Below are 55,680 nucleotides of genomic sequence, written 5' to 3'. Positions count from 1 at the left end.
CTAAAAGCTGGTTAAACTTTGTGCTTAAATCCTCTAACTCTTCTTTAAAAGGGGTTAAATCACCCCCCCATATCCTCCAGCACGGATAAAAACAATCTGTGGGCGCGTTTGGTGGCTTTGAGCTCTTGGCTTAGGTTGTTGTGTGCTTGTTGCATAGGAACTCCTTCATTTGTAAAATAAGGGGGATGATAACGTAATTATTCTAATAATTTCCCATTTTCAAGGACTAGAGAGCGAGAGAAGTATTTTTGCGCGATGGCTTTGTCGTGGGTGATGGCGATCATCGTGGTTTGGTAGCGTTTTTGATAAGCCATCAACACTTCCATGATTTCGTATTTGAGCTTTTTATCTAGCGCGCTGGTGATCTCATCTAAGAGCAGGACTTGGGGGCGTACCAACATCGCGCGCGCGATCCCTAATCTTTGCCTCTCTCCCCCGCTTAACTCTCTAGGGTAACGCTCTAAGAGCGCAGGGGCGAGTTTAGCATGGTGCATCACCTGTTCTAAATCTTGCTGGGTGCCAAAACGCTTACACACATCGCCCAAAAGGTCCTTGACTAATTTGGCTGGGTTAAGAGCGGTGAGTTGATCTTGAAAAACGTATTGGATAGTCTTTCTAAACTCCTTTTCTTTGAGGGCTAGAATGTTCTCCTGCTTATATAAAATTTGCCCGCGATCAAAACTCTCTAGCCTAGCGATACACTTTGCCAATGTGCTTTTCCCACTCCCGCTAGACCCTATTAATGCCACACTCTGCGCGTTTTCTACACGAAAACTAATGTCCTTTAAAATAGGGTATTGCCCATAGGATTTCTCTAGGTGCACCACTTCTAAGCTCATGAGAAATACCCCATCTTATCCCCAAAATAAGTTACCCGCCCGCTTTCTAAGACTAACACGGCATCACAAAGGGCATAGGCCACCTCCTCGTCATGAGTGATGACCAGCCTTTGGGTTTCTAAACGCAGGAGCAAATCTATCACGCTTTTAGTGTTCGCGCTATCTAGGGAACTGGTTACTTCATCTAGAAGCAAAATTTTAGCTTCTAGGGCTAGATTAAGGGCAATCTGGATGCGACTTGCCATGCCCCGACTGAGTTCATAGGGGTAAAGCCCCCATACTTTGTTGGGAATATGAAGTTGCTCAAAAATGGGTGGGGTTTTGGCGCATTGATCTTTTAGAACCATTTTAAAGGTGTCTTGAACACGCAGGTAGGGAAAAAAACAGCTGATACAGTCTTGAAACACATAACCCGCACGCCCATCAGTGGCTAGTTTGGCGTATTGGACTTTAAGATGGTGGGGTAAAATCCCACAGATCGCCTTTGCCAATGTGCTTTTCCCACTCCCGCTGCTCCCCAAGATTGCCAAATGCGCCCTAGTACAGAAACTCACATCGTATAAAATTTGGCTTTGGTGGGCGTGGATATTCAAATGCGCCACTTCAACCATGTTTTTGCACCTTTTGCCCTGCTAACATGAGCCCAAAGACCAGCCCAAAGACAGCTAACCCGGGAGTTAGCACCAACCACCACACCCCCGTAAAAATGGCTTGGGACGCTTCATTGAGCATATTGCCCAAACTCGCTTCCCCCACCATAAGCCCCAATCCAAAGAAACTCAACAAGGCTTCTGCGCTGATGGCATGCGCACAAGTGTTGATAAAGAGCACAAAGACGCTGCTCTTGGCTACGGGCAAGATTTGGGCAAACATGATCGCAAAACGCCCCGCCCCCAACGCCCTTTCATTTAAGATAAATTCTTGGGTGCGGATATTGGTAAATTCGTCATAAATCACCTTAGCCGCGCTTCCCCAAGAAAATACGGCCAAGAGTAAGCTCAAACTCCACATGCCAAAGGCGCGCTGGTTAAACGCGCTAAAGAGCAAAATGAGGAGCAAATTGGGCAAAGATAAGAACCCATCTAAAAAGCGCAGTAACAAGGACTGGAGTAACTTGGGCGCATTCAAGCAGAGAAAGGCAAAACCAAAGGCGATAAACATCGCAAACACCCCGCTCAATAGCCCGATGAATACCGAGTTACGCAACGCAAAGAAGAGTCTAGACAACTCATCACGCCCTAGGAAATCCGTACCCAGTAGGTGCGTGGCACTGGGGGGGAGCTTGAGCTGGGTTAAATCCACTTGGGTGGGGTTAAAGGGGGCAAAAAAGGGGAGCAAGACCACCACGCCCAAAACCAACGCCACATACATGACAACTTTTTTCATGTCTGCCATCTAGGGTTGAGAAGTTTGGCCATGACTTCCACTAAAAGATTGAACAGTACGACCACAATCGTGCTCAGCAAAATAATGCTCAGGGCTAGGGGGTAATCCTTACTAAGAAGCGCGTTGATCGTGGTATTGCCCAAGCCTCCTATGGAAAACACACTTTCTACAATGTAGGTCCCCCCTAGGATTCCAGCTGCATTGGCCCCAAAGTAGCTAATGATGGGCAAGAGAGAATAGCGCAACACTAATCTTAGCTGGATCACTCTTTCGCTCACGCCCCATGACCTGTAGCTGGTTACAAAGGGCTCTTGTAAACTTTCTAACAAGACACTGCGTACCAAGCGGATATAAATGGCTAGGTGCGAAAGCGTGAGCACAGCGATGGGCAATACCATGTGCCATAACAAGTCACCCCAACTCTGATCCCCGCCTAGTTCGTAGATCCCTGAGCTAGGAAAAATCCCTAGCATAACGCTAAAGATCATGATGCAAATCAAGCCCAGCCAAAAATTTGGAATGCTGAAAAAAGCCAGAGTGCTCAATAATACTACTTTATCCAACCAAGAATCTTTAAATAACGCGCTCAACACCCCCAGCACAAGAGCGAGCATAAAGCTTAACACAAAGCTACTCAAACCTAGAATCAAGGTGTAGGGCAGGCGTTCCTTAATGATGTCTGCTACACTCTCCCCACTGGCAAAACTCACTCCAAAATCCCCGCGCAACACCCGCCCCAGCCACTCGAAATAACGCACCCACAAGGGGCGATCTAAACCCAAATTAGCGATCACGCGCGCCTTTACCGCCGGGTTAAGGGCTTGGATACTATCCCCATAGATTCCTGAAACCACATTCCCGCTAGAGAGATTCAACATCACAAAGATCACAAAGCTAAAGACGCATAGCAAAACCAACGCCCCAAGCACTCTCTTGGCGATGAATAAGGACACTAACGCTTGCTCCACTTTTCTATATCATAGGTAAAACGCGCTCCATGGTGGCCCAAGATCGTGGGCTGAATGCCCGTAATATCGCTACGATAGGCTAGCGGATAGCGCAAATAGACTAAAAAGGCAAAGGGGGGGTTCTCATATAAAGCGTGGATGAATTTGGCGTACCAAAATTTACGCTGATCGATCTTGTCCGTAGTGCGCGCTTTCAATAAGGCTTCATCCACAGCCTTGTCGCTGTAGTGGTTGTAATTCCAACCGTTCTCATTAGTGCTCGCGTCCATTTTAGTGCTAAAGACGCGGTAAGTCTGTACATCAGGATCTAGCGGACTCCCCCAACCGATGATGAAGCTATCTACCTTGTCAATCTCAAACGCCCCATGGTTTTTGGCAATGGCATGGGCTTTGATCCCAATCTTGCCCAATTCGCTTTGTAAAATATTGGCTAAAGTAACGCGCAAGGGATCGCTATTAAAAGCGTAAATGTCAAACTCTAAGGGTTTGCCGTTCTTATAAAAAACCCCTCCCTTGAGCTTCCAGCCGTCCTTACGCAAAATCTCTTGGGCTTTTTTAGGATTGTAGGGGTAGCTTTGGGCATCTTTGTCATTGGCCCAACTGGCTTGGATGGGGTTATTGGCCGCAAAGCCATAACCATGTAAAATTTTATGGGCAATGAGTTCTCTATTGATGGCGTAGTTGATCGCTTGGCGCACCGCCAAAGATTTTAAGAGTTCGTTGTGAAAATTGAACATTAGCGCTCGGTAATCCGCGCTTTTCATGTCCATGATCTTGATGCGTTTATCGTTCTCTAAGCTCTTGACCAAATTAGGCTCTACAAGGGCGACATCTAAAGAACCGTTTTTGATCTCATAGGTGCGCACATTGTAATCGGGCACAATTTTTAAGATAACCTTTGGGGCTTTAGGGCTTCCTCGATAGAAATGCGTATTGGCCACAAAACTAATGTAGCTCCCCTTTTGCCACTTAGCAAATTTGAAAGGCCCCGTGCCAATGGGGTGTTGGTTATAGGCATCAGTGTTCAAATCCTTGCCTTCTAGAAGATGCCTGGGCAACACGCCGATACTAAGCGCGTCTAACAAGGGAGGGAAGGGGGATTTTAGGGTGATCTGAAGCTTATAAGGGCTTAAAACTTCCACGCTTTTGACTTCTTCAAAGCTGGCGCGCGCGGGGGCGTTGAGTTTCTCATTGAGGGCTTGTTCTATGGTAAATTTTACATCTTGCGCGCTGAATTTTTGCCCATCATGCCAAAGGACATCGTCTCGAAGATCAAAGACCCACACGAGGCCATCCTGGCTCACCTTCCAACTCTTGGCCAAGTCTGGCTCAATTTTCATATCTGGGGAAAAGCGTGTCAAACCGCTGAAGACAAAATCTAACGCGCTATCATGGTCTTCATCAAAAAGCGGGTTAATGCGTGCGGTTTCGTTCTCAATGCCAATCACAATCGTGTCTTTGGGTGTGGCGGCAAGTACTTGCGCCACTAAGAGGGCGGCCAAGAAAAGCTTTTTAATCATCTATTTCCCCTGCGTATAATCTAAATAAACAACGATAGTATTATAGTATTATTGACTTTAATGTTGTGTTAACGCGATTCCATGGAACACTCTTTGCACTGTTTCATTACCACATCAAAAAGGAGTTTCTATGTCTAATTTAGACTGGGCTAATTTAGCCTTTGAGTATATCAGAACTGATTATCGTTTTATTGCCCATTATAAAAATGGTGCGTGGAGTGCGGGTAACTTGGTAGAAAATAACCAATTAGTCTTACACGAAGCTTCTCCTGCTTTGCACTATGCGCAACAGTGTTTTGAAGGGCTCAAGGCCTACCGCTGTAAAGATGGTTCGATTAATTTATTCCGCCCTGAGGAAAACGCCAAACGTCTCCAAAAATCTTGCCAACGCCTGCTGATGCCTCCTGTGCCTGAAGAGCTATTCGTACAGGCCTGTACCCAAGTGGTAAAGGCTAATGAAAAATGGGTAGCTCCCCATGGATTTGGGGCGACTTTGTATGTGCGCCCCCTCGTGTTGGGTGTGGGTGCAGGTTTGGGCTTGCAACCGGCTAAAGAATATCTCTTTGTGGTCTTTTGTGCGCCTGTGGGCCCCTATTTTCGTGAAGGGGTGCGCCCGGCTAATTTTATCGTTTCTGAATTTGATCGCGCCGCGCCCAATGGCACGGGGGCAGCTAAAGTAGGGGGCAATTATGCGGGGAGTTTGCTCCCTGCTAAATTGGCTAAAGAACAGGGTTTTAGCGATTGTGTCTATTTAGACCCCGCCACACACACCAAAATTGAAGAAGTGGGCGCTGCGAATTTCTTTGCCATTTCTAAAAAGAGTGGGGCGTTTGTAACCCCCTATTCCCCCTCTATTCTGCCCAGTATCACGCGCATGTCCTTAGTGCACTTGGCTAAGGAGTATTTAGGCTTAGAAGTGGTGGAAGGAGATGTTTTTATTGATTCCTTGCATGAATACAGCGAGGCAGGGGTGTGCGGGACAGCTGCCGTCATTGTGCCCGTAGGGGGAATTTTCTATAAAGACAAACTCCACGTCTTTTATAGCCAAGAGCAAGCCGGGCCCACCACGCAGAAACTCTATGATACTTTGGTGGGCATGCAATTTGGAGACTTGGATGCGCCTCAAGGTTGGGTGTTGAAGGTCTCTTAGACATTCAAGGGAGATGTAGTGAAGGATTTCTTGCTCAAGCTTTTGTATGGCATGGCATTAGCCGTGGTGATCGCTCTAGCCCCTAATGCGATCTTGGGGGCTCTGCTCAAACCCTATAACTCTATCCACGCTATTGCGTTGTTCTTAGATGCCCTGATCATTTTGCAGGCATTGGTCTCGCTCATCACGGGCGTATTAGTGGGGCTTGCCTTCAACTTTAACCCCATGAAATCTGCCATTATTGGCGTAGCGACCTTTATTGCCTCTGGGGTGGTCAAACACACCGCCCATGGTTTGGCATTGGTGGGCATAGGGGATTTGCTCAATGTGCTCATCATCGCCGCGCTTGCGGTCTTGCTCACGAAATGGTTGGGCGATAAATTTGGATCGTTGACCATCATTTTACAGCCCATTGCTATCTCTGTGTTCTGTGGCTGTTTGGGCTTGCTGATCTTGCCCTACACCACCAGTGTTACCTTAAAAATTGGGGATGCCATCGTGTATTTCACCCAACTCCACCCCTTGCCCATGAGTGTGCTCATCTCGATCTCCTATGCGATTATCATCATCTCGCCCATCTCCACAGTTGCGCTAAGCCTCATCATTGGGCTGACCGGTTTGGCTTCAGGGGCGGCAAATTTGGGTGTTACTTCCACCACCGCCGTGTTGATTGTGGGCTCCCTATTTGCTAGAAATAAAATGGGTGTGAACATAGCGCTCTTGTTAGGGGGCATGAAAATGATGATCCCCAATCTCTTTAAAGCCCCGGTGATGTACGCGTGCATTGTCTCTAATGGGGTTGTGGGGGGGCTGATCACCTATTTTTTCCACATCACCGGCGATGCCAAGAGCGCTGGGTTTGGGATTGTGGGACTCATCGGTCCTATTAAGGCGTATGAAGAAGCCCTATTGCACCACCTAGATCAACCCTTTGTACGGGTGTTGGTGGCTTATGCCTTCTTGCCCTTTTTGGGCGCACTGATCTTACACTTTCTGTGTTGTAAACTGCTCAAGGGTTATGGGCATCAAATCTATGCCTTTCAGGCTAATTAATGTTCGCGCCCCTTCTGGAGGCTTACAGCGCGTCTAGATGTTTAAGCCCTCAGGCACACAAGCCCCCCTTAGTGGTGGGCTTGTCCCATTGTCCGGAGTTCTCCGCGCATGGCTTTGAATATATTCTCTCACAGGCTTACCAACTCCGTTATCAAAACTCCCCCTTTGAGCCCTGCGATATTGTCTTTGGCGCGTCTTTCAGACTCGAGGGCTATCATAAGAAAATCTTAGACTTCCCCCAAAAGCGCATCGGTTACACGGGCGAGAATGAGAGAATCAATTTTGATATTTACGATTTTGGCTTGGGCTTTGATCATCTGCATTTTCATGAACGCTATTTGCGCGTGCCCCTATACTATCTGCATTTGTTCAAACTCTACGCTGTGTTATGTGTCCACCAAGACTCCCCTTTTTTGCTACCAGATAGCCCCCCTTTGCACGCACCCCCCTTTGCACACGCCTATCCTAACCTAGACGCATGCGCTAGAGAGGGGTGCGATCTAAATAGGCGCGATTTTGCCAGCTTTGTGGCTTCTAACTCCAACGCCCCAGAGCGCAACCGCTTTTATCAAGAATTGAATGCCTACCGCCCTGTAGCCGGAGGGGGCAAGGTCTTTAACACCACCGGGCAACCGGTGGCCAATAAATGGGATTTCTTAAGCCATTATAAGTTCAATCTATGCTTTGAAAACACAAAGGGCTTGGGCTATACCACAGAAAAGATTGTTGACGCTTATTTTGCCCACACCATTCCCATTTATTGGGGTAACCCAGAGGTGGCAAAGGATTTTAACCCCAAGAGCTTTGTCAATGTGCACGACTTTAAAGATTTTCACGAAGCGATAGATTTTGTGCGCTACTTAGACACCCATCCTAATGCCTATTTAGAGATGCTTTATACTCCTCCCCTTCATACCAAAGAGGGCAGGGGTACTTTTTGCAATGATTTGAGCTTTGCAAAAATTTTAGCTTTCTTGCAAAACGCCATCGCCTGTCCAGAAATCTACCATGAGCATTGTTTTGCGCGCACCACCCACACCTCCATTAGCCGCGCTCTTAAAAGCCGTTTGTACGCCCTAAAAGCCTATGGGCTAAAAGGTTTCACCCGCTACAACACCAGCGGACTCAAACGCCCCTAAAATCCGCATTAAAGGGGATATTCTGCTATAATACGCCCTTATTAGTTAGCATAAAGGATTGCAATGGGGCAGGATATTCTAGACCAAATCCATGAAAAGCTTGACGATCTCTTGGTGAAGCTAGCGCTCTTAGAAGAGGAGGTTAAGGATCTGCAACTCAAAAACGCCGCCCTCACCACCCAGCATGAGGAAAAAGATCGCCAAATCAACGCCCTCTATGACGAGATTGCCAATAAGGACAAGCGTCTTCAAGAACTCTATGACAAAATTGTCAAAGTGTTTGAAACATGAGTGTTGCTCCCCCTTCTCAAACCATTGAAGTTACCATCGGGGGAAGGCGCTATAAGATTACCTTAGATTCTAGCTTTAGCCCCGAGGCACTCAATGAAGTCAAAGACACTTTCCATCTCAAAGAGATCGCCCCGATGGATCTCTTCAAGGCCTACTTGACGAAGGTGCGCGATATCTCTAAACTCAATGCCCAACTCGAGCAACTCAATGCCCAACTCGAGCAACTGTTACACAAAATCCCCTAATTATTTGACATTCCCCATATCCGTAACCTTACCCCACATCAGGCGGTACTTGCGTTTCATAAATTCAATCTCTTCGCGTAGTTTTGTGAGCTCATCTTGCAACACTTCAATAGTGCGCTTATCCTCCTCGTAGACCTCCTGCATGTCTATGACCGCATCTTTCAAAAAACCATTTTCGTTTTTGTACGCGTAAATTGCCTCATCTTTAGCACCAATCACCTTATCATGCAGGCTCAAAATGGTATTGATGGTTTTTTCTACAAAGACGGGATCGAGCGCGTGACTCCCCATATTTTCTAGCAAAGCCGGGTAACCCGCCTTAGGCACGACATTCTTGCCTACTACACGTCTAGCCAAGACTTGCGTGGCGCTGTGCAAATCCACCCAAATATGTTCTTCATCGTGTTTGCTTAGAATACTCTTGTCTGCAATGAGAGCTAGAACCCTTTCTTTGGGCAATTTGGAAACCTCTAAAAATTCCTCTAATTCTATCCAAGTGGCTTCTTGCACGACTTCTTCCATCTCAACCTCCACGCAATGTTTGGATCGCCTTGCCAATTCGATCCACGAGAAAATCTACATCTTCTAAGGTGTGGCTGTAGTGCAAACTCACGCGCAACCAACCCGGTTTTAGCCCCTTCTCTTGCAAAGTGCAAAAGCTACTATCTTCCATATCGAGCAGATCATGTCCATAGGGCCCCGCGCATGAACACCCGGCCCGAGTCTCGATGCCAAATTGGTGGCTAAGAAAACGCGCTAAAGTATAGCAAGACACCCCGCTAGCATTAAAGGCGACATTGCCCAACCGGGGTACGCTAGGGTGGCCATAGATCTGCACAGCTGGGATCTGTGCCAAGGCATGCATGAAGACTTTAGAGAGCATGCTCTCGCGCCGCCTGATGGTGGGTGTACCAATCTCATCGCGCAATTGCAACGCCAACGCCGCCCTAAAGAGTTGTACTAAACCATAAGTGCCCACTTCTTCGCGTACATCTGGGCTGTCTACATACTCTTGTGTGCTCCGACTCACATATTTTACCACCCCACCCCCGCTAAAACTAGGGGGCAAGGTGTTATCAATGAGCTCCCTTTTTAAGCCCAAAATCCCACATGCTCCCACCCCCCCCAAGAGTTTATGTGCAGAAAGAAAGAGCGCATCGAACTCCACAGATTCCAAATTGTCATGCGGACTAAAAGCGGCCGCATCAAAGGCCAAACGAGCTCGATAACGCGCACAAAGTTTGGCGATCTCTTGATAAGGCACGATCATGCCCGTAACATTGGAGGCCACGCCCACAGAAACAAGGGGTACAAATCCACGGGTGTTTTTTTGGGCTTCTTGCAAAGCTTGTTCTAAATTCTGCAAAGAAAATAGCCCCTGTGGGTCTAGCTCCAAGCGCACCACTTCGCACAACCCCTCACGCCAAGAAATTTCATTGGAATGGTGCTCGTAGGGGCCAATGATGACTCTTGGCAGAGCAATCCCCTCTAACTTCCCGATCACCTGGCGACTCTTAGGAGGGATGTAAATGCCTAGAATCTCTTGAAAGCGCTTGATGGCATGGCTAGCCCCAAAGCTGGTTATCAAAATGACAAAATCTTCCCCCAGCTTCAAACTCTTTTTAACGCGCGCCTTGCTCTCTGCATAAATTTGTTGCATTAACGATGCGTGTTTAGAGAACTCCGAATGCGCGTTGGCATAATAGGGTAGCAGTTTTAACACGCGCTTTTCTATCAAGGTGCTAGCTAGCCCAGAAGCCGTCCAATCAAAGTAACGTACTCCCTTTTTTAGCAGAAGACTCTCGCGCACACATGCAAGCTGCTGGGTTTTAGATTGCGCCTTGAGCAAGGGCGCAAACATTTGCGCTAAAAAGCGTTGGGTGTCCTTAGAATCTAGTGGAGCTTGGGCCATGTGAGTTTAGCCCCCCCTAGAATGTGGAAATGTAAATGGGGTACTTCCTGCCCTCCATCAGCACCAATATTAGTGATGAGCCTATAACCCTTTTGATCGAGTCCTAAGACCTTGACCACCTCTAAAATAAAGGCATTGATTTTAGCAGAGAGCTCGGGGGTAATGGCGTTAAAATCCTTCACACCCACTTTGGGGATCACAAGCACATGGATGGGAGCCTTGGGGTTAATGTCCTCAAAGGCTAGAAAATCTTGGTTTTCTAAGACCTTTTTACAAGGCAACTCCCCAGCGACAATTTTCTCAAAGACGTTCTTTTCTTTCACGCACCCTCTTTTTAGAAGTTTTGAATATTATAGCTGAATTTAGCCATAACGAGTCTAACTCTCCCTTGTCTTAATTTTAGTGGGCTTTCTTTGCTATAATCTGGCATTTTGAAGAAGGAGTGAGTGATGGAAGGATTGGCAGGTGTGGTGGCGGGGTCTTCGGCTATTTGCAACACGCATGGGGGTCTGTGCTATCGGGGGTATCCTATTGAAGAATTAGCGCTCAGGGCAGAGTTTGAGGAAGTGGCCTATTTGTTGCTCAAAGGGGACTTGCCTACAGAGGGCGCACTCAGAGAGTTTAAACAAGCCCTGCAGGAGTATCGAGAACTCCCCTGTATTGTGCAACAGGTGTTGGAGGCCTTGCCCATCAGCACCCACCCGATGGAGGTGCTCAAAGCAGGTGTGGTCGCGCTTGGTTGCGCGCAGCCAGAAGCCCTTGATTTTTCTAACCAGCATGCTTGTGCTTTGCAAATTTTGGGCGCATTACCTGCAATTCTCATCTATTGGCATCACTACCACAAACACGGAAAACGAGTTTCTTTGGGCTCTGAACTGGGTATGGCGCATTACCTCCTAGAGTACTTACGGGGCAAAAAACCCTTAGAGATTGAAATCAAGGCGATGGATTCGATGCTCACGCTCTACGCCGAGCATGAATTTAACGCCTCCACTTACGCCAATCGCATCACTGCCAGTACGCTTTCTGACCTCTACTCCTGTGTGGTTACAGGTATTGGTACGCTCAAAGGCCGTTTACATGGAGGGGCTAATGAATTGGCAATTGCCTTTATTCTGCGTTTCCACAGCGTGGAAGAGGCCTTACAAGAAGTCGATAGGCTATTTGCTAACAAGGAAAAAATCATGGGTTTTGGGCATCGCATCTACAAACACGCCGACCCTAGAAGCGCGGTGGGCTTTGAATTAGTCCAACAACTCAAACACTTAGGCGATCCTAAGCTCTTTGAAATCGCCGTGGCAATTCGCGATCATGTCAAGCAAAAAAAGGGCTTACCGGATAATATTGACTTTTTTGGCGGGCTGATCTACCACTACCTGCGGCTTGAGAGGCTCTATTACACTCCCTTTTTTGTGCTCTCTAGAGTAGTTGGCTGGATGGCGCATGCCTTTGAACAACGCGCCCATAACCGCATCATCCGCCCCACTTCTGCCTACATAGGCGCGCCCAAACGCCCCTTTGTGCGCGCCTAAGCTATTTCAAGCGGGAAATTTAGCTGGCATTGGGGGGCGCATTGCGGATTAAAACCATTTGTAAATAGACACAAGGATCGCGCAGGTATACACTGTTAGGAGGGCGCGTCTGTGCCAAAGAGTGCTCACTAGGGGCACGAGTTTGACCCCTAAAATTACCCCTCCCACACTCCCAAGCCCCACCATCAAACCCCATTGTAAATCCTGAAAATCTAGCAAGGAGTGGCGCGCTAGAGAAACCACCCCGCTGATGGAAGAGAAGATCACAAAGAACAACCCCAAGGGTACACTTTGCTTGGCCGGGATTTTAAGATAATAGGCCAACAGGGGCACCATCAACACGCCTCCCCCAATGCCTAAGCTAATGGCAAACACGCCTGTAAGCGCGCCAATACCTAGTAATAGGGCTTTGTGTTTAATGCTGAGGGCTAGGGGCTCTTTGGATTCTAGGGGGGTGGCCTTAGACTTGAAGACAAAGCGTACGAAAGAATAACAAGTTACTATAATAAATGCTCCTAGCAAGGTCTTATGTGAAAAGCTATCTAAAATAAGCCCGCTAAAACTCGCCCCAACCATCCCCCCAAGCCCCACCCACACCCCTATTTTGACATCCAAAAGCCCTTTTCTCAGATTAGCCACACTCCCCACTACAGAGGAACAGGCCATTTGTAAAATAGAAATCCCCACCGCGCTATCATAGGAATGCCCTAGCACCAGCATGGTGGGCACGATCACCATCCCCCCCCCCAATGCCAAAAAATCCAGACATCACCCCCGTAACCCCCCCCAATAACAAAAACAAACCTAAAAGCCACACTTCCATACCTTGCCTTAAACAATCACCGCATCTTGCAGAAAATACTATCAAAGAGGGCTTTAATGCGCCTTGAAAACGCATTAGGAGGAATTCAAGAGTTTTTGTGTTATCCTACGCACATGCTAAGTATGTTGGATCGGCGCGTTCTTACGCATTTTGACTTCTTATTGCTTTTCTTTCTCTTACCCCTGATGGCTCTGTCTGCCTTTTTGATCCACGAGGCCAACGCTGCTTTGAGTTTTAAACAAGGGCTGTATTTTGCCATCGCCTTTGGGGTGTTTTGGGTGGCCTTTTTCATCCCTTTTAGACGTTTAGATCGCAGCTTCCATTTTTTTTACTGGATTTGTGTGTTTTTATTGGCCTTAGTGAACATGGTGGGTACAAGCAAGTTGGGTGCGCAACGCTGGTTGGCGATCCCAGGGACTTCCATTTCTTTCCAGCCTAGTGAACCTGTTAAGATTGCCATTTTGCTTCTATTGGCACATCTGATTCGTGTCAATCCTGTACCTAATGGGGGTTATGGCTGGAAAGCCTTTGGTAAATTCAGCATTTACATCGTGATTCCCTGCTTGCTCATCCTAGCGCAACCCGACTTGGGCACGGCTCTAGTCATTTTGATCATGGGTTATGGAGTTCTCTTTTTGGTGGGTGTGCACCCAAAGATTTGGATCACCCTAGGGTTAGCCTTCGCCATCGCCTCCCCACTTATCTACAGCTCTTTACACGATTATCAAAAAAAACGCATCCACGATTTCATTGCTGAAAAGCCTAATTACCACGTGCGCCAATCCATTATTGCCATTGGTTCTGGGGGGTTTTGGGGTAAGTCTAAAGAGGAATCTACCCAAGCGAAGCTAAAATTCTTGCCCATTGCCACGAGTGATTTCATCTTTGCCTACTTTGTGGAACGCTTTGGATTCTTTGGGGCGTTTATCTTGTTGAGTTTTTATATGGGCTTTGTGATGCACTTTTTGGCCTATTTTAGAAGCGATCCTAGCGATCATTTTCTACAGGCGATCACAGCCGGAATCGCTATTTTGATCTTTATTTACACGAGTGTCAATGTTGCTATGACTTTGGGGCTAGCGCCTGTAGTGGGTTTACCCCTACCCTTGCTCAGTTATGGAGGGAGTAGCTTCATCACTTTTATCGCATTATTTGGAATCTTTGAGAATCTACTTGCTTTTAAATTTGGTTTTGGCTATAATCGCCCCGCTAGAAAAAAGGGATTCTTAGCTCAGCTGGTTAGAGCACTCGGCTCATAACCGATTGGTCGTAGGTTCAAGTCCTACAGAATCCACCAGCTTCAAGGGTCTGCATGCAAATTGCCGCTAGTCTTCTGAGTGCCGATTTTGTAAATCTCAAAGCCAGTTTAGAGAATGTTGCGGGGGTGGATTTTTTCCATGTAGATGTGATGGACGGGCATTTTGTCCCCAACCTCACCTTTGGTCCCTGTGTGCTCAAAAATTTAAACGCGCACTTTGACACCCCTTTAGATGTCCATCTCATGGTAGAAGACCCCTTGTTTTTCGTGGATTTGTACAAAGATTTGCAACCTGCCTTCATCACCTTGCATGTGGAGAGTACCTCTCACCTGCACAGGAGCGTGCATTATATCAAGAGCTTGGGGATCAAAGCTGGGGTGAGTTTGAATCCGGCCACGCCTTTGTGTGGACTAGATTATATCATTCAAGATTTAGATTTGGTCTTGTTGATGAGTGTGAATCCGGGTTTTGGCGGGCAGAGTTTTATCCCCTTTACGTTTGAAAAGATCAGGGCTTTCCGAAAACGTTTTCCTCACTTTCAAGGTGCTTTAGAAGTGGATGGGGGTGTTAACGCGCACAACGCGCCCTTGTTGCGCGCCTGTGGGGCTAATTTATTGGTAGTAGGGCATTATCTTTTCACGCATGCCAACCCCGCGCAAGCCCTGCAAGCCCTGCGCGCCTCATAATTAAAATTCTTACACTATAATGACTCCATGTTAGATTGGCTGGTGTGGATGCAGGCCCAAAATATTATGGGCTTTTGGTTGCTCTTCATGCGCTTGGCGGGTGTGATGGCATTTTTCCCTTTTTTTGATAATAATTTGGTCCCGGTGTCTGTGCGGGGGGCGTTGGGCTTCTTTCTAGCTTTGCTCTTTTACCCCACCATCCCCACCGCCCCTCTCAATTTAAACGCAGAGGATTTTTTAATCGCCCTACTCTCTGAACTTCTGCTGGGTCTATGCGCCTCTTTCTTTTTGCATGTTGTCTTTAGTACTTTGGCTTTTGCCACCGACACGATTAGCTTTTCTATGGGTTTGACGATGGCCAGTGCTTACGATCCTATCTCCGGGGCGCAAAAAGCGATTGTGGGGCAAGTGGTCTTGCTATTGGCAATCTTGATCATGCTACAAACATCTATGCACCATCTCATCATCCTATGGGTACAACACAGCTTAGAAAAAGTGCCCTTGGGCAGTTTTGTACTTTCAGAGCATGTTGTGCAAGCCAGTGTGCAAGCCTTTGGGTATCTGTTTAGCATTGGCTTTAGTATTGCCTTTCCCATACTCGCCTTAATCATGTTGAGCGATATTGTCTTTGGCATGATCATGAAAACCCATCCTCAATTTAATCTCCTAGCCATCGGCTTCCCTTTAAAGATCGCCATCGCCTTGCTTGGGCTCATCATGGTCTTGAGCGCGATGATGCACCGCTTTAAGGATCAACTCTTGGATGCTTTCCATCTGCTCTCTAAATTCTTTTAAAGGACATGTGATGAAAACCCCTCTACTGGACTATAAGGACGCACTAGAATTGAGCTTAGCTCTTGTGGCACACACGCCCCAGACACAAGAAATCCCCCTAGGAGAAGCCATGGGGCGAATCTTGGCCAAGAGTGTGCGCGCGCTCGACCCCCTCCCCAAAGCGACCAATTCTGCAATGGATGGCTTTGGCTTGCGCTTAGAAGATGTGGGCAAACCATTAGAAATCACCCACACCCTTTATGCCGGGCAGAGTGCTGAGGGGATTAACATCTCTTGTGGGACTTGTGTGAAGATCATGACCGGCGCGCTGGTGCCTGAGGGGGTGGAAATCATCGTGCCCTTTGAAGAGATGGATTTTTACCACAAAAGCCAAGCCCAAGCCCCCGCTAAAGAATTTAAGCCGGGAGCTAATATCCGCTTTGTGGGTGAGGACATCCAAAGAGACGAGCTTATCGCGCATGCGGGGGAAAGAATCCACGCAGGTACGATTGCCTTGTTGGCTTCTCAAGGTATTACGCATGTCCTAGTTTTCAAACGCCTCCACATCGCAATTTTTAGTAGTGGTGATGAAGTCATTCCTTTAGGCACACCCGCACAAGCCCACCAAGTCTATGACAGCAACGCGCCCATGTTGGTTGCGCTTTTGAAAAGTTATGGATATGACGCTGTCCATGTGGGCAAACTGGGCGATGATTTACGCTGCCAGCAGGAAGCCATGCAAACATGGGGGGATTATGATGTAGTGGTGAGCAGCGCAGGGGTGAGCGCAGGGGATAAGGATTATTTCCAAGACGCGCTGCTACAACAGGGCGCAACGATCCACTACCATGGAGTCCATCTTAAGCCGGGCAAGCCCATCATGCTAGCGAGTTTTCCCCATTCCCCCCGCCCTACCTTTGTCTTTGGCATGCCGGGTAATCCGGTGAGCTGTATGCTCACTTGTTTGGTCTTAGTATTACCCATGTTGGAAAAATTGGCCGGCTCTAAAGAGAAATTAGAAACCCTGCGTGTACCCTTAAGTGAACCTTTATTTTTCAAAGGGCAACGCTTGCATTTGGTGTTAGGACGCATAGCACAGGGGGCGTTTACCCCCTACCGGCATAACCGCTATGGTTCGGGAGCCATTGATGCGTTGGGGGCATGCAACGCCCTAGCCTTGATTCCCCCTGGTGTGCTGGAGGTTCAAGAGAGTGTAGACGTACTCTTGTTGCCACATTAAAATTCGTAGCTAACGTAGGCTGTAACCGATCGCCCCGGGCCGGGCTCTCTGCCCGTGGGGCTGGTCCCAATACCTCTAAAGTAGTATTTCATATCAAAGATATTATTAACCTGCAAACTCCCCATGACCTTGTGCCGTCCACCCTGCCAAAGCACTTGGCTTACCTGCAAATTCCACACCCAATACCATGGCAAGAGCCCCACGCTATTACAACCATAGGTCGCCCCATCAATACTGTAACCAAAATAAAAGCAGGCGGTTTTGGGCGTGGCTTGGTTGAGCACGGACGAGTAGGCGCGGCTGTAAAAATAACTGCTCAAGCCAAATGTAGTTTTCTTGTAGGTGTACATCATATCTAAGATGAATTGGTTAGGGCTCACATAGGGGAGTCTCTTACCCTTGAGATTAAAGGGCTGGTTGACAATCCCTTCAAAATAGCTTGGGTTGTCTTGGGCATTATTGGTGATGCGCGCGTCAATGTATGTGTAAGCCACGTGGAACTGCAAGCCTCTAATAGGAGCATAGTAAAGCTCCAACTCCACACCCTGACTCTTGGCATCGATGTCCAAGCTATTGCTCCCATACCCTCCGCTATAGTAGTGGTGGGCTAAGATGACAAAGTAGTTGGCGTTAAAACTCAACAGATCTTTGTAGGAGTAGCGTGATCCCACTTCAAACTCGTTAAAGATTTGGTTGTAATTAGTGGAAAAGATGCTGACGGATTTGGCTTGAGGGGGGATAAAACTACGGCGGTAGTTGAAATACATCACCCAATCTTTCAAAGGTTTATACCCCAAATTAAAGGCCGGACTCCATTGGTTATCCGTCTTTTTAATGCTCTTGGAAAGGGTGAAATCACCACTAGACGAGTTGACATTTTCAGGTAACACTTTTTTATAATCTAAGAAAGTGTAGCGAAACCCGGGGGTTATCACCAATTTACCTTGCAAAAATTCCCATTTATGGCTCATGTAAAACACAACATAATTGTTAAACATCTCCAAATTCTGGCTTGCCTTTTTGTCATATAAGAACCCAGACATTTGGCAAGTGCCATCATTCACAGACAGGCATTTATTTTCCAAGAACCTAAACCACATATTGCTAGACATATAGCGCATGCCAACTTTAAGGGTGTGTTTAGTGTGCTTGGTGTTAAAGACCACATTAACGTTAGGCTCGATGGCGTTGATAAAGTAATGGCGGGGGTGATCGCCAATGATGTACCCTTTGTAGTTTTGGTTAGTGTAAACCGGACCTAATTGGGGGTTGGTGTTGACATTGAGAAAATTAGAATCAAATTGGAAATCTCGACTCATGTCATGCCCATAGTAGGTCAGCGTGAAATCCCCACCGATTTTAGAGGTGTCCCCAAAAAAGGTTTGATACACCGCCCCCCAGCGCATCGCTTTGCCGCTCTTATCATTTTTGGGGCGGTTATTTTGAAAGCGGTTTTGTTCATAGGCCTGCACGCCCAAAGAGCCCGGATCGGTGAGGAAAAACTTGTAATATTGGTAATAGGCCGTGATCTTATGGTTTTCATTGATCTGATAGAGCGCGTCTAAAAGGTAGTTTTGGATATTAGTCGGGCTATTGGCGCGAAACCCCTGTCCTGTGATGTAGTTAGCTTGGGCCTGTACTCCAAAATGTTTGTTGATCATCCCCCCACTTTTCAAATAGGAGTTGAATAAAAAGTTATTGGCTAGGGTTTTAATGAAGGATTCTCCCTTGCTGGTTGGCCCCACAAAGTTTCCATTGGCGCGCCCCCAAGCGGTCATGCGTTCGGCCACTTGGTTTTCCCACTTATTAGGAATATCCTTTGTGGTGATGTTGATCACTCCCCCAAAGGCATTGGGCCCATATTGTACACTCTCCCCGCCCTTGATCACGCTAATACGATCGACAGATTGGAAGGTTACCGGGAAAATGGGCATGCCAATATCCACATAGGGAGCGACATATACTGGAATCCCATTAACCAAGATCATCCCAGTATTGCTATGCCCCGAGCCCCCGCCTCCAAACCCGCGCACCGAGAAGCTGGGCACGGCACCCACCCCGGTGGCGTTGCGGATATGCACCCCGGGGACATTTTGCAAGGCTTCTTCAATGCTTTGGTTAGCTTGTTGGGTAAGTTGCTTGTGTGAGATGACGGTTTGGCTGCCCAAATAATTTTTCACCTCAGGGCTACGCCAACTCTTGGGGGCCTCTTCATTAAGCGCACTTCCCGTGGTTTCCACTCTTTGCAGGCGGTGGGTTTTCACCCCCTGTAGGCTATGGACTGCCAAACAACTCCCCCAAAGTACAACCATGGCTTTTCTCATTTTGAGTCCCTTCAAAGAAAATAGGAACGGATTATATAAGAACAATTATAAGAATCATATTAAGTATAACGATGGGAATCATTTCTAAAATTTATGTGTTCGAAAGACCTTTTTAAACACCCTCCCCACAGCATAGCGCGCGCCTTTTAAGTTGATCATGGGTGTTTTTGTGCTTTAATACAAAAATCATAGATTAAGGATTATAAATGTTTGGTAAACAGACGCGCGCCATAGGGCTGTGCACGCTTATTTGTGGGAGTTTGGGGGCCTTAGAATTTGGGAGCATGGGGAATACCAGCTTTGCTATGGGGGGGGCTGGGGTCGCGCTAGAGGACTCTTCTTGGGGGCTTTACTACAACCCCGCTCTCTTGGATATGGATGCGCGGACAAAATTTGCTTATAGCTTTGGAGTGGGGGTGAGCTCTAAAAATATTCTCCCCTTTGCGTCTCAAGCCATGCGCATGCTTGATGATTCTTCAGAGCAGAATTTGGATAGTTTGGGTCTAGAAGACTTGATTGGATCGCGCCTATCTCACATGCCAAATATCCCTATAGGCAGCCATGTTAGCCTTTCTGGACGCACCAGCCCGGCGATTCAAAATGTGATTGGCTTGGCCAATTCCGCTTTGAATTTGCTAAAACTCAATGGGGTGTCCTTGCGCACCCAAAATGGGTTAGTGGTGCAAATCCACCCCAAAACCAAAGTAAAAGGCGGGATTGGTACTTTTGGGGTGGGCTTGTTTGCTAACGCGTTTGCGGGCGCAAGCGCGTTGCTAGACCCACATTACAACCAGCTCATTGTGGATGGACATACATTTGGCATACCCGCCTATATCAAAATGAATCCTAGCCCAGATAGCCTTGGGCTCTCCATAGTGTCCAAAGCGACTTTTGAAAACACCTCCATGTTATCGCCCAACGCCACGCATGCCGCTGGGGTGCGCGCGTTGGTGTTGGGGAGTGTGCCTGTGGGTTACGCGAGGGGTTTTGATTTTAAGAAATTTGGCAAACTCTCTGCAGGGGTGGATTTTAGGTACATCTATAGCGTGAGCTATGGATTTTCTATGCAGGGGAATTTAGATGGTTTGATCAATAGCATTGGCCGTAACGACTTGCTTTCTTTTAATAACGATAGTTTAGTGCGTCAAAGCCATTTTGGCTTGGATTTAGGGCTTGCTTATCGTATCAAAGGCTTTAGTGTGGGGCTAGTGGGCAAATACCTCAACGCGCCTAAAATCCGCTATAGTGATGGTTATGACCTGCGCATTAACCCACAGGTGCGCATGGGCTTGGGCTATCGCTGGAAATGGCTCAGTTTGGCTTGGGATTTAGATCTGACTTCCAATAGAACATTGATGTTGGGTAAAGATAGCCAAATGACGGGCGGGGGGATCATGACGCATTTCAAGTGGATCGCGCTTAAATTTGGGGCGATGGGCAATATCGCTCAAAATAGCCTGCATCAAGGCGTGATTCTCACAGGAGGCATTCGCTTTTTTAAAGTCTTGGACATTTCTGTACAATCAGGGCTGCAAACAACCGCTTTTAATGGGGTCAAAATCCCCAACTACCTAGCTGTACGCTTAGGCGGGGGCTGGGAGTGGTAGGGGCCTAAAACCCCCCTCTCACCTAGAAAGTGAAGACATAATTGACATACCACACATAGCGGCGCATGTCGCTAATGCCTACGGCAAGTTTTTGGGGGATCATGGGGAATTTGATCCCCGCTTCAATAGCGGAGTGTTCCATAATGCGCACCCTGCCACCCGCATTAAAGAGGAATTGAAAGCCGGTGTGAGAGAAGTTGCTATAATTCCATGTGTTACCGGCTAACTGGATACCCCCCACCAAGCCAAAGGCAAAGGGTTCGGTTGCGATGAGGTTCACAATCGCGTCCGCAGCCCCGCCATAGGTGTAGACATTCCATTTGTCGCTATTAGTGGGCCCCCATCGGTTGCTATTGTTCCAATCAAAGAAGCCATAAACCTGCCCGCCAAACCATTTATTGACAAACCCAACGCCTCCTAATTGCAAGCCCAAACCATAGAGGGGAAACCCGCTCGTCAAGGCTGTCTTATACCCCCCAGAACCTGCCTTACCTTGCTGGTATCCAAGCCCCATGAAGAAACCATTTTTTTCTGCCTGCGCCATTTGTGTCGCGCCCATCGCCACCAATGCCGAAAGCACCAAACTCTTTGCTTTGATCTTAAAAGCCACGAAAACTCCTTGTTAAAAATTTAAAACACCGACAGGCAAGCTAAGAGCGTTCCACTCTTACAACTTGCCAATCTGCGTTTTGGCTATATCGGCTAAAACCACGCCGAAGTAAACAAAAAAGAAAAACACAGAACAAAACGAACAAAATGAACTGAAAACTATGGAAGAGATGGCTCCAGATGTAGGATTCGAACCTACGACCAAGCGGTTAACAGCCGCCTACTCTACCGCTGAGCTAATCTGGAATAAAAAGGCCCATTATACACATTTTTTTAAACATTTGTCAAGCCAGCTTTTTAGTGCTCTATTAAGTTTGCTTTGCTATGATGAACGCCTTTAAATCTCTCATTAAGAAAGGTCAAGCGTGTCTTTGTTAGTTAGCCAAGAATGCATCGCCTGTGACGCATGTCGCGAAGAGTGTCCCACCGAAGCCATTGATGAAAACGATCCAATCTATAGCATTGATCCCGATCGTTGTACCGAGTGTGTGGGTTATAGCGATGAGCCTAGTTGCGTGAGTGTGTGCCCGGTGGATGCCATTGTGCCAGACCCCAATAATGCTGAAAGCCCTGAGGAACTTCACGACAAGTACCAAGTGCTGCAAAGTTACGACAACTAATGGCAAAAGTTACTGCTGTCATCGACATAGGGTCTAACTCTATGCGCATGGCCATCTTCAAAAAGACCAGCCAGTTTGGGTTTTACTTGCTCTATGAGATCAAATCCAAAGTGCGCATTTCTCAGGGCACTTATGAGCATGGGGGGGTGTTGCAAAAAGCGCCCATCAAGCGCGCGCTCAAAGCCCTCATAGAGTTTAAAGAGATTGCCCAAAAATACAAGAGCAAAAAGTTACTTTGTGTGGCGACAAGCGCGGTGCGGGACGCGCCCAATGCCCAAGAATTTGTCGCGTTAGTGCGCAAGGAGTGTGGGCTGCGCGTTCGAGTCATCGATGGGATCAAAGAGGCCTTTTATGGCGGGGTAGCGTGTGCGAACTTGTTACACCACAGGGAGGGGATCACCATTGACATTGGGGGGGGGAGCACAGAATGCGCCTTGATCAAAGAGGGCAAGATTGTAGACCTGCTCTCTTTGGACTTGGGTACCATCCGCCTTAAAGAACTTTTCTATGACAAAGATGCCCCCTTACAAAGTGCGTTGGATTTTATCAGCAAGGAGTTGAGCAAAATCCCCGCGCATTACCAAAGCGTGCAGGTCTTTGGGGTGGGCGGAACGAACCGCGCGATCGCCCGACTCGCCATTAAGCGCAATAATTACCCCATTGAAGTGGTGCATGGCTATGAAATGGATGTGGCAGAACACATGGATTTTATCCACGAGATTGCCCAAAGCTCAGAAGCACGCCTAGAGGTACTAGGGGTGGGTGCGGATCGCCAAGATAGTATCCGCGGCGGAGCGTTGATTCTTTGGGCATTGTTGAAACACTTTAAGCCAGAGAAAATTGTCGCAAGTGGGGTAGGGGTACGCGAAGGCGTGTTTTTAAGCGATATGCTCAGAAATCACAAGCACAGCTTTCCTAAAGGGGTCAACCCCTCTATTCTCTCTTTACTAGATCGCTTTTTGCCCCATGCCCAGCACAGCCAAGAAGTCAAACGGGTGTGTGTTAAGCTCTTTGATACACTTGCCCCCTTGCATAGGATTTCTACAGAATATCTCTACCATCTCAAGATCGCCGGGCAACTCTCTGGCATTGGTAAAGTGCTCAATTTCTATGGCGCACACAAACATGCCGCCTATTTAGCTCTCAATGCTTTGAGTTATGGGTTTTCCCATCAAGATCGCGCCATTATCTGTTTGCTGGTGCAATTTAGTCAGAAGAAAATCCCTAAGGACAGCAATATCGCCCATATTAGTGCGATCATGCCTCCTATTCTCACCTTGCAGTGGTTGAGTTTTATCTTGGGGCTGGCCGAGGCCCTTTGTACCACACGCCTACCTAAAGACATCAGCTACACCCTAAAGGGCAGGACTCTCCTCATCAAAAGCACCAAAGAACTCTACTTGTGTCAGGAAATGATTCCCAAATTGAACACCCCGATCGCTTTGGATATTGAATTTTTATGAATGTCGCCATTATCCGCTTTTCGGCCATGGGGGACATTATCTTGAGCGCGGTTTTTTTACCCTTCCTTAAAGAACACTACCCCCAAGCGCGCATCCACTGGTTTGTGGACACGCTATTTTCCCCCATCTTAGAACACTCCCCCTACATCGATCATCTCCATATCATCCCCTACAAGTACACCTTGCAAAGCAAAAGCCCTTCTAGAATCTATCGCTTATTCCGCCATCTAGGGCGGCATACAGAGAGTTTTGATGTGCTCATTGACATGCAAGGTTTGCTCAAATCCGCATTTTTTGGAGTCTTTTTGCCCAAAAAAGCCTTTGTGGGTTTTGATTTTTTCTCCATTAGAGAACGGCTTGCTAGCTTCTTTTATAGCCATAAAGTCCACATCCCCTACAGCGCGCATATTCTCAAGCGCAACCAAGCCGTGTTGGAGCGTGGTTTTAGCATGCTCCAATCGTGTACATGGGATCGGGTTTTACAAGCACGCCATTTGGCCTTCTATCTCCCCTCTTGCCCCAAGCTAGAAACTCTGCTAGTCCCCACGCGCCCTCATGTCCTCTTTGTGCTAGAAGCTTCCACGCCCAATAAGATGTACCCATGGCAGAGTTTTGCACAAGTGGGGCATTTGTTGCAAAATAGAGATGTGGAAATTGTACTCCTATGGCATGCGCGCTTAGAGCAAGCACAAATGCTTTACACGAATCTAAAATCGCACATGCCCACGATTTTGCTCCCCTCTTTGCATTTGGCAGAGGTGAAAACCCTGCTCTCTTTAGTGGATGTGGTGGTGGGTGGGGATACGGGCATTGTGCACTTGGCTTGGGCGCTCCAAGTGCCCTCAGTAACCCTTTATGGCAACACGCCTCCTGCGCGTTTTAGCCTAGAAGGGCGCGCTCACGCCACGCTTGCAGGCAATCCTCAGGCCAATTATTCCAAACAAGATTTTTCTATCCAAAAAATCCCCCCTGAGCAAGTGGCGCAGGCGATTTTACAAGTGTTAGGAGAAGCGCGGTGAGCGTGCGCAGAGAATGGGAGTTTTTTTGTACTAAGGTGTTGGAGTGGGCAGGCAATGCTATGGGGTGGGGCTTGGCTAAAATGCCCCATAAGGGGTTTGTGGCCTGTGTGCGGACGCTGGGTTTTGTGATGGCTAAATTAGATCGGCGGCGTTATTGGGACGCGCGCGCAAATTTGGATTTTGTGTTCCCCCAGATGGATCGCGCCCAAAAAGAGCGCATTATCAGACGGGGATATGACAATTTGGCCTTCATTGTGCTAGAGAGCATGCGGGTGGTGTTCTTGCCCAAAGCGCAGTACGACGCGCGTTTTGAGCTCGTGGATCGCCACCATGTATTAGAGGCGTTAGAGAAGGACAAACAGGCGGTGGTGATGGGCATGCACTTTGGGTATTGGGAGGCCATTGGGACTTCTTTGGCGCAATACCATAGCGATCAAGAAAGGGGGTCTTTGGGGCGACTGACCAAATTTGCCCCCGTGAATGCCATGCTCATTAAAAGGCGTGAGGCCTTTGGGGTGCGATTCATCAATAAAGTTGGGGCCTTTAAAGAATTGCTCAAGATTTACAATCGGGGGAAGGGTCTAGTGGGAATCCTAGTCGATCAGAACATCTCGCCTAAAGAGGGGATTGAGGTCGAGTTTTTTGGTCAAAAAGCCACCCACACCACCATCGCCTCCATTTTGTCGCGCCGTTACAACATCGCTATTTTGCCCGTAGTGGTGGATTTCAATCAGGATTATAGCCATTACACCGCCACCTACTACCCCCCCATTAGGGCTAAAAACACTCTAGACGCCAACGCGGACATTTTAGAGGCCACCCAAGCCCAAGCGAGTTTGAGCGAACACATCATTAGAGCGCATCCAGAAAGCTGGTTTTGGTTTCATCGGCGTTTTAAAAGCACGCACCCAGAGATTTATCAAAGACCTACTTAAAACGGCTGGTTAAAAATAGCGCGCACAACACCCCCAGGCTAAATCCGGCGATGAGTGCGCCGATGGTGTGGGCGTTGTAGTAAATGCGCGCGCCCATTGTGAGAAAGGCTAGGGGTACAAAGATCAACCACACCCAGCCATAACGGCGCACTAAGAAAGCTAGGGCACAGGCGATCATCGAAGAATGCCCACTGGGCATGTTTTTAGCACTCCCATTGGGTCTTTCGCCCAGACGGCGATTAAAGATCACCATATTATTAAGCCCCCATTTGAGCGAGTGCGTGGCGATCGTGGTGGCCAAGCTCACATGCACGATTTGAATCAAACCCACCACATCTCTTTTTGCTAAGGGCAGGACAAAAGAGGCGATAGTGGGCACAAAACGGGCATAGTGTTCGCTCACATCAAAGACTAAGGGAACTTGGGCTTGTTTGGCAATTTTAGGAAAGGGGGTGATCGCGCCCACTAAGAAAAGTACAAAAAAAAGCCCAAGGGTTTTAAAGGGAAGGTGTCTGGGGAAACTTTGCGCATAAAGGGCTTTGAAAGTTTTCATTGGAAAATATCCCAATGGGGGTTGTAGGCATCGCTCATCCCCTGTGCCCCAAACGCTCCCAAGACACTAGAGAAAATCACGCGTTGATCGTAGTCTTGCAAGGGGGCTTTGAAGTGGTGCGTGGATTTGAACATGGGGTTAGCGTAGACAATAAAGGGGATTTGCTTTTGCACATCTGGGGCGATCAAGTAGGGCGTGCCGTGCAAATAGAGCCCATGTTCGCCTAAACTCTCGCCATGGTCGCTCATATAGAGCAATAGGGCAGGGTTTTGGATGTGTTGCAAATTGTCAATAATCGCGTCTAGCACCATGTCATTATAGGCGATGGTATTGTCATAGGCATTGATGAGACTCTCCACACTGCAGGCATTGGGTTCGCTATGGGTGCAAAGGGGCTTGAAGGGAGCAAAATGCTTGGGTACTTTATCCACATACAAGGGGCCATGCGAGCCTTTAAGATGCAAGATCACTAATAGATTGTGATTCACATAACGCTGTATGACAAAGGGCAGAGCATGCGCTAGGGCCATGTCAAAATCGAGAGTTTGTCCATCCACCCCCTTAGCCTGAAGCCAGCGTTTCCATGTATTTTCACCAGGATGCCAATCTACGTGCATGGAAGGTTGCCCATCATTGAGACTAAGCCACACCACTTTTACGCCCTGTCTGTGCAAGAAAGAGGGCAGGTTTTCATAGCCCTGTTTACACGTCAACATGCAAGAGAGCGCGGCGGTGGTGTAGGTGGCACAGGACGTAGCTTTTAGCGCTAAAATTTCTTGTTTGTCCAAGCGCTCCTGTAATTTGGGTGTGGTGGCCCTAGCGTAGCCATAGATACCATAATTTGCCCGTCTAGCACTCTCCCCAATGGCTAGCACCACGATCGTGCGGCGCGCTTTAAAAGAGAGATTATCAAACAGTTTAGGGGGACTTTGATGCCATGAAGCCAGCAATACTCTCAAAGCGTTCACACTATAACTATAGGGTAAACTTAAGCCCCCGATATATCTAGCATGGTGATCTAAAAATAGCCACTGCTTGGTATGGGTGAAACTCCAGACCAAAAAAATAAGCGCAGAAGTTAGAAAAATGCCTAGTTTTGCTCTTAAATGCGCCCTAGCCATGGGCAATATGAGAAATAGCACCGCTAGGGCGACCCCTAGCAACGCAAATAGCCACAAATGCCCCCCAATAAGTGCGCTCACTTCGCTGGCATTGGTATGTAGGACATTGCCCATCATGCTCTTGGTCAAAAACACGTGGTACGTGTTAATGTAGTATAGGGCAAGGGCATTCCCTAGGCTTAAGAGTGCCATCGCAATTTGCATACACAAATTGCCCGGCAGAGACAATAAAACCAATAACATATTCGTGGTGCAAATATAGGCTAGGGCGACACTCAACACAAGCCCCCACCCCCCCTCATGCTCTAAAATGTAGTGTAGCAAGGGCACGTGGAAGACAAACAAGGAAATGAAGCTGTAAAGTAACAGCACTGCCCAAAAAGGCAAGGGCCTAGCTCTAAGGCGCGTCAATCTCTAAAATCTGACTCCATAGGATAGCAACCCCCTATTTGCCTACATAGACCTGGCGTGGGCGCGCGATCCTAGCTTGGGTGTTTTTGACATGCTCTAAGAGTTGCGCACACCAGCCCACAGTCCGGCCGATCACAAAGACGGGGGTAAAAAAGCGCACCGGGATTTTCAAGGCGGTGAGAATCGTACCTGAATAAAAATCCACATTGGGGTAAAGATTGCGCGCGACAAAATACTCATCTTTAAGCGCCACTTCCTCCACCTTAGCGGCGATCTCATCTAGGTGGGGGTCCATTTTAATGCCCCGGGCTTGTAAATCATCCTTGAGCTTCTTTAAAATCCGCGCCCGGGGATCATAACTCTTATAGACGCGATGCCCAAAACCCATGAGCTTAAAGGGATCGTTCTTGTCTTTCACACGCGCGATGTATTTATCCACATTCTTAACATCGCCAATTTCCTCTAATTGAATCAAGACCTTTTCATTGGCTCCGCCATGCAAATGCCCCCATAGCGCGCTAATGCCAGCACTAATAGCTGCATAGGGGTGCACACCTGTAGAAGCCACATTGCGCACGGTGGTAGCTGAGGCGTTTTGACCATGGTCGGCATGTAAAGTCAAGATTTTATCAAAGGCCTCCACTTCTAAAGGAGTGATCTCTACTTCGCCATGGACCCCGCGCTTGAGTCGCCCGTGCGGATAGGCACGCAACATAAATAGGATATTTTCAATATAGCTTCTAGCTATATCTGGATAAATCAGGGGCGCGCCAATCTCATTACGATAACAAATGGCTGCTAAAGTGGGCATTTTAGCCACAATACGCCTAGCCATTGTTTGGTAATCCTCTTCATTTTTCATCGCCCCATGATCGGAATAAAATGTCGAGAGAATGGAAACCCCGCTACTCAGTTTCGCCATAGGATGGGCGTTGGTAGGAAAAGCGTGGAACATATTGCGCAGGGTTTCGTGGATGAAACTTCTATGGCGCAATTCTAGCTCAAATTCTAAAGACTCTGTTTCATTTCTGGGCAATTCATCCGTGAGCAAGAGTTTACACACATCGCTGTATTTGTACTTGGCGACTAGATCTTCTAGGGGGTAGCCCTTGTAGTAGAGCTCTCCTTTCTGTCCGTCAATATAGCTAATGGTGGATTGACACCCGGCTGTGGAAGCATAACCCGGGTCATAGGAAAGAAGCCCGGTACGTTCATAAAGCTTGGAAAAGTCTATGCCATCAGCCCCGCGCGTGGCTTTAATCGTCTCAAATTCATAATGTTGTTGGGTGGTATTATCAATGAGTGTGATAGACATGTGTTCCTTTCATAAGTGCGTCTTAGATTATACCCATCCAAAGGTTAAGCAAGGCTTCTTATTTAAGCTCCTTGGCGATCTCTAGGTATTTTTGAAACATCTTAGCGCATAATACTTTGATGGCCTGACCCAAGTCCTCAAAATGATCGTCTAGGTAAGCGATATAAGCCTTTCCTATCAATCCAGTTACCGACCCGGCTAAGGTCGCATTGATCGCCCCTCCTGCCAAACTGCCCACTCCCGGGATCAACTTTAGCAAACTTCCCGCGCACGCACGCGCCACTAAACCCGTGCCCAACACGCTAGCAAAAGTGGCGACTAAAGTTTGAGCGTTTTCTTCAGAAACCTCAAGGTCGTAAATCTTGCTAATATGAATGATCATCGCCATTTGGGTGGGCAATAACAACGCAAAATCTGAAAAGGGGATGGGAGTCGCTCCAATGGCCGCTGCGGCTGTGCTATAGCCTAAAATCGTGTTATGCGCCTCCTCTTTGCGTCTGTGGCGCAATGTCTCTTTAGCCCTTTCTTGCATCTCTAAATCGTATTGCTGTTTTCTCTCTAGGGCGAGTTTTTGCGCCTCATCTAACAGATCGCGCGATTTGTCAATGAGCTCTTTAATCCCCCTAACTTTTCTCACATCGCCTTCATCATCTTCGATCTCTAGGGCTCTGACGCGCGCAAAATGCGCCTCATCTACTTGAAATTTAGCGCGCACAATCTCAGAAAACTTCTCTCCCTTGTCGTCCTTATCCTGTTGGGCTTTGGTGATCACCACGATGGTTGGGATTTGATGCTCTTTGAGCATTGTATAAAGCTCTTCTTCGCCCTCTTGCACGCGCCGCCCGGGCTCTTGGATACACAGCCAAGCGATGTGGATCTGATTCTCTAGCATGGCCCCTCGTCTCTCCTGTAAGAAATCTTGAATCTGGGTTTTGGTGGCAAAAAAATCTCTCATTTCAAGCCCCCTCGTGTCATAGATCTGCAACCCCTTTTGGCTATAGCACTCAATTTTTTGTGTGATAGGCTCTCCTTGCCCGGTAGGGGCGACCTCTTCTCCAAAGACCGCATTGATGAGTGTACTCTTGCCCACCCCCGTTCCCCCGGCCACTAGGATATTGAGATCGTAGCTAGTTACCGGGGCCTTAGCCATGATCGCTTGGGCTTTTTTAAAACCTTTAGACATCAAATCCTCCAAGTCCAAAACGATTTCAGATTGCGCCATAATTCTCCTTCATCTTTGCCAATAGCCTAACTAAAAATTTTAAACCCCTTATGCTAAAATGGCCTATCTCAATTTAATAGGAGTCGCTTATGTCTTACAACCCTAAGTATTTGTCTTTGCCCACAGAGGGGCAAGCCATCACCTATGAAAATGGCAAATTGCATGTGCCAAGCCACCCCATTATTCCCTTTATTGAAGGCGATGGCATTGGGGTAGATATTACCCCGGTGATGCGCAAGGTGGTGGATGCGGCCGTGCAAAAGGCTTATAAGGGAGAGAAGAAGATCGCATGGTATGAGGTCTTTGTGGGTGAGAAGTGCTTTAACAAATTTAAAAGTCATTCTGAACTCAGCCTTGAAGAGCAATGGCTCTTGCCCGACACCATTGAGGCGATCAACCATTTTAAGGTCTCTATCAAAGGCCCTCTAACCACTCCTGTGGGCGAGGGCTTTCGATCGCTCAATGTCGCCCTGCGCCAAAAAATGGATCTCTATGTGTGCTTGCGCCCTGTGCGTTGGTATTCTAGCCCTAGCCCGGTTAAGGAGCCCGGCAAGGTGGACATGGTCATTTTTCGCGAAAATAGCGAAGACATTTATGCGGGCATTGAGTTTAATCAAGATAGTGCTGAGGCTAAAAAGCTCATCAAGTTTTTACAAGACGAGCTCAAAGTTACTAAAATCCGCTTCCCCAATACCAGCAGTGTGGGGATCAAACCCATCAGTTTAGAGGGCACAGAGAGGCTTGTACGCAAGGCGATCCAATACACCCTAGACAACGATCGCGCTAGCCTCACCTTTGTGCATAAGGGCAATATCATGAAATACACCGAAGGGGCGTTTATGAAGTGGGGTTATGCCCTAGCCCAAAGAGAATTTGGGGCTAAATTGCTCGATAAAGGCCCTTGGTGCACCCTTAAAAACCCCAAAACGGGCAAGGAGATCGTCATTAAAGACATGATCGCGGACGCTTTCTTGCAACAAATTTTACTGCGCCCGGCTGAATACGATGTGATCGCCACGATGAATCTCAATGGAGACTACATTTCAGACGCGCTTGCGGCGATGGTGGGCGGGATTGGGATCGCCCCCGGGGCTAATATGAATGATAGTGTCGCCATGTTTGAAGCCACGCATGGCACAGCCCCCAAATACGCCGGGCAAAATAAGGTCAATCCGGGCTCCATTATTTTAAGCGCGGAGATGATGTTGCGCCACATGGGCTGGGTAGAGGCAGCCGATCTGATTGTCAAAGGCATGCAAAAAGCCATTGAGAGCAAAAAAGTTACTTATGACTTTGCCCGCTTGATGGAGGGCGCGACCGAAGTTTCTAGTTCGGAGTTTGGAGAAGTGATCATCGCGCATTTGTAGAGATTAAGGTAAATAGGAGGGGTTGAGGTGGTAAATGGGACAAATCAAATTATTTTTAGGGCTTTTGTGCTTTCTAGCTAATTTGGCGTGGGGGGTGGGTTGTGATCCCAATCCACACTACCATTGGGACTATGTGCTTAACCAAGCAAGGGATTTTGCGGACAAAAATCATGGTCTTAATGGTGATGGCGATCAGAGTACATATGGTCCGCAATTCGTGCTTGAGAATCATAAAGCCGTGGTGGGGGGGATCACTTATTGCGGGGCTGTGGTGCGTGGTTATCGGCCCGGGAATATTATCTACAATAATGGCGATCGCGGTACTACGGCTGGACTTGAATTGAGTTTTATGTGTTTTGGATTTGCTAAAGGCACTAAATGGTACAAGGGCTCTTGTTTGATGTTAAATGCAGACGCTCCTTTCTCTGAAATTCGCATGGAGTTTAAAAAGAGTGCGTTTCTCTTGCACATCAGAGAGGACTCCTATGAGTGTGCGCGCAATGTATCCACTTACGAAGCCACTTTGAGTTTTAAGCCACATGGGGATCGCTACCTCTTAAAAGCCATCAATGGGCAACTGGACGACGAAGAAGAAGACTACCCTATGGACCCCATTTATCGCCAAAAAAGAGATGGCAAACAAATTTTTATGGATAAAATGGATCGCGATATCATAGATGATTTGCTAGATCGTTGCGTTAAGAAGGGGTATTGTCAAGATAGGTGATTGAATGGCAAAGTTTCTTGTATTTCTGTGCGTGTGGGTGGGTCTTTGTGATGGCTCAAATATGGCGCTGTTCCAGCGCGCGCTCTTGCAACAGACACAGGAGTTTATACATGTCTTGGATAGCAGGAGGCGCAAAGATTGCGGGTGTAGAAAGGGGTATGAGTTTGATCCAACCTGGTGCTGGTGTGATGCCTACCGCTTTGAAGCGGACTCTGTGGGGGATGTTCGTGAGTGGTGGCATAATTACAATACCCAAATATTTGAGATAAAAAAGCCGCGCATGCGTGTGTTTGTGATGTGGGGATTAGCCATTGCCACTGGTGCTAGCAATGGGATTAAAACCGTGTGCTTTGGCATGCTCAAAGACTTAGTATGGCACCAAGGTTCTTGTTTGCAACTTGAAGATGAGTTGCCCTATTCTTTTGTGTTCTCCAGCGCCCAAGTGTCTTTTAAAAACCAGAGTCTTATTTTTACCTTGCGCCAGCAAGATTGCAAGGCAAAAGACATGGAACAGGGGCTTTTCCCCAATGTAACCTATAAGCGTTTTGTATTCTCGATGCAAAAGGGGCGTTTCTTTTTAGAGCAATACCGCTACGATGAAATGTATGAGACGATAAATTCTGATGGGATTTCTGAATGCGTGGATGCCCGCTTTCTTAAGGACATGGCCAAAATCAAGCCTGTTGCAATCCGCAAAGCAGGTTCTAATCTCTATTACAGCCGCCAAAGAGATGGGGGCGCGATCTTGATGAAGCAAATCACGCCTACCTTGTTGGAGAAGTTCCAGACTCGCTGTTACAAATCCAAGCGTTGTAAGCCTTTAGACAAGGAGATATATAGGGCTTCTGACTTCTCGCCTAAACAGCCGTGGTGGCTTGATGCGTATACCAAGTAACACTAGGGGGCAGTACCGCGAGCCTAAGCGTTACAAAAAAAGATAAAAGGAAGAAAGATAAAAACGCGATCCTTGAGAAATACGCGTTCGAGTTTAAAGAAGCCCCGCAAGAGGGGGCATGTGGCAACTAGCTCGCGCAGTTGTCTCCGTGTTCATGGTGATGATGATGTTCTCCACCGTGATGATGATGGTGGTGGTGGTGTGTGCCACCGTGGTAGTGATGATGGTGGTGGTGGTGATGGTGTACCCCGTGTTCTGCATGCCCTTCGTGTTCATGGCAACATTCTTCATGTCCTGACATTGTGTCTCCTTTAACCAAAAATTTCCTGAAAAAATCAGGTAAGCGCACTCTATCTAAAAAAACTTAATATTTTAATAAATTTAGGAACAAAATACTAAAAAACCTCCTATTATAACGAGCTTTGTTTACATATGACGTTTATATTTGCCTAACCTGTGAGGATAATGTGTTAGAATCAATAGGTTTTGAGGGGCGATTACACTATAGAGAGGTGTCCCATGCCATTTAGATTCTTAAAAGGGGGCTTGGTCTCTGTTTGTGTGTCCTTGAGTTCTTTGTTAGGGTATGGGGGCGATATCCGCGATGGTTTTTTTGTGGAGGGCAGTGTGGGGGCGCAAAGTACGAGTGTTGCCACCTATGGTCCCAACGCCACGCCACCTCCCAAACCTATCAATACCGCTTCTTTACAAGCCAATCTCAACAATCATCTCAAAGAACTTGTCAGTACGCTCCAAAATCTCAATACTAGCGCAGCGCAAGTGGGGTCTACCAAGGATATTTTGCAACTCTCCCCTCTAGACATCTCAGGAGTCCAGCAAGCCCAAATCAAAAGCCTAGAAGCGCAGATTCAAACAGAAATCGGGCAACTCAAAAGCATTCTGAATGCCAATCCTAGTGCTCCCAGTGCCGCGCACGATCAGACGATTTTACAAGACTATCAAAATATCTTGCATGCATTGCAGGGTTATGGGGCTTCCATTATTAGCGAAGTCAGTAATTACGACACTAAACTCACCCAAGCCCAAAAGGCCTTTGAGGACCTAAAGAATGCCATCGAGTCTAAAAACAGCGCGGATCAAAAAGCCTATGACAACGCTTACAGCGCTTACCAACAAAAAAAGCAGGAGTTCACAGCCCTTAGAGACAAGCTCACGCAGACCATGAGCATGTGCATTGGAGGGGCATCATGCAATGGGGTTGCCTCCAGTCCCATAAAGGGAGTGGAAGAAATCACCCAATTGTCTGATAGCATTTTGCAAGACATTTTAGGGATTGCCAAAAACCCCAATACCAATTCCATCATCTCTCTCGACCAGTATTATAGTGCCTATAGAGCAGGTATTACGGGTACGTGCTCACCCACTACAGCTAACATGACTACTTGTTTTAGTAGCGTGGACCCTAATATCCTCAATTTTTCTATAGAACAGCTAGTTAAAAACTACGCATGGTTCTTTGAAGAGGCTCGAGAAATTGACAAAATTTTGAGTACCCCGGGTGTGTTCCCTGGCACTGTATCTGCAGCGGCCAACCAATTGGCAGGCACCTATGACAACTTCTCAAGTATTATGGGCATGACCCAAACCAATTACGAACAAAGTATCCCCACGGCCAACCAATATTTCCACGCCCCCTCTGCCCCTGTGATCACGCCCTTACCCACTCCTCCAAGCTTAGGTTTCCCCTACAACAACTTAGCCCCGCAGATCACCACAGCGGGCAATGATATTAGCGCTTTGGGGAGTATCCGCACATCTGGGAGCGTTGTACCCAGTGCTGTACCTTTAAGCCGTGCCATCAATAGCATGGGGGCGTTTAAAAATATCGATTGGAACGCCAATGTGGGCGCGGGGTTTCAGTACTTCCTTGGCCGTCATCTTGGCTTTGATGTACAAGTGAGCGTGGGATACGGCTATGTCAATAGCGCGCTATTTAAACAATCCCCCGTGTTCCAATCTTTACACAGCTTTAGATGGGCAGTGGGGGGCGATGTAATTTGGGATCTACTCGTACCGCGGGCGCAAAATGGGTTATTTTGGGGAGTCTTTGTAGGCGTGTATGGTGCTGGAGATCATTATTTTCTAAATGTCAAGAACGCGCCCCTAGACACTGCGCACACTTTCAGTGCGTTGCTGAACATGGGAGTGCGATTCCAGTTTAAGCGCAATATCATCAAGCTAGGCGTTCAAGACCCTCTATCCAAGCAAAGCGTGGACATGCGCGCAGACACCACGCATTTTATGATTGACAACGCCTTTAGCAATGTAGATGTTTATATTGCGTTTGCGCGCTTGTTTGGCCTATAAAGACACTCTCTTTTTCCAAGCTATAGAGCGCGTAACGTAGAGCCTTAAAGCTAAGGGCGGCTTGTTTGATCCCTAGCATCTTGAAGCCTTCCTCCAACACGCGCGCACTCTCTTGGGCGCGTTTGAAATTGGCTTGCAGCATGTCCAAGAGGCTTAAGGGAGCGGTAGGCAGAGTGTCGCTTGTCTGCAACACATCGTGCGCGCTGTCCCTATGGGCATACAGGGCGATCACATCGGGCATGTGCTTAGTGAAAATATCCGTAGCGTCATGACGGATTGTCTTGAGTTGTAGGGCCAGAGTGGGATGGTTGTAAAGGTAACGGGCGATGTCCTCCACCACCCGCACCCCCTCCTTAAAGCGGTTGAGATTAGCGTCTAAAAGCCGCTCAACGCCCTTAGTCGTTGCGGCCTCCCATGATCCCCATAATTTGGAGCAAGGAGACAAAGACATTGAAAAAGTCCAAATAAAGCGCGACAGCGGCTTCAATGGGAGTTGCATAGAGACCGCGTATGATATTTTGGGTGTCATAAGCAATGAACAGGCTAAAGAGAATCACACTCACACCCGCGATTGCTACTTGCATCATGGGCGATCCCAAATAGAGATTGATCAAAGAAGCCACCAGCACTACGATTAGCGCAATGAAAAGCATCTTACCCATGTTAGCTAGATCGCTCTTGGTTTTGATGGCGTACACACTCATCACCCCAAAGACAATTGTAGTCATACCTAGTGCCTGCCAAATCGCGCTCGCCCCTGCCCTAGCGATCACAAACCCCAGCAAGGGCACCAAAGTGATACCAGAGAGGAAAGTAAACGCAAAGAGCATGACCAAATTCAGCGTGGGCATGCTTCTAGTGAACATCAGGCCAAAGAGGGCGGCAAATTCAGCGATGATAAACGCCCACCGGTATTGATTCACCACTTGGAAGTTCATCAAGCCTACTAACGCGCCAATGGTGGCTAAGAGCAAGCTGGCCGCAAAAAACTTATAAGTGGTTTTGACAAAATTGACAAGTGCCGTATCACTGAGCTGGGCAGAAGCTTCCATGCCGGGGTTAAACTGCGTGTTAGAGGTGTTGCGATCATATAGCGATGCCATAAATACTCCTTTAGTGTAAAAATGCGGGAATTATAGCACCATAGTTTAACGTTAGGCTTAAAGAAAACTTCAAGAGTATTTCAGACGCGCCAAATGTAGGGATTTGATACAGCTAGCCCACCAAGCGGCGCGCGTCATTAAAGAGCCCTAGAGCCATCAAGGCGATGAGTAAAGCCAGCCCTAAGAGATTGAGTTTTTCTAAATGAGCGCTTTTGAGCTTGCGCCTTGTCAAGCTCTCATAGAGTACAATAACCATCTGCCCCCCGTCTAAAACCGGGATGGGCAGGAGGTTTAACACCCCCAAATTGATAGAAATAAAGGCGACACTCAGCAGCAAGGCTAGGTTTTGTTGGTGCGCCATAAAGTCCACAATCCCCACCACCGAGCTAATTTCAGACACGCTCACCACACCGACAAAGAGCTTTTCAATCCCCTTAAAAATCAGTGTGCACATGTCTGTAAGCTGGCTAAAGGCGCGCTGAGTAGATTCTAAAAATCCGTAGCGCACCCATACTTGTTCCTTAGATGGGGCAATGCCAATTAGTTTAGTTTGCACCCTCTCTTTAAAGGCGTTTTGCGTGGTTTTAAGCGCGGGGGTGAGGGTGATATTGAGGAGATGATCGCGCTTAATTTGCAGGGTAATAGCCCCCTGTGTGCGCTGAATGGCGTTGAAAAGTTCTTGCCAATCTCTAATGGCTGTGCCATCTACAGCGACAATGCGATCCCCTATTTTAACCCCGCTTTGACTAGCAGGCATATCAGGGGTGAGCGCGCCCACCACAGGGGCCAAACTGGCATGCCCGACTAAACCCACCCCCAAATAAATCATAAAGGCGAGCAGGAGATTAAAGAGGGGCCCCATGCTCAAGATCAGCAACTTTTAAAAGGGGTTGGTTGGGGTAGCTGCTTGGGTGCTCTATGGGGTCTTCTTGGAGTTTGACATAGCCTCCTAGGGGGATAATAGAGAGGGCGTATTGGGTGTTGCCCACGCGTTTAGCCCAAAGTTTGCGCCCAAAGCCGATACTAAAGACTTCTACCCCCACCCCGCACGCACGCGCGCACAAGAAATGCCCCAATTCGTGAAAGAAGATCAAAAACCCCAAAGCCACAATAGAAGCCAGCCATCCCATTAAATCTCCAAAGCGCGCACGAGGCGGTAGTATTTGATCACATAATCCATGCCTGAATACAAAGTGGCAAAGAGGGCGAGGGCGACTAAATAATGCCCCACGACAACACTGCCTAAGTGCAGGTCCGCCAAAAGAGAGCTAATGGCAATGATTTGCAAAAAGGTTTTATACTTGCCCAAACGACTCACCGCAATACTCTTGCCCATGTTAGAGACTGAGATTCTCAGCCCCGCGATGAAAAACTCCCGCCCTAAGATCACAAAGGGGATCCACGGGTTGATGCGATCCAAATAGAGCAAGCCCAAGAAAGCGGCCAAGATGAGAATTTTATCCGCTAAAGGGTCAAAGATTTCGCCAAATAGGGTTTTCAAGTGGTAGTTTCTAGCGATATAGCCGTCTAAAAAATCCGTGAGCGCTGCGCCCAAAAAGATCAAGGATTCTAGATAATTGGTGTGCAATTTAGAGATTTTGAAGAGACTATCTCCATGCAAAATAAAAAAGAGCAAAAAGATCGCTAGAAAAATGCGCAGGATAGTGAGGATATTGGGGATATGGCGCATGCATTTTGTCAGCACAAGCGCCCCTTAGGGGTAGCTAATTTGTTTAAGTTGCACAAAACCCGCCGCAATCATGCCCCACCCCACTAACATTACCACTGCCCATAGCCAACCCATCACAAAGATAACATACATAGGCACAGACACATTAGCAAATGCTAGCCCCACAAAGAGAATAAACGCAAAGCAAAGTCCAATGGTCAACATCCCGCGTTTAAATAGGGGATTTTGGGTTACCCGCGTGAGTTCCACGCACAAACGATAACTATAATACGCATAAAGGGCAAGGGTTAAAATCTTGAAATAGACATAAAGATCAAGGGTTAAAATCTTGAGTTGCAACATATCCGCAGGGTTTTTGAATACCAATAGTCCGCATAAGGATAAAAGCGCGTGCGCAATGTGGGGGAGAACGACGCATCTAAAAAGCAAGAGATTGCGCCCCACTTTTGCTAGTTTATAATAGCCCACCGCTTGGGTTAGAACCATCAGCAACCACAAGCACAAATAAAACCCCATCCAAGGCGACTTCAAAGACGCGCTGAGGTTCTTAGGCGCGTGCGCGAACCAAGAGGGCGCGCTAATAGGAGTGATTAAAGCCAGCACAAGCCACAACGCCATCGCACAAAGGATATACTTCCTAGCGCTTTGTAATTGTGGGCTATTCTCTATAAAAATGGTCATACAAGGATCAACCCCTATTTAAAGGTCGTGCCCCCATCTACGACAATGGTCTGCCCGGTTAGCCACGCGCTTTGGGCTGGGTCGCACAGAAAATACACCGCACCGGCCAAATCTGCCGGGTTGCCCATGCGCTTTAGGGGGGATTGTTCTTCTACTTTTTGCTTCACCTGCGCATAATCCGGGAAGGCTTTGAGCGCGTCCGTGTCAATAGGCCCCCCACTCACCGCATTCACACGAATCCCAAATTCGCCCAAATCCATCGCGGCGTATTTGACCATGGTTTCTACTGCGTTTTTAGAATTGCCATGCCCGGCGTAGTTGGGCATATACACCAAATTGCCCGTAGAACTCAAAGAAACGATCGCCCCCCCTCCGACCATCTTCATGCGTTTAGCCGCCTCTTGGGCCCCCACTACAAAGGCTAACACCGTGGCGGTGTAGATATTATTCAAACCCTTAGGCTTGAGGCGCATAAAGGGGGCAAACCCTCCCACCACAGAACGCCCATAAATGATCGCGTTGGACACAAAACAATCGATGCGATCAAAATCCGCATCAATTTGCTTGAACAGCTCTACATATTGTTCGGGTTCTAAAATATCCAAGCGATAAGCGTGCGCCCTGACCTTGTAGCGATCTTGCATTTCTTGAACAATCCTATGGGCTTCTTCTTCGTTCTTATGGTAAGTGAACGCCACATTGACCCCATTTTGGGCAAATCTATAGGCAATCGCCTTACCAATCCCGCGTGTTGCCCCGCTCACCACTAGGGTTTTGCCCTGCATACTCTGTGGGGTGTGTGCTGCATTCATGCCAATACCTCGTATTTCTCTAAGATGGTTTCTAAATAGCGCAGATTCTCCAAACTAGGGGACACTAGGGGAAGGCGATAGACCAAGTGAGGGAGCAAGCCTGTTATGTGCATGGCTGCTTTAATAGGAATGGGGTTAGTCTCACAAAAGAGAGCCGTATTGATGTCGTAAAGCTCTGTTTGAATCGCACGCGAAGTGGTTAAATCCCCCTTGAGGGCGGCTTGTACCAACGCAGAAATCTTATTGGGCAGCAAATTCCCGGTAACAGAAATCACCCCCACCCCCCCACAAGCCATGATGGCATGGTTGAGTTTGTCCTCCCCGCTATAGATCAAAATCCCCTCAGCAAAGCGATCCAGATCGGGCAATCTTTGCATCATCCCTGAGGCTTCTTTAATGCCCACGACATTTTTAACCTCTTTAAAAAGCCTAGTTGCGGTTTGCGTGGCGATTTGTACCCCTGTACGGCTGGGCACATCGTAGAGAATTAGAGGGATCTCTACAGAATTGGCGATGCTTTTATAGTGCTCAAAAAGCCCCTGCTGGGTGGGGCGGTTGTAGTAGGGGCTCACGCATAAAATCCCATCTGCGCCTACCCTTTGGGCAAAGGTAGCCAGCATGATCGACTCGCTAGTGGCGTTGCTCCCCACCCCTGCTAAGACCTTGATCCCCTTGGGTTTGCACACTCCAATGGCGATCTCAATACAGCGCATGTGCTCTTGGTGGGTCAGAGTTGCCGATTCGCCCGTTGTGCCCACCGGCACACACGCGTCCATGCCATGCCGGATTTGGCGCTCAAGCAGAGTGGCATAAGTGGCCTCATCAACGGTGCGATCCGCCTTAAAGGGGGTGATCAACGCGCTCAATGCATGCATGGCATCTCTTTTAAGGTTTTAACACAACGCTGCTATAAACTTCATCGCGAAAGTATTCGTTGGCCACACGCACGATGTCCTTGACCTGTAGGGCATCAAACTCCGCCTGGTATTCTGCAATGTCCTTAATATCCCCCTGTGTGAGGTATTCGGCAAAAATCTCTGCCACATCTGAAGAATCCTCCAAACTGGCGATGAAATCTGCGCGGTGGTTTACCTTGACTTTGTCTAATTGCTGTTGGGTGATCCCGCCATGCTTGATCTGATCTAAAATATTCAAAATCTCCTGCTTGAGCTTGATGGCTTCTACATTTTGGTTTGCCCCCGCGATGAACAAGAACACGCTAGCGTCCTTGAGCTCCATATTTTGCGCAAACACCTGAGAGGCTAGGCGTTTTTGATCCACCAAATCTTTTTTGAGCAAACTGCTATCCCCTTGCGTGAGCAATTTGGCTAGCGCGTTGAGCGCGACTTGATCCTTATGCAAGAAAGGGGGTACTTTGTAGCCGATGGCCAACCATTCTAGGGACAAATCCTGCTTGTGAATCACGGTTTGGCGCAACCCATTTTGCAAGGGTTCTTGCATGTACACGCCTGGAATGGGCTGGGTTGTGGTGTTTTTGATCGCCCCAAAGTGCTTTTTAGCCTGTTCAAAGACCTGTTTGGGGTCTAAATCCCCCACCACAAGCACGATCGCATTCTTGGGTTGGTAGTACAAAGAGTGGAAATCTCTAATGTCCTTGAGTTTCCAGTTTTTGATGTCCTCCATAAAACCAATGGGAGTCCAGTGGTAGGGGTGGTAAACAAAGGCGGTGTTAAAAAAGCGGAAGTAGAGATAGCCTAGAGGCGAATTGTCCGTGCGCCACAAACGCTCTTCAGCCACCACTTGGCGCTCAGACATGAATTCACTTTCTTTAAGCTGCAAAGAGCCCATCATTTCAGCAAAAAGCTCTAAAGATTTATCTAAATGCGTGTTGCTCGCCTTGATGTAGTAGCGGGTGTAATCAAAGCTAGTGGAGGCGTTGCTCACCCCCCCAAAGCTCTTCACAATCGCGTCAAACTCGCCCTCTTTGAGATGTTTAGTACTCTTAAAATTCATGTGTTCGAGCATGTGGGCGATCCCACTCTTGCCCATCATTTCATTGCGCGAGCCCACTTTGTAGAGTACATCTACCTCAATCACCCCGCTTTTATTGTCCAAGGGCACGGCGACCACCTGCAGACCATTGTCTAAAATTGTGCTGTAATACTTAGGCAAGGGTACACAGGACGCACACCCTTTCTTTTCTGCTCCACTTAGCATGGCAACTCCTAGTGAACTTAAGATCAGAATTTGTAAAGCCCGTGTTAAAAATGTCAATCCCATCATCACCCAATCCCAACGGCATCTTGAATAGATTTCAGCGCGTCTTTTTGCAATAATTTTACTATATCTTGATTGATTTGTCTACAGATCAAAGGGCCTTGATAGACAAAACTTGTGAAAATCTGCACAAAATGCGCCCCCATCTTAATGCGTTCATAGGCTTCTTGCGCGCTATCAATCCCCCCCACGGACACCAAGACCGCTTTCCCAAAAAACGCTTGCGCAATTTGCTTAAACACTTCCCTACTCTTAGTTTTTAAAACCTGCCCGCTAATCCCCCCAAAGGGCTTTGCCCCGGGCAAGAGCGCGTAATCTAGAGTGGTGTTGGTGGCGATAATGCCATGCGCGCCGTGCTCAAGCGCGCTCGCGCACACTTTTAAGAGCGCATCGCTGGGCAGATCGGGGGCGAGCTTTAAAAAAAGGGGTTTGTGCGTGAGATCGCGCGCCATAGAAAAGAGCTCCCCCACAAAGGCGTTATTTTGCAAATCTCTAAGATTGGGCGTGTTGGGCGAAGAGAGATTAAAGACATAGTAATTCCCCACGCCCAAGCTGGCTTGCAAGGCTTGTTGGTAATCTTGAAGGGCGTGTTCTAGGGGAGTTTCTTTATTCTTGCCCACATTGACCCCCACCATGCATGCAAGCGGACGCACGCGCTCTAAGCGTGCCACCAAGCGTGCCACGCCTTTATTGTTGAAACCCATCGCATTTTGCAAACTCTCTTGCTTGGGGAATCGAAACAAGCGCGGCTTGGGGTTGCCATATTGGGGTTTGGGGGTGGTTGTACCCACCTCCACCCCCCCAAAGCCCAACTGGTTTAACCCGGCTAACATGGTGGCGTCTTTATCAAACCCGGCCGCTAGACAGATAGGATTTGGCATGGACATGCCTAAAATGGTGTTTTCTAGCATGGGGTGTTGGTAGGGGCGTACCAAGTAGGGACACCAGCCCAAGAGTTTTAAAGCTTGTGCGGCTAGGGCATGCGCGCTCTCAGGTTCTAGAGAGAATAACAGCTTTTTAGCTAGAGGATAAAATCTAGCCATGCGCTCTTTCTACTTCTTGCTCAAAAAAGGCCTGCGCGTCAAAACACCCCCCTTCACAGGGCACTTTGCTATAGCTCCCATCGGGTTCTAGCGCGTAGGACTGCGCATTGTCCTTAAGCTGGGTGTGTAGAATATGGAGCAGTTTGCGCCCAATGCTCTTAGAAGGGGCGGGAATGAGCAATTCTACCCGCTTGTCTAAATTGCGCATCATCATGTCCGCGCTAGAAAAATAGAGTTTGGCGCGATCGTGAGCGAAGTAGTAAATGCGCGCGTGTTCTAAATATTTCCCCACAATGGAGAAGACGCGGATATTCTCACTCACCCCCTGCACTTGGGGGCGTAAACAACAAATCCCGCGGATAATCAGATCGATTTTAACCCCCGCGCGCGAAGCGTCATAGAGGTCTTGGATAATATCTGGGTCCACTAAAGCGTTGGCTTTTAAAATGATACGCCCCCTTTCTTTAAAGCGCATTTCATTTTGAATCAAATCGTGCATTTGATCGCGAATCTGCTTGGGTGCCATAAAGAGGGTTTTAAGGCGGGTTTTGCCCGCCACCCCTGTACTGAGCGAATGGAAGAGTTTTAACACATCGTAAGCGACTTGCCTATTAGAAGTGAGCAAACTAATGTCGGTGTAGACTTTAGCCGATTGGATATTGTAATTGCCCGTACTCAAGTGCACATACTCTCTAATTTGATCGTCCACCTTGCGCACCACAAGGGCGAGTTTGGCATGCACCTTGAGCTTAGGCACGCCATAGATGACATGCGCGCCCGCATCCTCTAACTCTCTAGCCCAGTGCAAATTATTCTCTTCATCAAAGCGCGCCTTGAGTTCTACTAGCACGCTCACCTGTTTATGGGGGGCGGCTTCAGTCAGGGCTTTGACAAGGGGCGATTCTTTGCCCGCACGATACAAAGTCATGCGGATGGAGAGTACCTGTTCGTTTTTGGCCGCGTCTTGGATAAATTGCACGATGGGATCAAAGCTTTCATAGGGGTGGAAGAGAAAAATATCCTGCTTGTCTAACAGATCGAACATATCGGCATGGTGTTCTAAATCGCTCAAAGGGGGGAGCACTTTGGGGTGAAAAATCGGGGCTTTGAGCGCGCCATAGCCCTTCGCGTTCACCAACTCCCACAAAGAACCCAAATTTAAGAGAATATGGCTTTTATAGACATCTACCCCGGGCATTTTATGCTTGATGAAGTCCAAGAGGTCTTCATGCGCCCCGCTCACCTCCAAACGCACCACATCGCCCCGGTTGCGCGTCCTCAAACCCTCACTGATGAGCTCGGCCAAATCATGCCCCTCATCTTCGATGATCTCCATGTCCGCATCGCAAGTAACCCTAAAAACCATGCTGGTGAGTACATCGTGTCTTTCAAAGAGCAGGGGGGCAAATTCGCGCACCACCTCCTCCACAGGCACAAACACCCCCTTTTCTACCTCTATGAAGCGCTTGACCATGGCCGGGATTTTGATAATGCCATAGGTCTTATGCGTGTGCTTGTGGCGTTTTAAACTCAGCACCAGCCCAAAACTCAAATTGCTCAAAAAGGGGAAGGGGCGTGCGGGGTCTAGTACAATGGGCAAGACTAGGGGGTAGAGAGTGTTCTCAAAATACTCTTGCAATCTCTCCTGATGTGTCGAGCAAAGCTCTTGTACCCCATCAATCAAGGACAAGCCCACACCGCCTAGTTTTTCTTTGAGGTGTAAAAACTGCTCTTGGACAATGCGTTGTTCGGCGCGCAGATAGTGGCGGATGCGTTTGAGCTGCTTGTCATGGCTCATCTGATCCCCTCCTACCTTGAATTCTTCCTCCTCACCTAAATGTTTGAGCCCGGCCACGCGAATCATGTAAAACTCGTCTAAATTCGTGCCATAAATGGCTAAGAACTTCAAGCGTTCTAAAAGGGGTAACTTAGTGTCGCAAACCTGGTCTAAGACACGCGTGTTGAATTGCAACCATGAAAGCTCCCGATTAAAATACAAATGCGACAAATCCATGCCAAAAACTTTTTACATTCTAGAGTCCACTTCATCCTATAGTGTTAGAGTTAACCAACAAGTAACACCCATGCCCAGCCCAGTACTGCAATGCATTCTCATTTTAAGGTTTGCTATGGTAGCAACAAGCAACAAGCAACAACTTCTAGGGCTTAGTGTTGCCGCCCTTTTAACCCTCTCCTCTTTAAGCGCCAAAGGCACACAATCCTCTCTTAGCGAACAAAATGCTTTCTATGTCGGGGCAGGTTTTCAGTACTCCAATTACAGCTGGAAATGGAAATGGAAATGGAAATGGAGCGGTACTTATTATGGCAATGAGAGTCAGTCTGCAAGTTATCAAGCCTATGGGGTAGATGTGCGCGGGGGTTACAAGCAATTCTTTGGGGAGCGCAAAAAATGGGGGGCGCGTTACTATGGGGTGTTTAGCTACAACTATGCAGTGCCCACTAATCTTGCTTGGGGTGTGGGCGCGGACGCGCTCTACAACTTCTACGCTTTTCAAAACAAATATCTCTTAGGGGCGTTTTTGGGCTTGCAACTGATGGGCAGCAGTTGGCTTGGACTAGGTTCTAAGGCGGCTTGGAAAGGCACAGGGGTGCAGACCAGAAGCACGACCTTTCAACTCCCCATCAATCTAGGCTTTAGAATGAGTTGGACACAACACCAAAGCGCAGAGTTGGGGGTGTTGATCCCCATTGTACCCAGCCCTAGCTACAATTGGAGATATTCCTACACATGGTATGATGGCACGACCACCAGTTATAGCGTATCTTATCGGCGCAATGTGTCCATCTATTTAACTATGTGTGGAGTTTTTGATAGCGGCTAGATAAGTTGTATCAAGTTGCCTTAAAGGGTTTTGGTGTAGCATAGAGAATTTAAGGGATTTTCTTGAACACACCCCATGTTCCCATCGCGATGGTTTTGATCACAAGTATCTCTGCCCGGGGGGGGTGGCGATTTACTCCTTACTCAAATGCCTGCAACGCACCAGAGAGCGCATCGCCCCCCCCCCTCCCCACTTACACAATCCACATCTTCCATGCCGGGCTCACTGCAGACGATCTTAAAAAATTTGCCCACATCTTAGAACCCTGCGCCCATTTTGTCAATCTAGATTTTATCAATATTGAAACATATCTAGAAAAAATCCATAATCCCTTCTCTCCGGCCTTTTTGGCGCGCTTTTCTCAGATGGTACTTGTTAAGTACTTTTTAGCAGACTTATTTCCTCAATACGATAGGATTATTTGGACCGATGTAGATGTGCTATTTTTAGACGACCCCACTTTGGATTTTCTCAGCTTGGACACCGCGCAAAACTCCTACTTGCACGCTGTTTTTACCCATGGACACGAACATGCCTTTGAAGGGTTTTGGGTGTGCAATCTAGCCTACATGCGCGCGCGCAGTTTTTCACAAAAAGTACAAGATTATATCCATGCGCATCCACAAATCCAGCTTGAGATGGATCTAATTTCCTTTGTGTGGCCCAATGAGATCTCCCAATTGCCCCTTAAATATTGCGTCTTCCCGGCTCACTATGAGAATAGCGCGCTAGAATATGTCCACCCCAACGATGTAGCATCGCTCCAAGAAAGTCTAGATCGCCCTATTATCTTGCATTATTGCGGTTTCCATGCTGTGCCTAAGCCTTGGGATTGTCCCTTGAGCCCAAAATCTGGTTTATGGCTAGAAACTTTGTTGCAAACTCCTTTTGCCACAGATTTTTTTCAAGATTGGGATAAAAAGCAGAGTGAGTTTGTCGCACAAACGATCCACCAAGCCTACTTCTCCAATGAATACAGCACCCTAACCCTCATCTTTGCCACCCCCTCTAAATTCTTCAAGAACTATTTTAAGGTCGTGAAAAAACGCCTGCTCTCTGAGGGGTGGGGGGCGTTGGCTGTGCGCGTGAAAGTGAAATTGCTCAAAATCTTTAGCGCGCGCTAGGCGCGCCTTTGGCTTAAAGGTGGGGTTTAACTTGTTCTAACAACGCGCTAAAGGCGCTCGCGTCTGTCATCGCCATATCCGCTAAGACCTTGCGATCCAACTCAATATGCGCGCTTTTGAGCGCGTGCATGAACTTAGAATAGCTGGTGTTGTGCAGACGGCATGCCGCGTTGATGCGCATAATCCAAAGACTTCTAAAGTCGCGCTTTTTCTGCTTGCGATCCCTAAAGGCATAACACAAACTGCGTTCTAGCTGTTCTTTAGCCTTTCTAAAATGCTTATGCCGACCGCTGTAAAACCCGCGCGCTAATTTTAAGACTTTTTTGTGGCGGCGGCGGCGCACCACTCCGGTTTTAACTCTCATAATTTTCCTTTACCTTGTAGGTGTGATTTAGATCAAACTTTCCCTGTTTGTGCCTATGCACGCAAGGGGGATTTACTACGCCTTACACAACATGCTCGCTACGGCATGCAAATTGGTGGGGTGCACATAATGGGGGCTATTGAGATTGGCTTTTCTTTGGGGGCTTTTTTTGGTCAAAATATGGCTTTTAAAAGCGCTCCCACGCTTGATCAGGCTTTTTTTCACCTTAAAGCGTTTAGCCGCCCCGCGATTGGTTTTCATCTTGGGCATGGATTCTCCTTTCTGTTAAATTTACTTCTTTTGAGGTACAAAGAGCCACATCACAAAACGCCCCTCTGTCTTGGGTTCTTTTTGCGCGTCCGCAATATCGCTCATCATCGCATGCACGCGTTGCAAGACCTCTAAACCCGCTTTAGGATCGTGGCTTTCACGCCCGCGCAAGACCACTTTAAACTTGACATGCTTGCCCTCTTCTATAAACTCTCTGGCGTGCTTGACCTTGTAATTGATGTCGTTTTGGGCGATCTGGGTGGAGAGCTTGATCTCTTTGATCTCAATTTGCTTTTGCTTCTTTTTGGCTTCTTTGAGCTTTTTTTCAGCTTGGTAGCAATACTTGCCATAATCCATCACCTTGCACACGGGGGGTTTTGCGCTCGCGCTAATGAGCACCAAATCCAAGCCCTGATTGCGCGCAATCTTTAGCGCTTCAGCCGCGCTGATAATGCCAAATTGCTCGCCTCCATCGCCCACGCAACGCACTTCTCTAAAGGAGATCGCGTCATTCAACAAGACATCCTTACTCAAAAACTAACCTCTTGCATTTTCTCTTGGCACATCTTAATAAACTCCTTGCTATTCATAGTGTATTGTTGCCCCAAAGCGCGATCGCGAATGGCTAGGCTATTCTCTTGGGCTTCCTTAGCCCCCACCACTACGATCAAGGGCACTTTCTGTTTCTCTAGGGTGCGGATACGCTTGGCTAAACTCTCGTTCTTATGGGCTAATTCTACAAAAATGCCCGCTTGGCGCAACTGGGCACAAACGCTTTGGGCATAATTGTGCTGATCAACAGAAATGGGCACGAGCGCGGCCTGCACGGGGGCGATGAAAAAGGGGAAATTCCCCCCGTAATGCTCGGTGAGTACGGCAATAAAACGCTCAAACGATCCCAAAATAGCCCGGTGAATCATCACGGGCATTTGCGGGCTATCCTGTTCGCTCGCATAACTCAGATTGAAACGGGCGGGCAAATTCATATCCACCTGCACGGTGCCACATTGCCATTTACGCCTGATCGCGTCCGTGATCTTGATGTCAATCTTGGGTCCATAAAACGCCCCCCCGCCCTCATCAATGCTAAAGGGCACGCCCTGCTCTTTTAGGGCTTCTTGGAGCGCGCTGGTGGCTTGCTCCCACACCTCATCGCCGCCGATGTACTTAGCCGGTTTTGTAGAGAGCTCCATTTCATACTCAAAGCCAAAAGCCCCCATCACCCTCTTAGTGAAGGCTAAAATGGCTTGTACCTCCGCTTTGATCTGATCAAAGCGACAGAAGATATGCGCGTCATCTTGGGTGAACTCACGCACGCGCAACAAGCCATGTAAAACCCCGCTTTGCTCATGCCTGTGCACCACCCCGTATTCATAAAAACGCAAGGGTAAATCGCGATAAGAACGCAGGGCGTGTTGGTAGACCTTGATATGCCCCACACAATTCATGGGCTTAATGCCGTACTCCACCTCATCAATGGTGGTAAAGTACATGTTCTCTTTGTAATTGTCATAATGCCCGCTGATTTTCCACAAACTGCTCTTAAGGATCTCCGGTCCACGCACAGGCTCATACCCGCTGCGCAACAACGCCGCGCTCAATAAATCCTCAATGCGCTTGCGCAAACGCATGCCATTGGGCAACCAAATGGGCAAACCCGCCCCCACTTCTTCATCAAATCTAAAGAGTCCAAGCTCTTGACCTAGCTTGCGGTGATCGCGCTTTTTGGCTTCCTCTAGTTGGGTTAAATACTCTTTCAAACTCTGCTTAGTGGCAAAGGCGATCCCATAAATGCGTTGCAACATCTCTTGACTGGCATCCCCTCCCAAGTACGCCCCGGCAAGTTTGGTGAGTTTGAAGTGTTGTAGAAACTTTGTATTGGGCAAATGGGGACCCCGACACAGATCCTCAAATTCTCCTTGTGCGTAGATACTCAGTCTATCCTCCGGGATATTAGCCATCACAGCTTGTTTAAGAGAGTCGTCTTTAAAGCGTTGCTGGGCTTCTTGGCGATGACAATAACTCTTGGTGATGGGGTAAGCACGCTGGGCGATCTCTAACATGGTCGCTTCAATGCGGGCTAAATCTTCCTCAGAAATTTTAACGCTCGTTTTAAAATCGTAGTAAAAGCCCTCTTCTACCACGGGACCTACAAAAAATTGCGCGTCCGGGTAGAGTTGCGCGATGGCTTGCGCCATCAAATGGGCACAAGAATGGCGCAAAATCTCTAGAGCCTCCGGATTATCCCCAAATAAAATCGCCTGCGTGCCTGCTACCGGTTGCCCCTCTTGTAAAAGCCCCAATTCCTGCGCGCTTTGCATATCATAAATAACCCCCCCCTTTTTGACACCAATCACCTCTCCCAACGCCATCCTTTAATGTTTAACAACCGCTTGAGCCAAAACCGCATTGCACTTGAGAATCCACCTTTTCGGCATCGGGGTCTTTCATCGGTTGCAAACACCCCACCAAGAACAACGCGCACAGCAAGGCTAACACTCTATCCATTTCTCTTCCAAAAACACAAAAAACTGCCCTAATTCTAGCAGTTTTGAGTTAAACCTTTGTTTAAAACCCCCCTAAGTTGACTTTAGCCATTCTTTTGTTAAGATCGCGCTTTAAAGGATTTGCATGGACGAACAAAAACAAAAAGCCCTAGATTTAGCCATCAAGCAGATTGATAAGGTCTTTGGGAAGGGGGCGTTGATGCGCTGGGGAGATAAGGAAATTGAACCCATTGAAGCCATTTCAACAGGCTCGCTAGGGTTGGACATCGCGCTAGGCATTGGGGGCGTGCCCAGAGGGCGCATTGTAGAGGTCTATGGGCCTGAGTCGAGTGGAAAAACCACCTTGACCTTGCACATCATCGCCCAAGCGCAAAGGGAGGGGGGGACATGCGCCTTCATTGACGCTGAACATGCCTTAGATGTGCAGTATGCCAAAAAATTGGGTGTGGATGTGGATAATTTGCTCATCTCCCAGCCAGATACCGGTGAAGAAGCCCTAGAGATTTTAGAGACTCTAGCGCGCAGCGGGGCGGTGGATGTGATCGCTGTGGATTCTGTGGCCGCGCTCACCCCGCGCGCTGAGATTGAGGGGGATATGGGGGATCAGCATGTAGGCTTGCAGGCGCGCTTGATGAGCCAAGCCCTGCGCAAGATCACGGGCGTGTTGCACAAGATGAACACAACTTTAGTGTTTATCAACCAAATCCGCATGAAGATTGGCATGATGGGCTATGGAAGCCCAGAGACCACCACGGGGGGCAATGCTTTAAAGTTCTATGCTAGCGTGCGCTTGGATATTCGGCGCATCGCCACTCTCAAACAAAACGATCAATCCATTGGCAATCGTGTTAAGGTAAAAGTGGTGAAGAACAAGGTAGCCCCCCCCTTTAAAGAAGCCGAATTTGATGTGATCTATGGGGAGGGGATTAGCCATGCGGGCGAATTGATTGATTATGGGGTGAAATTGGACATTGTGGATAAAAGCGGGGCGTGGTTTAGCTATCAGGATAGAAAACTAGGGCAGGGCAAGGAGGCTTCTAGGTTGAATCTCAAAGACAATCCGGATTTGGCTTTAGAGATTGAAGCAAAGATCAAAGAAAAACTTTGTTTTGGCGATAAGACCCATGTGCTAGACATGCCCGCTGAGGTGTAAGGATGTTATTAACCCTGCGCCAACTCGCCTATTTGTATCGCTATGTTTTGTTCTTATTTGCCGGGCTTGTGTTACTGGGGCTTTACATCGGTGGGTTGCTCTTTGGAGAGAGCTCCTTTGAAGTGCTAGGCGCGCTCAAGGACAAACAGGCCAATTTACAGGCTAGCGTACAGAATTTGCAATATGAAAACGCCAAACTTCAAAAACAACTCTTTGAGCTCAAAGAGTTAGAACCCCGTATAGGCGCGCGTTGATGCGGCTTTGCAAAACCCTAATTCTATTTGTGTTGCTGGGCATGCTCATGGCGCGCGAAGACCCCTTTGAGCCGGCCAGCAAGAGTACGCATAACAATGCGGACATGCTTGAAGACGCGGTGGTAGACTATTTCAGAACGCTTAAAATCACTTTGCCCACCACCGCTAGAGTGCTCACTAAGATCACCCTCACTTACCAAGATTTAGACGCGTCCGTGCACACCAAAGAAATAGACATAGGCCAGCGCATCGATTGGCACTACCCCTTGCAACTCTCCCAAATAAAAGCGTTGTTGCAACCAGAAACAAGCACCTATGAAATCGCTAATTTTGAATTTTGGATTCGAGAGAACAAGCTCTATTTGCGCACTACTTCTAAAATCCAACGCTCGTTTATTTTGCTCGATCCCTATCGTATTGTGATTGACATTGATAGAAAAGAGCCTACTTTGCGCGAAACCCTCACAATCAATAAAAAACATGTCAATCAAGTTGTCTTGAACACCCACAATAAATTCTATCGTTTCGCCATTGCTTTAGATGGGCGCTACGATTACAAGGTTGCCCAAAAAGACAATTACATCGTGGTTACTCTGTATTAACCCACAAAGGACAAGCATGGCGACCAAATTTATCTTCATCACCGGGGGGGTGCTCAGCTCTTTGGGCAAGGGAGTGGCTTCTAGCTCCCTAGCCCACCTGCTCAAACTCTGCCATTTTGAAGTGGATATTCTCAAAATCGATCCCTATATCAACATTGACCCGGGCACCCTAAGCCCCTTTGAGCATGGCGAAGTCTTTGTAACCGCCGATGGGAGCGAAACGGATTTAGACATCGGGCATTACGAGCGCTTCTTAAATAAGGATTTTTCTAAAGAGAACAATTTCACCACCGGGCAAATCTATTTGAGTGTGATTGAAAAGGAGAGAGAGGGCAAGTATTTAGGCAAAACCATTCAGGTGATCCCCCATATTGTAGAGGAGATCAAGGAGCGCATTCTCAAGCTCGGAGAGGGCAAGGACTTTTTAATCGTAGAAGTGGGGGGCACGGTGGGAGATATTGAGGGGATGGTGTATTTAGAGGCGATTAGAGAACTTAAAAACACTTTGGGGCGCAAACAAGTTGCCAATGTGCATGTGAGCCTAGTGCCCTTCATCCCCACCAGCCAAGAACTCAAAAGCAAACCCACCCAACACTCCATCATTGAACTGCGCCGCTTGGGTGTGAGCGCGCATATCATTTTAGCGCGCTGTAGCCAGCCATTGAGCTTGGAGCTCAAAAAGAAAATCGCTAGCAGTTGCGATGTGCCCGTAGAAAATGTGATCGAAGCTAGAGATGTGCCCAGCATTTACGCCTGCCCTTCAGAATACCTCAAAGAGGGCTTACTAGAGGCGATCTTTAGACATTTTGATCTAGAGGCGCGCCCGGACACCCAAAAATTACAAGTTTGGGAAAATTTGGTGGGGCATATTCTCCACCCCAAGCAACACCTTAAAATCGGCTTTGTGGGCAAGTATGTACACTTGGTAGAATCCTATAAAAGCTATTTGGAGAGTCTGGTCTGTGTGGGCGCGCATTTGCAACTCAAAGTAGAGGTGGTCTTCATCAATAGCGAAGAGCTAGAATTACAAGAGGGGCAAACAGACGCGTCCTTGCGCGCGCGCATTGCAGACAAACTCCAAGACTTGCAGGGTATCTTAGTGCCCGGGGGCTTTGGGACGCGTGGGATTGAGGGGATGATCAACGCCATCACGCACGCACGCACGCACCATATCCCCTTTTTAGGGGTGTGTTTAGGGGCGCAATTGATGGTGGTAGAATTTGCAAGGCAGGTCTTGGGCTTGCAGGGGGCGCACTCTAGTGAATTTGTCCCAGAGTGCGCGCACCCGGTGGTGCACTTGCTTGCAAGCCAGGAGAATATCACCCACAAGGGTTCTAGCATGCGCTTGGGCACACACCCCATCGCGCTTAAGGAGGGGTCTTTGATCGCTAAAGCCTATGGTACCCTAGAGGTCTTTGAGCGCCACCGCCACCGCTACACCATTAACAAGGCGTATTTGAAATCCTATGCCCAACATGGCTTAGAAGTGGTGGCGCACAGCCCCCAAGATCAACTCATAGAGGGGCTCGCCCTGCAGGGGTACAAATTTTTCATGGGCGTGCAATACCATCCTGAATTCACCTCCCGCCTCATCGCCCCTAATCCCTTGTTTAAGGCGTTTGTGCAAGCCTGTTTATAATGCCCTTTGTGCGTGAAATCTTTGAAGTCCCTGCGCCGATGAAGGCGTGGGCTTTTGTGAGCCATGTCTTGGCATGCTCGCGCGCGCAAGCCCAAAGCGTGTTGGATCGCGGGCGTTTGCGCTATCTCAATGGGGTTTGTGTGCGCAAATCTGAACGCATTGTAGGGCAGGTCGCCCTGCTCCACTTTAAAGCGCTCCACCCACCCACTCTCACCCCCCTTTTTAGCACTCCCTTTTTTGAGATCTATGACAAGCCCAAAAATCTCTACTCCCACCCTAAGAACCACCAAAGTACTAGCCTCTATGAGAGCGTGCACGCGCGCAACCCTGAGGCTAGATTGATCCACCGCCTAGATTATGAAACCAGCGGGTTGGTGATGGTGAGCACACAAAAGCGCTATGAAAACGCCCTCAGAACACTCTTTAGCACGCGCCAAATAAAAAAAACCTACCATGCGTGGGTGCAGGGCGATGTAAGCGTCTATGCACAGGGGGATTTTAGTGTGATCTTGCCCATTTTAGAACCCAAGAGTATTCGAGGCGATCTAGGGATTCGCTGCCAAATCGCCCAAGAGGGCAAGCCCAGCGCAACCACCATAGAGATGTTAGGCTTTTGCCCCCACACTCAGCGCACCCGGCTTAAAATCACCCCACATACCGGGCGCACGCACCAAATCCGCCTGCATTTGAGCGCGCTAGGCTTCCCCATTGTGGGCGAACCTCTTTACACCCATGACGGGCATGCTAGGGCGTATTTGGACGCTAAGAGGGCAGATTTTCAGGGGAGCTTTCAATCCCTGCAAACCCAGCTCGCCCTAGAGGCGACAGGCTTAGAATTTGAGCTCTTTGGGCTGGGCTATGGGATCACTCAAAATTAGGATCGTAGCGCACGGCTTGTTGGGCGCGCAAAAAGTCCATCACCGCCTCGATCTCGGCCTCGCTAGCATAGGGAGCGTGCAGGCGTTGGAGCATGTTATTTTGCCCAAAGAGCATATCCCCCCTGCCCAAGAGATTTTGCGCCCCATCGTTATCTAAGATGATGCGCGAATCAATTTTAGAGCCCACCTTGAAGCTGATTCTAGAGGGCAAATTCGTCTTGATAAGGCCTGTCAACACTTCTACGCTGGGGCGTTGCGTGGCGATGATGAGGTGAATCCCACATGCCCGCCCCATTTGGGCGAGGCGGATAATGGGGGCTTCTACCTCCTTGCCCCCTGCCATCATCAAATCGGCCAATTCGTCAATCACCACCACTAAAAAGGGCAGTTTGTCCACGCTTTTGGCGTTATAACTCTCTAAATTCTTGACGCGCAAATTGCCCATGCAGGTGTAACGGCGCTCCATTTCTTGTACCGCGCTTTTGAGCGCGCTGATGGCTTGGTTGGGATCTGTGAGAATGGGTGTGATGAGGTGGGGGATGTCTGCATAGGCGCTAAACTCCACGCGCTTAGGGTCGATGAGCAATAGGCGCGCTTGGGCGGGGGTGTTTTTATAGAGCAAGGAGAGCAACATGGCATGCAAACCCACACTCTTGCCACTCCCCGTGCTCCCTGCAATGAGCAAATGGGGCAAAGTGGCTAGGTCCACCACAAAGACCTCCCCGCGCACATCCTTGCCCAAGCCTAGAGCTAAAGGATAGGGGGCTTGGGTAAAATTAGGGCTTTGTAGTACTTCTTTAAGAGCGATGATCGCGCTTTGATCGCGCGCGATCTCAATGCCCATCACATCTTTACCTAAAATGGGGGCATGGATGCGCACGGACTTCGCGCATAAAGCCATCGCCAAATCATCGCTCAAGCCCATGATTTTGCTCACCTTAATATGGGGCGCAAGGCGCAATTCAAAGGTGTACACCATGGGCCCCACACAGGTGTGCACAATCTGGCCTTCAATCTTGAACATGCGCAATTTGGCCAAGAGGTTTTGGCCCTGCTGATCGATTTGATCGAGGGTGTTTGTGGGAGGTGGGGGGTTTTGGAGCAAATCTATACTGGGTAAAACGCTGGGGGTTTGGGGAGGTGGAG

General features: G+C 48.2%; 58 protein-coding genes, 2 tRNA genes and 1 pseudogene. 28 read left to right on the top strand and 33 right to left on the bottom strand.

Translation table 11 applies throughout. The annotated features are described in order from the left end of the window. Positions 1-197: 197 nt before the first annotated feature. From EAO38_RS05710 to EAO38_RS05690, 5 genes are read right to left on the bottom strand one after another with little or no spacing between them, the layout of a single operon-like run. The gene (locus EAO38_RS05710) at positions 198-839 is read right to left on the bottom strand and encodes an ABC transporter ATP-binding protein (protein WP_121021944.1); all 642 of its coding nucleotides are present in this window, start codon (positions 837-839) and stop codon (positions 198-200) included. Continuing rightward, positions 836-1,450 (bottom strand): ATP-binding cassette domain-containing protein, encoded by a 615-nt coding sequence (locus EAO38_RS05705; protein WP_121021942.1) that lies wholly within the window; start codon positions 1,448-1,450, stop codon positions 836-838. The genes EAO38_RS05710 and EAO38_RS05705 overlap by 4 nt, the downstream gene beginning before the upstream one ends. Continuing rightward, positions 1,443-2,225 carry an ABC transporter permease gene (locus EAO38_RS05700; RefSeq protein WP_121021940.1) on the bottom strand — a complete coding sequence of 261 codons (783 nt, stop codon included), beginning with the start codon at positions 2,223-2,225 and terminating at the stop codon, positions 1,443-1,445. The genes EAO38_RS05705 and EAO38_RS05700 overlap by 8 nt, the downstream gene beginning before the upstream one ends. Then, a complete protein-coding gene (locus tag EAO38_RS05695; protein ID WP_235852535.1) occupies positions 2,222-3,193 on the bottom strand; it encodes an ABC transporter permease in 972 nt (323 codons plus the stop codon). Before EAO38_RS05695 ends, EAO38_RS05700 begins: the two co-directional genes overlap by 4 nt. After that, positions 3,178-4,713 (bottom strand): ABC transporter substrate-binding protein, encoded by a 1,536-nt coding sequence (locus EAO38_RS05690; RefSeq protein WP_121021938.1) that lies wholly within the window; start codon positions 4,711-4,713, stop codon positions 3,178-3,180. Before EAO38_RS05690 ends, EAO38_RS05695 begins: the two co-directional genes overlap by 16 nt. Before the next feature lie 130 nt (positions 4,714-4,843). On the opposite strand from EAO38_RS05690, the gene EAO38_RS05685 reads away from it, so the two are divergent. The 5 genes from EAO38_RS05685 (at position 4,844) to EAO38_RS05665 (ending at position 8,591) form a co-directional block, all read left to right on the top strand. Further along, positions 4,844-5,863 carry a branched-chain amino acid aminotransferase gene (locus EAO38_RS05685; protein ID WP_121021936.1) on the top strand — a complete coding sequence of 340 codons (1,020 nt, stop codon included), beginning with the start codon at positions 4,844-4,846 and terminating at the stop codon, positions 5,861-5,863. An 18-nt stretch (positions 5,864-5,881) separates the two neighbouring features. Continuing rightward, entirely contained in the window at positions 5,882-6,916 is a 1,035-nt protein-coding gene (locus tag EAO38_RS05680; protein WP_121021934.1) for a PTS sugar transporter subunit IIC, read from the top strand. Then, positions 6,916-8,055 (top strand): glycosyltransferase family 10 domain-containing protein, encoded by a 1,140-nt coding sequence (locus EAO38_RS05675; protein WP_121021932.1) that lies wholly within the window; start codon positions 6,916-6,918, stop codon positions 8,053-8,055. The genes EAO38_RS05680 and EAO38_RS05675 overlap by 1 nt, the downstream gene beginning before the upstream one ends. Positions 8,056-8,118: 63 nt before the next feature. Then, the gene (locus tag EAO38_RS05670) at positions 8,119-8,346 is read left to right on the top strand and encodes a DUF904 domain-containing protein (protein WP_121021930.1); all 228 of its coding nucleotides are present in this window, start codon (positions 8,119-8,121) and stop codon (positions 8,344-8,346) included. Beyond that, the gene (locus EAO38_RS05665) at positions 8,343-8,591 is read left to right on the top strand and encodes a hypothetical protein (RefSeq protein WP_121021928.1); all 249 of its coding nucleotides are present in this window, start codon (positions 8,343-8,345) and stop codon (positions 8,589-8,591) included. Before EAO38_RS05670 ends, EAO38_RS05665 begins: the two co-directional genes overlap by 4 nt. Here EAO38_RS05665 and EAO38_RS05660 read toward each other — a convergent pair whose 3' ends face one another. The 3 genes from EAO38_RS05660 to EAO38_RS05650 are packed head-to-tail and all read right to left on the bottom strand — an operon-like array spanning position 8,592 to position 10,826. Continuing rightward, positions 8,592-9,113 (bottom strand): DUF3972 domain-containing protein, encoded by a 522-nt coding sequence (locus EAO38_RS05660; protein WP_121021927.1) that lies wholly within the window; start codon positions 9,111-9,113, stop codon positions 8,592-8,594. Position 9,114: 1 nt separating this feature from the next. After that, complete coding sequence (locus EAO38_RS05655) at positions 9,115-10,503, bottom strand: aminotransferase class V-fold PLP-dependent enzyme (RefSeq protein WP_121021925.1); 1,389 nt, start codon at positions 10,501-10,503, stop codon at positions 9,115-9,117. Next, positions 10,485-10,826 carry a histidine triad nucleotide-binding protein gene (locus tag EAO38_RS05650; protein ID WP_121021923.1) on the bottom strand — a complete coding sequence of 114 codons (342 nt, stop codon included), beginning with the start codon at positions 10,824-10,826 and terminating at the stop codon, positions 10,485-10,487. Before EAO38_RS05650 ends, EAO38_RS05655 begins: the two co-directional genes overlap by 19 nt. 126 nt (positions 10,827-10,952) lie before the next feature. Between EAO38_RS05650 and EAO38_RS05645 the strand changes: the two genes are divergently transcribed. Further along, positions 10,953-12,035 carry a citrate/2-methylcitrate synthase gene (locus EAO38_RS05645; protein WP_121021921.1) on the top strand — a complete coding sequence of 361 codons (1,083 nt, stop codon included), beginning with the start codon at positions 10,953-10,955 and terminating at the stop codon, positions 12,033-12,035. Between the two features lie 48 nt (positions 12,036-12,083). Here the strand turns inward: EAO38_RS05645 and EAO38_RS05640 are convergent, their stop codons facing one another. Beyond that, positions 12,084-12,791: a sulfite exporter TauE/SafE family protein gene (locus EAO38_RS05640; RefSeq protein ID WP_235852534.1), complete on the bottom strand. Its 708-nt coding sequence runs from the start codon at positions 12,789-12,791 to the stop codon at positions 12,084-12,086. Between the two features lie 189 nt (positions 12,792-12,980). Here EAO38_RS05640 and EAO38_RS05635 point away from each other — a divergent pair, with 189 nt between their 5' ends. The 5 genes from EAO38_RS05635 (at position 12,981) to EAO38_RS05615 (ending at position 16,817) form a co-directional block, all read left to right on the top strand. After that, positions 12,981-14,117, top strand: coding sequence for an FtsW/RodA/SpoVE family cell cycle protein (locus EAO38_RS05635; RefSeq protein WP_162982696.1), 1,137 nt, complete (start codon positions 12,981-12,983; stop codon positions 14,115-14,117). Beyond that, positions 14,079-14,155 (top strand) — tRNA-Ile (locus tag EAO38_RS05630). The genes EAO38_RS05635 and EAO38_RS05630 overlap by 39 nt, the downstream gene beginning before the upstream one ends. A gap of 15 nt (positions 14,156-14,170) precedes the next feature. After that, positions 14,171-14,803: a ribulose-phosphate 3-epimerase gene (rpe, locus tag EAO38_RS05625; protein ID WP_121021919.1), complete on the top strand. Its 633-nt coding sequence runs from the start codon at positions 14,171-14,173 to the stop codon at positions 14,801-14,803. Positions 14,804-14,830: 27 nt separating this feature from the next. Beyond that, positions 14,831-15,598: a flagellar biosynthetic protein FliR gene (gene fliR, locus EAO38_RS05620; RefSeq protein ID WP_121021917.1), complete on the top strand. Its 768-nt coding sequence runs from the start codon at positions 14,831-14,833 to the stop codon at positions 15,596-15,598. A gap of 10 nt (positions 15,599-15,608) precedes the next feature. Next, positions 15,609-16,817 carry a molybdopterin molybdotransferase MoeA gene (locus EAO38_RS05615; protein WP_121021915.1) on the top strand — a complete coding sequence of 403 codons (1,209 nt, stop codon included), beginning with the start codon at positions 15,609-15,611 and terminating at the stop codon, positions 16,815-16,817. Here EAO38_RS05615 and EAO38_RS05610 read toward each other — a convergent pair. Then, positions 16,814-19,129 carry a TonB-dependent receptor family protein gene (locus EAO38_RS05610; protein WP_407927425.1) on the bottom strand — a complete coding sequence of 772 codons (2,316 nt, stop codon included), beginning with the start codon at positions 19,127-19,129 and terminating at the stop codon, positions 16,814-16,816. The two genes, EAO38_RS05615 and EAO38_RS05610, sit on opposite strands and share 4 nt — an antisense overlap. Positions 19,130-19,347: 218 nt before the next feature. On the opposite strand from EAO38_RS05610, the gene traF reads away from it, so the two are divergent. Next, positions 19,348-20,748, top strand: coding sequence for a conjugal transfer protein TraF (gene traF / locus EAO38_RS05605; RefSeq protein ID WP_121021911.1), 1,401 nt, complete (start codon positions 19,348-19,350; stop codon positions 20,746-20,748). 22 nt (positions 20,749-20,770) lie between these two features. Here traF and EAO38_RS05600 read toward each other — a convergent pair whose 3' ends face one another. Together EAO38_RS05600 and EAO38_RS05595 are read right to left on the bottom strand one after the other, a co-directional pair. Continuing rightward, positions 20,771-21,358 (bottom strand): outer membrane protein, encoded by a 588-nt coding sequence (locus tag EAO38_RS05600; protein ID WP_121021909.1) that lies wholly within the window; start codon positions 21,356-21,358, stop codon positions 20,771-20,773. Between the two features lie 170 nt (positions 21,359-21,528). After that, positions 21,529-21,603: transfer RNA gene (locus EAO38_RS05595), tRNA-Asn, on the bottom strand. 119 nt (positions 21,604-21,722) lie between these two features. On the opposite strand from EAO38_RS05595, the gene EAO38_RS05590 reads away from it, so the two are divergent. The 4 genes from EAO38_RS05590 to EAO38_RS05575 are packed head-to-tail and all read left to right on the top strand — an operon-like array spanning position 21,723 to position 25,394. Continuing rightward, positions 21,723-21,977: a YfhL family 4Fe-4S dicluster ferredoxin gene (locus tag EAO38_RS05590; protein WP_121021907.1), complete on the top strand. Its 255-nt coding sequence runs from the start codon at positions 21,723-21,725 to the stop codon at positions 21,975-21,977. After that, on the top strand, positions 21,977-23,440 hold the full coding sequence (locus tag EAO38_RS05585) for a Ppx/GppA phosphatase family protein (protein ID WP_121021905.1): 1,464 nt from the start codon (positions 21,977-21,979) through the stop codon (positions 23,438-23,440). Before EAO38_RS05590 ends, EAO38_RS05585 begins: the two co-directional genes overlap by 1 nt. Beyond that, positions 23,437-24,459: a lipopolysaccharide heptosyltransferase I gene (waaC, locus tag EAO38_RS05580; RefSeq protein WP_121021903.1), complete on the top strand. Its 1,023-nt coding sequence runs from the start codon at positions 23,437-23,439 to the stop codon at positions 24,457-24,459. Before EAO38_RS05585 ends, waaC begins: the two co-directional genes overlap by 4 nt. Continuing rightward, positions 24,456-25,394: a lipid A biosynthesis lauroyl acyltransferase gene (locus EAO38_RS05575; RefSeq protein WP_121021901.1), complete on the top strand. Its 939-nt coding sequence runs from the start codon at positions 24,456-24,458 to the stop codon at positions 25,392-25,394. Before waaC ends, EAO38_RS05575 begins: the two co-directional genes overlap by 4 nt. On the opposite strand, the gene lpxE is transcribed toward EAO38_RS05575, so the two are convergent. The 4 genes from lpxE to EAO38_RS05555 are packed head-to-tail and all read right to left on the bottom strand — an operon-like array spanning position 25,387 to position 30,016. After that, a complete protein-coding gene (lpxE, locus tag EAO38_RS05570) occupies positions 25,387-25,947 on the bottom strand; it encodes a lipid A 1-phosphatase LpxE (RefSeq protein WP_121021899.1) in 561 nt (186 codons plus the stop codon). The genes EAO38_RS05575 and lpxE overlap by 8 nt on opposite strands. Then, positions 25,944-27,455, bottom strand: coding sequence for a sulfatase-like hydrolase/transferase (locus EAO38_RS05565; protein ID WP_235852533.1), 1,512 nt, complete (start codon positions 27,453-27,455; stop codon positions 25,944-25,946). The genes lpxE and EAO38_RS05565 overlap by 4 nt, the downstream gene beginning before the upstream one ends. Before the next feature lie 58 nt (positions 27,456-27,513). Beyond that, the gene (locus tag EAO38_RS05560; RefSeq protein ID WP_121021897.1) at positions 27,514-28,794 is read right to left on the bottom strand and encodes a citrate synthase; all 1,281 of its coding nucleotides are present in this window, start codon (positions 28,792-28,794) and stop codon (positions 27,514-27,516) included. Between the two features lie 58 nt (positions 28,795-28,852). Then, positions 28,853-30,016 carry a YcjF family protein gene (locus EAO38_RS05555; RefSeq protein WP_121021895.1) on the bottom strand — a complete coding sequence of 388 codons (1,164 nt, stop codon included), beginning with the start codon at positions 30,014-30,016 and terminating at the stop codon, positions 28,853-28,855. Positions 30,017-30,105: 89 nt separating this feature from the next. On the opposite strand from EAO38_RS05555, the gene icd reads away from it, so the two are divergent. The 5 genes from icd (at position 30,106) to EAO38_RS05530 (ending at position 35,333) form a co-directional block, all read left to right on the top strand. Continuing rightward, positions 30,106-31,383 (top strand): isocitrate dehydrogenase (NADP(+)), encoded by a 1,278-nt coding sequence (gene icd, locus EAO38_RS05550; protein ID WP_121021893.1) that lies wholly within the window; start codon positions 30,106-30,108, stop codon positions 31,381-31,383. A 34-nt stretch (positions 31,384-31,417) separates the two neighbouring features. Then, positions 31,418-32,110, top strand: coding sequence for a hypothetical protein (locus EAO38_RS05545; protein ID WP_121021891.1), 693 nt, complete (start codon positions 31,418-31,420; stop codon positions 32,108-32,110). Between the two features lie 4 nt (positions 32,111-32,114). Then, entirely contained in the window at positions 32,115-33,005 is an 891-nt protein-coding gene (locus tag EAO38_RS05540; protein WP_162982695.1) for a hypothetical protein, read from the top strand. A gap of 118 nt (positions 33,006-33,123) precedes the next feature. Beyond that, positions 33,124-33,303 (top strand): hypothetical protein, encoded by a 180-nt coding sequence (locus tag EAO38_RS09000; protein WP_205588356.1) that lies wholly within the window; start codon positions 33,124-33,126, stop codon positions 33,301-33,303. A gap of 221 nt (positions 33,304-33,524) precedes the next feature. Beyond that, positions 33,525-35,333, top strand: coding sequence for an outer membrane beta-barrel protein (locus EAO38_RS05530; RefSeq protein ID WP_121021887.1), 1,809 nt, complete (start codon positions 33,525-33,527; stop codon positions 35,331-35,333). Here EAO38_RS05530 and EAO38_RS05525 read toward each other — a convergent pair. The 11 genes from EAO38_RS05525 to ppk1 all read right to left on the bottom strand — a co-directional run bounded on the left by EAO38_RS05525 (position 35,284) and on the right by ppk1 (position 44,914). Beyond that, positions 35,284-35,784, bottom strand: coding sequence for a thiamine-phosphate pyrophosphorylase (locus tag EAO38_RS05525; protein WP_162982694.1), 501 nt, complete (start codon positions 35,782-35,784; stop codon positions 35,284-35,286). The genes EAO38_RS05530 and EAO38_RS05525 overlap by 50 nt on opposite strands. Next, positions 35,729-36,436, bottom strand: coding sequence for a Bax inhibitor-1/YccA family protein (locus EAO38_RS05520; RefSeq protein WP_407927423.1), 708 nt, complete (start codon positions 36,434-36,436; stop codon positions 35,729-35,731). The genes EAO38_RS05525 and EAO38_RS05520 overlap by 56 nt, the downstream gene beginning before the upstream one ends. 112 nt (positions 36,437-36,548) lie before the next feature. Then, the gene (gene rseP / locus EAO38_RS05515) at positions 36,549-37,298 is read right to left on the bottom strand and encodes an RIP metalloprotease RseP (RefSeq protein ID WP_268877821.1); all 750 of its coding nucleotides are present in this window, start codon (positions 37,296-37,298) and stop codon (positions 36,549-36,551) included. Continuing rightward, positions 37,282-37,566, bottom strand: coding sequence for a site-2 protease family protein (locus EAO38_RS09360; RefSeq protein WP_268877820.1), 285 nt, complete (start codon positions 37,564-37,566; stop codon positions 37,282-37,284). The genes rseP and EAO38_RS09360 overlap by 17 nt, the downstream gene beginning before the upstream one ends. After that, on the bottom strand, positions 37,566-38,126 hold the full coding sequence (gene pgsA, locus EAO38_RS05510; protein ID WP_104751816.1) for a CDP-diacylglycerol--glycerol-3-phosphate 3-phosphatidyltransferase: 561 nt from the start codon (positions 38,124-38,126) through the stop codon (positions 37,566-37,568). The genes EAO38_RS09360 and pgsA overlap by 1 nt, the downstream gene beginning before the upstream one ends. Before the next feature lie 24 nt (positions 38,127-38,150). Continuing rightward, complete coding sequence (locus tag EAO38_RS05505) at positions 38,151-38,807, bottom strand: phosphatidylglycerophosphate synthase (protein WP_121021885.1); 657 nt, start codon at positions 38,805-38,807, stop codon at positions 38,151-38,153. A 14-nt stretch (positions 38,808-38,821) separates the two neighbouring features. After that, complete coding sequence (locus EAO38_RS05500) at positions 38,822-39,592, bottom strand: enoyl-ACP reductase (RefSeq protein ID WP_121021946.1); 771 nt, start codon at positions 39,590-39,592, stop codon at positions 38,822-38,824. A gap of 23 nt (positions 39,593-39,615) precedes the next feature. Next, positions 39,616-40,494 carry a 4-hydroxy-tetrahydrodipicolinate synthase gene (dapA, locus tag EAO38_RS05495; RefSeq protein WP_121021883.1) on the bottom strand — a complete coding sequence of 293 codons (879 nt, stop codon included), beginning with the start codon at positions 40,492-40,494 and terminating at the stop codon, positions 39,616-39,618. 10 nt (positions 40,495-40,504) lie between these two features. Next, the gene (locus EAO38_RS05490) at positions 40,505-41,797 is read right to left on the bottom strand and encodes a M16 family metallopeptidase (protein ID WP_205588355.1); all 1,293 of its coding nucleotides are present in this window, start codon (positions 41,795-41,797) and stop codon (positions 40,505-40,507) included. Between the two features lie 65 nt (positions 41,798-41,862). Then, positions 41,863-42,900, bottom strand: a complete 1,038-nt coding sequence (gene pyrD, locus EAO38_RS05485) for a dihydroorotate dehydrogenase (quinone) (protein ID WP_121021879.1) — start codon at positions 42,898-42,900, stop codon at positions 41,863-41,865. Next, positions 42,893-44,914 (bottom strand): polyphosphate kinase 1, encoded by a 2,022-nt coding sequence (gene ppk1 / locus EAO38_RS05480; RefSeq protein WP_121021877.1) that lies wholly within the window; start codon positions 44,912-44,914, stop codon positions 42,893-42,895. The genes pyrD and ppk1 overlap by 8 nt, the downstream gene beginning before the upstream one ends. A gap of 115 nt (positions 44,915-45,029) precedes the next feature. Between ppk1 and EAO38_RS05475 the strand changes: the two genes are divergently transcribed. Together EAO38_RS05475 and EAO38_RS05470 are read left to right on the top strand one after the other, a co-directional pair. Then, on the top strand, positions 45,030-45,743 hold the full coding sequence (locus EAO38_RS05475; RefSeq protein WP_162982693.1) for an outer membrane beta-barrel protein: 714 nt from the start codon (positions 45,030-45,032) through the stop codon (positions 45,741-45,743). Positions 45,744-45,805: 62 nt separating this feature from the next. Next, positions 45,806-46,867 carry a glycosyltransferase gene (locus EAO38_RS05470; protein WP_121021872.1) on the top strand — a complete coding sequence of 354 codons (1,062 nt, stop codon included), beginning with the start codon at positions 45,806-45,808 and terminating at the stop codon, positions 46,865-46,867. A gap of 13 nt (positions 46,868-46,880) precedes the next feature. Here the strand turns inward: EAO38_RS05470 and rplT are convergent, their stop codons facing one another. The 5 genes and pseudogenes from rplT to EAO38_RS09355 form a co-directional block, all read right to left on the bottom strand. After that, entirely contained in the window at positions 46,881-47,231 is a 351-nt protein-coding gene (gene rplT / locus EAO38_RS05465; RefSeq protein ID WP_121021870.1) for a 50S ribosomal protein L20, read from the bottom strand. A 75-nt stretch (positions 47,232-47,306) separates the two neighbouring features. After that, the gene (gene rpmI / locus EAO38_RS05460; RefSeq protein WP_104686401.1) at positions 47,307-47,501 is read right to left on the bottom strand and encodes a 50S ribosomal protein L35; all 195 of its coding nucleotides are present in this window, start codon (positions 47,499-47,501) and stop codon (positions 47,307-47,309) included. Positions 47,502-47,525: 24 nt separating this feature from the next. Next, positions 47,526-48,020: pseudogene (gene infC, locus EAO38_RS05455) on the bottom strand (translation initiation factor IF-3); the annotation flags it as partial. A gap of 11 nt (positions 48,021-48,031) precedes the next feature. After that, positions 48,032-49,873 (bottom strand): threonine--tRNA ligase, encoded by a 1,842-nt coding sequence (gene thrS / locus EAO38_RS05450; protein WP_162982692.1) that lies wholly within the window; start codon positions 49,871-49,873, stop codon positions 48,032-48,034. 10 nt (positions 49,874-49,883) lie between these two features. Then, complete coding sequence (locus tag EAO38_RS09355) at positions 49,884-50,009, bottom strand: hypothetical protein (protein WP_267892694.1); 126 nt, start codon at positions 50,007-50,009, stop codon at positions 49,884-49,886. A gap of 117 nt (positions 50,010-50,126) precedes the next feature. Here EAO38_RS09355 and recA point away from each other — a divergent pair, with 117 nt between their 5' ends. Genes recA through EAO38_RS05425 form a run of 5 tightly spaced genes read left to right on the top strand, consistent with a single transcriptional unit; the run spans position 50,127 to position 54,534 of the window. After that, a complete protein-coding gene (gene recA / locus EAO38_RS05445) occupies positions 50,127-51,161 on the top strand; it encodes a recombinase RecA (protein ID WP_121021866.1) in 1,035 nt (344 codons plus the stop codon). Positions 51,162-51,163: 2 nt separating this feature from the next. Beyond that, on the top strand, positions 51,164-51,415 hold the full coding sequence (locus EAO38_RS05440) for a hypothetical protein (RefSeq protein ID WP_121021864.1): 252 nt from the start codon (positions 51,164-51,166) through the stop codon (positions 51,413-51,415). After that, a complete protein-coding gene (locus EAO38_RS05435) occupies positions 51,415-52,017 on the top strand; it encodes an AMIN domain-containing protein (protein WP_121021862.1) in 603 nt (200 codons plus the stop codon). Before EAO38_RS05440 ends, EAO38_RS05435 begins: the two co-directional genes overlap by 1 nt. Before the next feature lie 16 nt (positions 52,018-52,033). Next, positions 52,034-53,656: a CTP synthase gene (locus EAO38_RS05430; RefSeq protein WP_121021860.1), complete on the top strand. Its 1,623-nt coding sequence runs from the start codon at positions 52,034-52,036 to the stop codon at positions 53,654-53,656. Next, the gene (locus EAO38_RS05425) at positions 53,656-54,534 is read left to right on the top strand and encodes a pseudouridine synthase family protein (protein WP_121021858.1); all 879 of its coding nucleotides are present in this window, start codon (positions 53,656-53,658) and stop codon (positions 54,532-54,534) included. Before EAO38_RS05430 ends, EAO38_RS05425 begins: the two co-directional genes overlap by 1 nt. Here the strand turns inward: EAO38_RS05425 and EAO38_RS05420 are convergent. Continuing rightward, a partial coding sequence (locus EAO38_RS05420; RefSeq protein ID WP_162982691.1) for a DNA translocase FtsK occupies positions 54,521-55,680 on the bottom strand: 1,160 nt, incomplete at its 5' end. The genes EAO38_RS05425 and EAO38_RS05420 overlap by 14 nt on opposite strands.

The sequence above is a fragment of the Helicobacter vulpis genome (assembly GCF_003660395.1).
In the GTDB taxonomy this organism is placed as follows: domain Bacteria; phylum Campylobacterota; class Campylobacteria; order Campylobacterales; family Helicobacteraceae; genus Helicobacter; species Helicobacter vulpis.
The sequence above is the reverse complement of the archived record's forward strand: the minus strand, read 5'-3'. Positions and strand labels throughout refer to the sequence as shown.

Coding starts and splice junctions, on each gene's coding strand:
- EAO38_RS05710 (WP_121021944.1), bottom strand. CDS start 839: ATGAGCTTAGAAGTGGTGCACCTAGAGAAATCCTATGGGCAATACCCT.
- EAO38_RS05705 (WP_121021942.1), bottom strand. CDS start 1,450: ATGGTTGAAGTGGCGCATTTGAATATCCACGCCCACCAAAGCCAAATT.
- EAO38_RS05700 (WP_121021940.1), bottom strand. CDS start 2,225: ATGAAAAAAGTTGTCATGTATGTGGCGTTGGTTTTGGGCGTGGTGGTC.
- EAO38_RS05690 (WP_121021938.1), bottom strand. CDS start 4,713: ATGATTAAAAAGCTTTTCTTGGCCGCCCTCTTAGTGGCGCAAGTACTT.
- EAO38_RS05685 (WP_121021936.1), top strand. CDS start 4,844: ATGTCTAATTTAGACTGGGCTAATTTAGCCTTTGAGTATATCAGAACT.
- EAO38_RS05675 (WP_121021932.1), top strand. CDS start 6,916: ATGTTCGCGCCCCTTCTGGAGGCTTACAGCGCGTCTAGATGTTTAAGC.
- EAO38_RS05670 (WP_121021930.1), top strand. CDS start 8,119: ATGGGGCAGGATATTCTAGACCAAATCCATGAAAAGCTTGACGATCTC.
- EAO38_RS05665 (WP_121021928.1), top strand. CDS start 8,343: ATGAGTGTTGCTCCCCCTTCTCAAACCATTGAAGTTACCATCGGGGGA.
- EAO38_RS05660 (WP_121021927.1), bottom strand. CDS start 9,113: ATGGAAGAAGTCGTGCAAGAAGCCACTTGGATAGAATTAGAGGAATTT.
- EAO38_RS05655 (WP_121021925.1), bottom strand. CDS start 10,503: ATGGCCCAAGCTCCACTAGATTCTAAGGACACCCAACGCTTTTTAGCG.
- EAO38_RS05645 (WP_121021921.1), top strand. CDS start 10,953: ATGGAAGGATTGGCAGGTGTGGTGGCGGGGTCTTCGGCTATTTGCAAC.
- EAO38_RS05635 (WP_162982696.1), top strand. CDS start 12,981: ATGTTGGATCGGCGCGTTCTTACGCATTTTGACTTCTTATTGCTTTTC.
- rpe (WP_121021919.1), top strand. CDS start 14,171: ATGCAAATTGCCGCTAGTCTTCTGAGTGCCGATTTTGTAAATCTCAAA.
- fliR (WP_121021917.1), top strand. CDS start 14,831: ATGTTAGATTGGCTGGTGTGGATGCAGGCCCAAAATATTATGGGCTTT.
- EAO38_RS05615 (WP_121021915.1), top strand. CDS start 15,609: ATGAAAACCCCTCTACTGGACTATAAGGACGCACTAGAATTGAGCTTA.
- EAO38_RS05610 (WP_407927425.1), bottom strand. CDS start 19,129: ATGGTTGTACTTTGGGGGAGTTGTTTGGCAGTCCATAGCCTACAGGGG.
- traF (WP_121021911.1), top strand. CDS start 19,348: ATGTTTGGTAAACAGACGCGCGCCATAGGGCTGTGCACGCTTATTTGT.
- EAO38_RS05585 (WP_121021905.1), top strand. CDS start 21,977: ATGGCAAAAGTTACTGCTGTCATCGACATAGGGTCTAACTCTATGCGC.
- waaC (WP_121021903.1), top strand. CDS start 23,437: ATGAATGTCGCCATTATCCGCTTTTCGGCCATGGGGGACATTATCTTG.
- lpxE (WP_121021899.1), bottom strand. CDS start 25,947: ATGAAAACTTTCAAAGCCCTTTATGCGCAAAGTTTCCCCAGACACCTT.
- EAO38_RS05560 (WP_121021897.1), bottom strand. CDS start 28,794: ATGTCTATCACACTCATTGATAATACCACCCAACAACATTATGAATTT.
- EAO38_RS05555 (WP_121021895.1), bottom strand. CDS start 30,016: ATGGCGCAATCTGAAATCGTTTTGGACTTGGAGGATTTGATGTCTAAA.
- icd (WP_121021893.1), top strand. CDS start 30,106: ATGTCTTACAACCCTAAGTATTTGTCTTTGCCCACAGAGGGGCAAGCC.
- EAO38_RS05545 (WP_121021891.1), top strand. CDS start 31,418: ATGGGACAAATCAAATTATTTTTAGGGCTTTTGTGCTTTCTAGCTAAT.
- EAO38_RS05540 (WP_162982695.1), top strand. CDS start 32,115: ATGGCAAAGTTTCTTGTATTTCTGTGCGTGTGGGTGGGTCTTTGTGAT.
- EAO38_RS09000 (WP_205588356.1), top strand. CDS start 33,124: ATGTGGCAACTAGCTCGCGCAGTTGTCTCCGTGTTCATGGTGATGATG.
- EAO38_RS05530 (WP_121021887.1), top strand. CDS start 33,525: ATGCCATTTAGATTCTTAAAAGGGGGCTTGGTCTCTGTTTGTGTGTCC.
- EAO38_RS05525 (WP_162982694.1), bottom strand. CDS start 35,784: ATGTCTTTGTCTCCTTGCTCCAAATTATGGGGATCATGGGAGGCCGCA.
- EAO38_RS05520 (WP_407927423.1), bottom strand. CDS start 36,436: ATGGCATCGCTATATGATCGCAACACCTCTAACACGCAGTTTAACCCC.
- rseP (WP_268877821.1), bottom strand. CDS start 37,298: ATGGGGCCCCTCTTTAATCTCCTGCTCGCCTTTATGATTTATTTGGGG.
- EAO38_RS09360 (WP_268877820.1), bottom strand. CDS start 37,566: ATGGGATGGCTGGCTTCTATTGTGGCTTTGGGGTTTTTGATCTTCTTT.
- pgsA (WP_104751816.1), bottom strand. CDS start 38,126: ATGCGCCATATCCCCAATATCCTCACTATCCTGCGCATTTTTCTAGCG.
- EAO38_RS05505 (WP_121021885.1), bottom strand. CDS start 38,807: ATGACCATTTTTATAGAGAATAGCCCACAATTACAAAGCGCTAGGAAG.
- EAO38_RS05500 (WP_121021946.1), bottom strand. CDS start 39,592: ATGCAGGGCAAAACCCTAGTGGTGAGCGGGGCAACACGCGGGATTGGT.
- dapA (WP_121021883.1), bottom strand. CDS start 40,494: ATGCATGCATTGAGCGCGTTGATCACCCCCTTTAAGGCGGATCGCACC.
- EAO38_RS05490 (WP_205588355.1), bottom strand. CDS start 41,797: ATGCTAAGTGGAGCAGAAAAGAAAGGGTGTGCGTCCTGTGTACCCTTG.
- pyrD (WP_121021879.1), bottom strand. CDS start 42,900: ATGGCTAGATTTTATCCTCTAGCTAAAAAGCTGTTATTCTCTCTAGAA.
- ppk1 (WP_121021877.1), bottom strand. CDS start 44,914: ATGGATTTGTCGCATTTGTATTTTAATCGGGAGCTTTCATGGTTGCAA.
- EAO38_RS05475 (WP_162982693.1), top strand. CDS start 45,030: ATGGTAGCAACAAGCAACAAGCAACAACTTCTAGGGCTTAGTGTTGCC.
- rplT (WP_121021870.1), bottom strand. CDS start 47,231: ATGAGAGTTAAAACCGGAGTGGTGCGCCGCCGCCGCCACAAAAAAGTC.
- rpmI (WP_104686401.1), bottom strand. CDS start 47,501: ATGCCCAAGATGAAAACCAATCGCGGGGCGGCTAAACGCTTTAAGGTG.
- thrS (WP_162982692.1), bottom strand. CDS start 49,873: ATGGCGTTGGGAGAGGTGATTGGTGTCAAAAAGGGGGGGGTTATTTAT.
- EAO38_RS09355 (WP_267892694.1), bottom strand. CDS start 50,009: ATGGATAGAGTGTTAGCCTTGCTGTGCGCGTTGTTCTTGGTGGGGTGT.
- EAO38_RS05440 (WP_121021864.1), top strand. CDS start 51,164: ATGTTATTAACCCTGCGCCAACTCGCCTATTTGTATCGCTATGTTTTG.
- EAO38_RS05435 (WP_121021862.1), top strand. CDS start 51,415: ATGCGGCTTTGCAAAACCCTAATTCTATTTGTGTTGCTGGGCATGCTC.
- EAO38_RS05430 (WP_121021860.1), top strand. CDS start 52,034: ATGGCGACCAAATTTATCTTCATCACCGGGGGGGTGCTCAGCTCTTTG.
- EAO38_RS05425 (WP_121021858.1), top strand. CDS start 53,656: ATGCCCTTTGTGCGTGAAATCTTTGAAGTCCCTGCGCCGATGAAGGCG.